This is a genomic window from Kitasatospora sp. NPDC057595, assembly GCF_042800875.1.
Taxonomy (GTDB): Bacteria; Actinomycetota; Actinomycetes; order Streptomycetales; family Streptomycetaceae; genus Kitasatospora.
The window spans coordinates 114,706-167,127 of the sequence record NZ_JBHVGL010000014.1; the positions used below are offsets into that span (position 1 = coordinate 114,706).

The 52,422-nt window shown below is 71.6% G+C and carries 61 protein-coding genes and 1 pseudogene; 33 read left to right on the plus strand and 29 right to left on the minus strand.

Annotation, left to right across the window (positions count from 1 at the left end; translation table 11 throughout):
- Window positions 1-891: IPT/TIG domain-containing protein (locus tag ACFU9E_RS21700; RefSeq protein ID WP_380715252.1), on the minus strand; the 891-nt coding region annotated here is incomplete at its 3' end.
- 482 nt (window positions 892-1,373) lie between these two features.
- Here ACFU9E_RS21700 and ACFU9E_RS21705 point away from each other — a divergent pair.
- The gene (locus ACFU9E_RS21705; protein WP_380689429.1) at window positions 1,374-2,741 is read left to right on the plus strand and encodes a DUF1254 domain-containing protein; all 1,368 of its coding nucleotides are present in this window, start codon (window positions 1,374-1,376) and stop codon (window positions 2,739-2,741) included.
- 88 nt (window positions 2,742-2,829) lie between these two features.
- Here ACFU9E_RS21705 and ACFU9E_RS21710 read toward each other — a convergent pair whose 3' ends face one another.
- Window positions 2,830-3,708: a LysR family transcriptional regulator gene (locus tag ACFU9E_RS21710; protein WP_380690352.1), complete on the minus strand. Its 879-nt coding sequence runs from the start codon at window positions 3,706-3,708 to the stop codon at window positions 2,830-2,832.
- A gap of 182 nt (window positions 3,709-3,890) precedes the next feature.
- On the opposite strand from ACFU9E_RS21710, the gene ACFU9E_RS21715 reads away from it, so the two are divergent.
- Window positions 3,891-4,811: an EamA family transporter gene (locus tag ACFU9E_RS21715; RefSeq protein ID WP_380715254.1), complete on the plus strand. Its 921-nt coding sequence runs from the start codon at window positions 3,891-3,893 to the stop codon at window positions 4,809-4,811.
- A 3-nt stretch (window positions 4,812-4,814) separates the two neighbouring features.
- Here ACFU9E_RS21715 and ACFU9E_RS21720 read toward each other — a convergent pair whose 3' ends face one another.
- Window positions 4,815-5,486, minus strand: a complete 672-nt coding sequence (locus ACFU9E_RS21720; protein WP_380684831.1) for a TetR/AcrR family transcriptional regulator — start codon at window positions 5,484-5,486, stop codon at window positions 4,815-4,817.
- Between the two features lie 127 nt (window positions 5,487-5,613).
- Between ACFU9E_RS21720 and ACFU9E_RS21725 the strand changes: the two genes are divergently transcribed.
- The 4 genes from ACFU9E_RS21725 (at window position 5,614) to ACFU9E_RS21740 (ending at window position 10,501) form a co-directional block, all read left to right on the plus strand.
- Window positions 5,614-6,903 carry an MFS transporter gene (locus ACFU9E_RS21725; RefSeq protein WP_380684832.1) on the plus strand — a complete coding sequence of 430 codons (1,290 nt, stop codon included), beginning with the start codon at window positions 5,614-5,616 and terminating at the stop codon, window positions 6,901-6,903.
- A 47-nt stretch (window positions 6,904-6,950) separates the two neighbouring features.
- Window positions 6,951-8,693 carry a glycoside hydrolase family 3 protein gene (locus ACFU9E_RS21730; RefSeq protein ID WP_380684833.1) on the plus strand — a complete coding sequence of 581 codons (1,743 nt, stop codon included), beginning with the start codon at window positions 6,951-6,953 and terminating at the stop codon, window positions 8,691-8,693.
- A 209-nt stretch (window positions 8,694-8,902) separates the two neighbouring features.
- Window positions 8,903-9,382, plus strand: a complete 480-nt coding sequence (locus tag ACFU9E_RS21735; RefSeq protein WP_380715256.1) for a hypothetical protein — start codon at window positions 8,903-8,905, stop codon at window positions 9,380-9,382.
- A gap of 165 nt (window positions 9,383-9,547) precedes the next feature.
- Window positions 9,548-10,501 carry an arsenic resistance protein gene (locus ACFU9E_RS21740; RefSeq protein ID WP_380684844.1) on the plus strand — a complete coding sequence of 318 codons (954 nt, stop codon included), beginning with the start codon at window positions 9,548-9,550 and terminating at the stop codon, window positions 10,499-10,501.
- Between the two features lie 22 nt (window positions 10,502-10,523).
- On the opposite strand, the gene ACFU9E_RS21745 is transcribed toward ACFU9E_RS21740, so the two are convergent.
- On the minus strand, window positions 10,524-11,078 hold the full coding sequence (locus tag ACFU9E_RS21745) for a hypothetical protein (protein WP_380684835.1): 555 nt from the start codon (window positions 11,076-11,078) through the stop codon (window positions 10,524-10,526).
- A gap of 73 nt (window positions 11,079-11,151) precedes the next feature.
- Entirely contained in the window at window positions 11,152-11,583 is a 432-nt protein-coding gene (locus ACFU9E_RS21750) for a hypothetical protein (protein WP_380684836.1), read from the minus strand.
- Between the two features lie 220 nt (window positions 11,584-11,803).
- On the opposite strand from ACFU9E_RS21750, the gene ACFU9E_RS21755 reads away from it, so the two are divergent.
- Complete coding sequence (locus ACFU9E_RS21755; RefSeq protein ID WP_355366583.1) at window positions 11,804-12,271, plus strand: hypothetical protein; 468 nt, start codon at window positions 11,804-11,806, stop codon at window positions 12,269-12,271.
- On the opposite strand, the gene ACFU9E_RS21760 is transcribed toward ACFU9E_RS21755, so the two are convergent.
- Complete coding sequence (locus tag ACFU9E_RS21760) at window positions 12,268-13,173, minus strand: LysR family transcriptional regulator (RefSeq protein ID WP_380684838.1); 906 nt, start codon at window positions 13,171-13,173, stop codon at window positions 12,268-12,270. The two genes, ACFU9E_RS21755 and ACFU9E_RS21760, sit on opposite strands and share 4 nt — an antisense overlap.
- A gap of 72 nt (window positions 13,174-13,245) precedes the next feature.
- On the opposite strand from ACFU9E_RS21760, the gene ACFU9E_RS21765 reads away from it, so the two are divergent.
- On the plus strand, window positions 13,246-13,644 hold the full coding sequence (locus ACFU9E_RS21765; RefSeq protein WP_380684839.1) for a RidA family protein: 399 nt from the start codon (window positions 13,246-13,248) through the stop codon (window positions 13,642-13,644).
- A 32-nt stretch (window positions 13,645-13,676) separates the two neighbouring features.
- Here the strand turns inward: ACFU9E_RS21765 and ACFU9E_RS21770 are convergent, their stop codons facing one another.
- Together ACFU9E_RS21770 and ACFU9E_RS21775 are read right to left on the minus strand one after the other, a co-directional pair.
- Window positions 13,677-13,883, minus strand: a complete 207-nt coding sequence (locus tag ACFU9E_RS21770; RefSeq protein WP_380684840.1) for a hypothetical protein — start codon at window positions 13,881-13,883, stop codon at window positions 13,677-13,679.
- Complete coding sequence (locus ACFU9E_RS21775; RefSeq protein WP_380684841.1) at window positions 13,870-14,379, minus strand: ATP-binding protein; 510 nt, start codon at window positions 14,377-14,379, stop codon at window positions 13,870-13,872. Before ACFU9E_RS21775 ends, ACFU9E_RS21770 begins: the two co-directional genes overlap by 14 nt.
- 126 nt (window positions 14,380-14,505) lie before the next feature.
- Between ACFU9E_RS21775 and ACFU9E_RS21780 the strand changes: the two genes are divergently transcribed.
- The 3 genes from ACFU9E_RS21780 (at window position 14,506) to ACFU9E_RS21790 (ending at window position 16,027) form a co-directional block, all read left to right on the plus strand.
- Entirely contained in the window at window positions 14,506-15,393 is an 888-nt protein-coding gene (locus tag ACFU9E_RS21780; protein ID WP_380684842.1) for a Scr1 family TA system antitoxin-like transcriptional regulator, read from the plus strand.
- Window positions 15,390-15,572, plus strand: a complete 183-nt coding sequence (locus ACFU9E_RS21785; protein WP_380684843.1) for a DUF397 domain-containing protein — start codon at window positions 15,390-15,392, stop codon at window positions 15,570-15,572. The genes ACFU9E_RS21780 and ACFU9E_RS21785 overlap by 4 nt, the downstream gene beginning before the upstream one ends.
- A 164-nt stretch (window positions 15,573-15,736) precedes the next feature.
- The gene (locus tag ACFU9E_RS21790) at window positions 15,737-16,027 is read left to right on the plus strand and encodes a DUF397 domain-containing protein (RefSeq protein ID WP_380685511.1); all 291 of its coding nucleotides are present in this window, start codon (window positions 15,737-15,739) and stop codon (window positions 16,025-16,027) included.
- Window positions 16,028-16,105: 78 nt separating this feature from the next.
- On the opposite strand, the gene ACFU9E_RS21795 is transcribed toward ACFU9E_RS21790, so the two are convergent.
- The 4 genes from ACFU9E_RS21795 to ACFU9E_RS21810 all read right to left on the minus strand — a co-directional run bounded on the left by ACFU9E_RS21795 (window position 16,106) and on the right by ACFU9E_RS21810 (window position 19,748).
- A complete protein-coding gene (locus ACFU9E_RS21795; RefSeq protein ID WP_380685510.1) occupies window positions 16,106-16,699 on the minus strand; it encodes a hypothetical protein in 594 nt (197 codons plus the stop codon).
- Window positions 16,700-16,983: 284 nt separating this feature from the next.
- The gene (locus ACFU9E_RS21800; RefSeq protein ID WP_355366610.1) at window positions 16,984-17,490 is read right to left on the minus strand and encodes a DinB family protein; all 507 of its coding nucleotides are present in this window, start codon (window positions 17,488-17,490) and stop codon (window positions 16,984-16,986) included.
- Window positions 17,491-17,812: 322 nt separating this feature from the next.
- Window positions 17,813-18,442 (minus strand): hypothetical protein, encoded by a 630-nt coding sequence (locus ACFU9E_RS21805; protein WP_380685507.1) that lies wholly within the window; start codon window positions 18,440-18,442, stop codon window positions 17,813-17,815.
- Between the two features lie 37 nt (window positions 18,443-18,479).
- Window positions 18,480-19,748: a hypothetical protein gene (locus ACFU9E_RS21810; protein ID WP_380685505.1), complete on the minus strand. Its 1,269-nt coding sequence runs from the start codon at window positions 19,746-19,748 to the stop codon at window positions 18,480-18,482.
- Window positions 19,749-20,046: 298 nt separating this feature from the next.
- Between ACFU9E_RS21810 and ACFU9E_RS21815 the strand changes: the two are divergent.
- Window positions 20,047-20,268: pseudogene (locus ACFU9E_RS21815) on the plus strand (DUF6879 family protein); the annotation flags it as partial.
- A 30-nt stretch (window positions 20,269-20,298) separates the two neighbouring features.
- On the opposite strand, the gene ACFU9E_RS21820 reads toward ACFU9E_RS21815, so the two are convergent.
- The gene (locus ACFU9E_RS21820; protein WP_380685513.1) at window positions 20,299-20,805 is read right to left on the minus strand and encodes a hypothetical protein; all 507 of its coding nucleotides are present in this window, start codon (window positions 20,803-20,805) and stop codon (window positions 20,299-20,301) included.
- 251 nt (window positions 20,806-21,056) lie between these two features.
- Window positions 21,057-21,506, minus strand: a complete 450-nt coding sequence (locus ACFU9E_RS21825; RefSeq protein ID WP_355366619.1) for a hypothetical protein — start codon at window positions 21,504-21,506, stop codon at window positions 21,057-21,059.
- Window positions 21,507-21,854: 348 nt separating this feature from the next.
- Between ACFU9E_RS21825 and ACFU9E_RS21830 the strand changes: the two genes are divergently transcribed.
- The 8 genes from ACFU9E_RS21830 (at window position 21,855) to ACFU9E_RS21865 (ending at window position 27,376) form a co-directional block, all read left to right on the plus strand.
- Entirely contained in the window at window positions 21,855-22,541 is a 687-nt protein-coding gene (locus tag ACFU9E_RS21830) for a DUF6879 family protein (RefSeq protein WP_380685503.1), read from the plus strand.
- Complete coding sequence (locus ACFU9E_RS21835; RefSeq protein ID WP_380685501.1) at window positions 22,538-22,936, plus strand: hypothetical protein; 399 nt, start codon at window positions 22,538-22,540, stop codon at window positions 22,934-22,936. The genes ACFU9E_RS21830 and ACFU9E_RS21835 overlap by 4 nt, the downstream gene beginning before the upstream one ends.
- Window positions 22,920-23,432: a DUF6879 family protein gene (locus ACFU9E_RS21840; protein WP_380685500.1), complete on the plus strand. Its 513-nt coding sequence runs from the start codon at window positions 22,920-22,922 to the stop codon at window positions 23,430-23,432. Before ACFU9E_RS21835 ends, ACFU9E_RS21840 begins: the two co-directional genes overlap by 17 nt.
- A 29-nt stretch (window positions 23,433-23,461) precedes the next feature.
- On the plus strand, window positions 23,462-24,268 hold the full coding sequence (locus ACFU9E_RS21845) for a helix-turn-helix domain-containing protein (protein ID WP_380715267.1): 807 nt from the start codon (window positions 23,462-23,464) through the stop codon (window positions 24,266-24,268).
- Window positions 24,269-24,355: 87 nt separating this feature from the next.
- On the plus strand, window positions 24,356-24,877 hold the full coding sequence (locus ACFU9E_RS21850; protein WP_380685498.1) for a DUF6879 family protein: 522 nt from the start codon (window positions 24,356-24,358) through the stop codon (window positions 24,875-24,877).
- A 132-nt stretch (window positions 24,878-25,009) separates the two neighbouring features.
- Complete coding sequence (locus tag ACFU9E_RS21855) at window positions 25,010-25,270, plus strand: hypothetical protein (protein WP_380685496.1); 261 nt, start codon at window positions 25,010-25,012, stop codon at window positions 25,268-25,270.
- Window position 25,271: 1 nt separating this feature from the next.
- Window positions 25,272-26,246 (plus strand): ATP-grasp ribosomal peptide maturase, encoded by a 975-nt coding sequence (gene tgmB, locus ACFU9E_RS21860; RefSeq protein WP_380715258.1) that lies wholly within the window; start codon window positions 25,272-25,274, stop codon window positions 26,244-26,246.
- On the plus strand, window positions 26,243-27,376 hold the full coding sequence (locus tag ACFU9E_RS21865; RefSeq protein ID WP_380715260.1) for a methyltransferase domain-containing protein: 1,134 nt from the start codon (window positions 26,243-26,245) through the stop codon (window positions 27,374-27,376). The genes tgmB and ACFU9E_RS21865 overlap by 4 nt, the downstream gene beginning before the upstream one ends.
- 116 nt (window positions 27,377-27,492) lie before the next feature.
- Here ACFU9E_RS21865 and ACFU9E_RS21870 read toward each other — a convergent pair whose 3' ends face one another.
- Together ACFU9E_RS21870 and ACFU9E_RS21875 are read right to left on the minus strand one after the other, a co-directional pair.
- Window positions 27,493-28,887: an APC family permease gene (locus ACFU9E_RS21870; RefSeq protein ID WP_380688898.1), complete on the minus strand. Its 1,395-nt coding sequence runs from the start codon at window positions 28,885-28,887 to the stop codon at window positions 27,493-27,495.
- A gap of 18 nt (window positions 28,888-28,905) precedes the next feature.
- Complete coding sequence (locus tag ACFU9E_RS21875; protein WP_380688900.1) at window positions 28,906-29,778, minus strand: proline iminopeptidase-family hydrolase; 873 nt, start codon at window positions 29,776-29,778, stop codon at window positions 28,906-28,908.
- Between the two features lie 107 nt (window positions 29,779-29,885).
- Here ACFU9E_RS21875 and ACFU9E_RS21880 point away from each other — a divergent pair, with 107 nt between their 5' ends.
- A complete protein-coding gene (locus ACFU9E_RS21880; RefSeq protein WP_380688896.1) occupies window positions 29,886-30,665 on the plus strand; it encodes a FadR/GntR family transcriptional regulator in 780 nt (259 codons plus the stop codon).
- Between the two features lie 153 nt (window positions 30,666-30,818).
- Here the strand turns inward: ACFU9E_RS21880 and ACFU9E_RS21885 are convergent, their stop codons facing one another.
- Entirely contained in the window at window positions 30,819-31,340 is a 522-nt protein-coding gene (locus ACFU9E_RS21885) for a GNAT family N-acetyltransferase (protein ID WP_380688894.1), read from the minus strand.
- A gap of 35 nt (window positions 31,341-31,375) precedes the next feature.
- Between ACFU9E_RS21885 and ACFU9E_RS21890 the strand changes: the two genes are divergently transcribed.
- Window positions 31,376-32,265 (plus strand): IS5 family transposase gene (locus ACFU9E_RS21890; protein WP_380715262.1). Its coding sequence is split into 2 segments (ribosomal slippage): window positions 31,376-31,730 and window positions 31,730-32,265, totalling 891 coding nucleotides; the frame shifts between segments, so codons are not numbered across the junction.
- Between the two features lie 150 nt (window positions 32,266-32,415).
- Here the strand turns inward: ACFU9E_RS21890 and ACFU9E_RS21895 are convergent.
- Both ACFU9E_RS21895 and ACFU9E_RS21900 read right to left on the minus strand, forming a co-directional pair.
- Window positions 32,416-32,913, minus strand: a complete 498-nt coding sequence (locus ACFU9E_RS21895) for a hypothetical protein (RefSeq protein ID WP_380680321.1) — start codon at window positions 32,911-32,913, stop codon at window positions 32,416-32,418.
- Window positions 32,914-33,047: 134 nt separating this feature from the next.
- Complete coding sequence (locus ACFU9E_RS21900; RefSeq protein WP_380680324.1) at window positions 33,048-34,088, minus strand: SGNH/GDSL hydrolase family protein; 1,041 nt, start codon at window positions 34,086-34,088, stop codon at window positions 33,048-33,050.
- A 198-nt stretch (window positions 34,089-34,286) separates the two neighbouring features.
- On the opposite strand from ACFU9E_RS21900, the gene ACFU9E_RS21905 reads away from it, so the two are divergent.
- Window positions 34,287-35,105 carry a HEAT repeat domain-containing protein gene (locus tag ACFU9E_RS21905; protein ID WP_380680327.1) on the plus strand — a complete coding sequence of 273 codons (819 nt, stop codon included), beginning with the start codon at window positions 34,287-34,289 and terminating at the stop codon, window positions 35,103-35,105.
- Window positions 35,106-35,187: 82 nt separating this feature from the next.
- Here the strand turns inward: ACFU9E_RS21905 and ACFU9E_RS21910 are convergent, their stop codons facing one another.
- Entirely contained in the window at window positions 35,188-35,637 is a 450-nt protein-coding gene (locus ACFU9E_RS21910; protein ID WP_380680330.1) for an ArsI/CadI family heavy metal resistance metalloenzyme, read from the minus strand.
- A gap of 76 nt (window positions 35,638-35,713) precedes the next feature.
- On the opposite strand from ACFU9E_RS21910, the gene ACFU9E_RS21915 reads away from it, so the two are divergent.
- From ACFU9E_RS21915 to ACFU9E_RS21925, 3 genes are read left to right on the plus strand one after another with little or no spacing between them, the layout of a single operon-like run.
- On the plus strand, window positions 35,714-36,070 hold the full coding sequence (locus ACFU9E_RS21915; RefSeq protein ID WP_380680333.1) for a metalloregulator ArsR/SmtB family transcription factor: 357 nt from the start codon (window positions 35,714-35,716) through the stop codon (window positions 36,068-36,070).
- A complete protein-coding gene (locus ACFU9E_RS21920) occupies window positions 36,067-36,807 on the plus strand; it encodes an aquaporin (protein WP_380680336.1) in 741 nt (246 codons plus the stop codon). Before ACFU9E_RS21915 ends, ACFU9E_RS21920 begins: the two co-directional genes overlap by 4 nt.
- The gene (locus ACFU9E_RS21925) at window positions 36,804-37,223 is read left to right on the plus strand and encodes an arsenate reductase ArsC (protein WP_380680339.1); all 420 of its coding nucleotides are present in this window, start codon (window positions 36,804-36,806) and stop codon (window positions 37,221-37,223) included. The genes ACFU9E_RS21920 and ACFU9E_RS21925 overlap by 4 nt, the downstream gene beginning before the upstream one ends.
- A 125-nt stretch (window positions 37,224-37,348) precedes the next feature.
- On the opposite strand, the gene ACFU9E_RS21930 is transcribed toward ACFU9E_RS21925, so the two are convergent.
- Window positions 37,349-38,341, minus strand: a complete 993-nt coding sequence (locus ACFU9E_RS21930) for a winged helix-turn-helix domain-containing protein (protein WP_380680342.1) — start codon at window positions 38,339-38,341, stop codon at window positions 37,349-37,351.
- Window positions 38,342-38,712: 371 nt separating this feature from the next.
- Here ACFU9E_RS21930 and ACFU9E_RS21935 point away from each other — a divergent pair, with 371 nt between their 5' ends.
- Window positions 38,713-39,714: a DUF4331 family protein gene (locus ACFU9E_RS21935; protein WP_380680345.1), complete on the plus strand. Its 1,002-nt coding sequence runs from the start codon at window positions 38,713-38,715 to the stop codon at window positions 39,712-39,714.
- A gap of 109 nt (window positions 39,715-39,823) precedes the next feature.
- Here the strand turns inward: ACFU9E_RS21935 and ACFU9E_RS21940 are convergent, their stop codons facing one another.
- From ACFU9E_RS21940 to ACFU9E_RS21955, 4 genes are all read right to left on the minus strand, one after another.
- The gene (locus ACFU9E_RS21940; RefSeq protein WP_380680348.1) at window positions 39,824-40,186 is read right to left on the minus strand and encodes a hypothetical protein; all 363 of its coding nucleotides are present in this window, start codon (window positions 40,184-40,186) and stop codon (window positions 39,824-39,826) included.
- Window positions 40,187-40,249: 63 nt separating this feature from the next.
- Entirely contained in the window at window positions 40,250-41,191 is a 942-nt protein-coding gene (locus ACFU9E_RS21945) for a metallophosphoesterase (protein ID WP_380680351.1), read from the minus strand.
- A gap of 131 nt (window positions 41,192-41,322) precedes the next feature.
- Window positions 41,323-42,012, minus strand: a complete 690-nt coding sequence (locus tag ACFU9E_RS21950; RefSeq protein WP_380680354.1) for a hypothetical protein — start codon at window positions 42,010-42,012, stop codon at window positions 41,323-41,325.
- Window positions 42,013-42,021: 9 nt separating this feature from the next.
- On the minus strand, window positions 42,022-42,918 hold the full coding sequence (locus ACFU9E_RS21955) for an alpha/beta fold hydrolase (protein WP_380680357.1): 897 nt from the start codon (window positions 42,916-42,918) through the stop codon (window positions 42,022-42,024).
- A 116-nt stretch (window positions 42,919-43,034) separates the two neighbouring features.
- On the opposite strand from ACFU9E_RS21955, the gene ACFU9E_RS21960 reads away from it, so the two are divergent.
- Complete coding sequence (locus tag ACFU9E_RS21960) at window positions 43,035-43,667, plus strand: TetR/AcrR family transcriptional regulator (protein WP_380680360.1); 633 nt, start codon at window positions 43,035-43,037, stop codon at window positions 43,665-43,667.
- 60 nt (window positions 43,668-43,727) lie between these two features.
- Window positions 43,728-43,964, plus strand: coding sequence for a hypothetical protein (locus ACFU9E_RS21965; protein ID WP_380680363.1), 237 nt, complete (start codon window positions 43,728-43,730; stop codon window positions 43,962-43,964).
- 49 nt (window positions 43,965-44,013) lie between these two features.
- Here ACFU9E_RS21965 and ACFU9E_RS21970 read toward each other — a convergent pair whose 3' ends face one another.
- The gene (locus tag ACFU9E_RS21970; RefSeq protein WP_380680366.1) at window positions 44,014-45,471 is read right to left on the minus strand and encodes an aldehyde dehydrogenase family protein; all 1,458 of its coding nucleotides are present in this window, start codon (window positions 45,469-45,471) and stop codon (window positions 44,014-44,016) included.
- A 58-nt stretch (window positions 45,472-45,529) separates the two neighbouring features.
- Between ACFU9E_RS21970 and ACFU9E_RS21975 the strand changes: the two genes are divergently transcribed.
- Window positions 45,530-46,141, plus strand: coding sequence for a TetR/AcrR family transcriptional regulator (locus ACFU9E_RS21975; protein WP_380680369.1), 612 nt, complete (start codon window positions 45,530-45,532; stop codon window positions 46,139-46,141).
- On the opposite strand, the gene ACFU9E_RS21980 is transcribed toward ACFU9E_RS21975, so the two are convergent.
- Window positions 46,142-46,633: a GNAT family N-acetyltransferase gene (locus ACFU9E_RS21980; RefSeq protein WP_380680372.1), complete on the minus strand. Its 492-nt coding sequence runs from the start codon at window positions 46,631-46,633 to the stop codon at window positions 46,142-46,144.
- Between the two features lie 97 nt (window positions 46,634-46,730).
- On the minus strand, window positions 46,731-47,768 hold the full coding sequence (locus tag ACFU9E_RS21985; protein WP_380680375.1) for an aldo/keto reductase: 1,038 nt from the start codon (window positions 47,766-47,768) through the stop codon (window positions 46,731-46,733).
- Between the two features lie 93 nt (window positions 47,769-47,861).
- On the opposite strand from ACFU9E_RS21985, the gene ACFU9E_RS21990 reads away from it, so the two are divergent.
- The 3 genes from ACFU9E_RS21990 to ACFU9E_RS22000 are packed head-to-tail and all read left to right on the plus strand — an operon-like array spanning window position 47,862 to window position 49,058.
- On the plus strand, window positions 47,862-48,527 hold the full coding sequence (locus tag ACFU9E_RS21990; protein WP_380680378.1) for a TetR/AcrR family transcriptional regulator: 666 nt from the start codon (window positions 47,862-47,864) through the stop codon (window positions 48,525-48,527).
- 16 nt (window positions 48,528-48,543) lie between these two features.
- On the plus strand, window positions 48,544-48,693 hold the full coding sequence (locus ACFU9E_RS21995; protein ID WP_380680381.1) for a hypothetical protein: 150 nt from the start codon (window positions 48,544-48,546) through the stop codon (window positions 48,691-48,693).
- The gene (locus ACFU9E_RS22000; protein ID WP_380680383.1) at window positions 48,690-49,058 is read left to right on the plus strand and encodes a helix-turn-helix domain-containing protein; all 369 of its coding nucleotides are present in this window, start codon (window positions 48,690-48,692) and stop codon (window positions 49,056-49,058) included. The genes ACFU9E_RS21995 and ACFU9E_RS22000 overlap by 4 nt, the downstream gene beginning before the upstream one ends.
- Here ACFU9E_RS22000 and ACFU9E_RS22005 read toward each other — a convergent pair.
- The gene (locus ACFU9E_RS22005) at window positions 49,055-52,246 is read right to left on the minus strand and encodes a putative bifunctional diguanylate cyclase/phosphodiesterase (protein WP_380680386.1); all 3,192 of its coding nucleotides are present in this window, start codon (window positions 52,244-52,246) and stop codon (window positions 49,055-49,057) included. The genes ACFU9E_RS22000 and ACFU9E_RS22005 overlap by 4 nt on opposite strands.
- Window positions 52,247-52,422 lie beyond the last annotated feature (176 nt).

The following is a 52,422-nucleotide window of genomic DNA, read 5'->3' on the forward strand; positions in this document are numbered from 1 at the left end:
CTGCGTGTCGCTGTCCACGGTGAACGAGGTGGCTGCCGCGGCACCGAAGTTCACGGCGGAGGCCCCGGTCAGGTTGGTGCCGGTGAGCACGACGGCGTTGCCACCGGCCAGCGGGCCGTGGTCGGGCGCGAGGCCCGTCACCACCGGAGCCGGGGTGTCGTAGGTGTACTTCGCGGCGGCGGTGGTGCCGCCCGGGGTGGTGACGGTGACGTCGACGGCCCCGGCCGTGCTCCCGGCGGGGACGGTGGCGGTGATCTGCGTGTCGCTGTCCACGGTGAACGAGGTGGCTGCCGCGGCACCGAAGTTCACGGCGGAGGCCCCGGTCAGGTTGGTGCCGGTGAGCACGACGGTGCTGCCGCCGGCCAGCGGGCCGTGGTCGGGCGCGAGGCCCGTCACCACCGGGGCCGGGGCCTGGACCCGCGTGCTGAGGGAGTCCTTCCCCACCGGCTGCAGGGCGTCGTTGAAGGCGTCGACGCCCGTGGTGACGGTCCCGCCCGCCGTCGGCACGACGGTGAGGGTGATCGACACCGGAGCGACCAGGTTGGCGAGGTGCCAGCACTCGCCGGACGATCCGGCGGTGAAGTCACAGCTCCAGAAGTTGCTCGAGGTGGTCGCGGACGTCACCGTGGCGGCGGCGCCGGACAGCGCGATCTTGAGGTACGTGGAGTTGGCACGGGAGTTCGGATTGGTGTTGGGGACGTCGAGGGTGACGGTGTAGCCGGTGTTCGTCGGCACGGGCCCGGCCGGGCCGGCTATCTGCACCACGGAGTCGGCGTGAGCGGGGCTCGCGCCGGCCAGCAGACCGAACGTGGTGACCGCCGTGGCAAGGAGGGCCGCGGGGGCCCGCCTGCCGGGACGGGCCGACGTCGCGGCGAGGGGGGAACGAGACATGGATGCCCTTCGTCAGGGGGTGGGCCGCGCCGGGACGGGCGATCGCGGTCCGGCGCGGCGGAGCACTCGGCCGCCGGATCGCACACGGAACCGGCTGCCTGGCCAGTGGCCGACGGTGATCCTCGCACACCGTCCACAAACGGACTCCCATTTCCTCAGATTCCAGTAGGAAAAGTCGATCTAACGCGTTATCGGTGCACGTCGGTCTCCCCGACCGGTTCACGCCACCCGCTCCTGGGCGGCCCCCGGGCCGGTCACCGGCTGAGGTCCGGGCCGCGATCCGCGCCGCGAACTCCTACGACGGGCGGTCGGGCCCGAGGGGCCGCCGGGCCCGGGGATGTGGCCCCTGTGATCGATGAGGTGAGGGGAAGCAAGGGTTCCATTTGTGAAGCCTCTTCACAACGGCTTGTTCTGCCGCTGTGGCCGTCCGGAACCGGACGTTAGCGTCGCTGCTCCAACCCTCGACCGGAACGGATCACGGCATGACCTCTCCGAGCTCCCCCGCACAGGACCCGCAGGCCGCGGCGACGGACCTCTACGTCTTCGGCTACGCGCTGATCATGATGGAGCTGACCCGCCGGCTGCAGACGAACACCGAGCAGGTGAACGCGACGCAGGCGCCGGTCAACCAGTTCTGCCAGCACACCACGCTGCCCACGCCGGAGTCGAAGGACGTGGTCCGGCCGAACGTCGACACCCTCTACACCCAGGCCTGGCTGGACCTCTCCGCCGAGCCGATCGTGCTGGAGGTGCCGGTGATGGACGAGGGCCGCTACTGGCTCATGCAGCTGATGGACGCCTGGTCGAACACCGTCGCCGACCCGAGCAGCATCGACCCGGTCGCCGCCCCGGTCCTCGACCAGGCGCAGGACGCCGAGGTCTACGCCTACGCGCTGACCGGACCCGACTGGAAGGGCGAACTCGCCGAGGGCCTCCAGCAGCTCCCGATGCCGACGAACACCGTGTGGCTGATCGGGCGCATCGAGCTCGACAACGACAGCGACCAGGAGGTCCAGACCGTCGTCGGCTACCAGGATCAGATGCGCCTGCTGCCGCTGAGCGCGTGGCCCGACAGCGGCGGCTACGTGCCGCCGAGCGGCAGCTACGACCCGGACCTGAGCACCGACCCGCCCTCCGAGCTGATCACCCGGCTCAGCGGGCCCGAGTTCTTCGACGAGCTCTCCGCCCTGCTGAACCGCACGCCGCTCAACCCGCCGGACGACCGGACGTCCGCCCTCCTCGCCGAGCTGGGCGTCCACCCCTACGACCAGGACCGGCTGCCGGGCCGCGAGGTCCTGGACCTCGCCAAGGCCGAGGGCCTGGAACTCATCAAGCACCACCAGGGCCCCACGCCGGTCAACGGCTGGACGTTCTTCACCACCGGCATCGGCACCTACGGCACCGACTACCTGCAGCGCGCCTACGTCGCCACGATCGGGCTCGGCGCCAACCTCCCCAAGGACGCCCTCTACCCCACGGCCAGCGCGTCCGCCAGTGACGAGTCCGGGACGCAGATCGCTTACACCCTCACCTTCCCCGCCGGCCAGCTGCCGCCTGTCGACGCCTTCTGGTCGCTGACCGCGTACGACGCCGACAGCTACCTCGTCGCCAACGACGCCGGCATCTACGCCGTCGGCCACTTCGCCGTGCCGCAGACCGGCCCGGACGGCGCCACCACCCTCTACATCCAGGCCGCGCCGCCCGCCGACACCGACCTGCAGAGCGCCAACTGGCTCCCCATCCCCACCAGCGGCAAGTTCACCGTCACCCTGCGCCTCTACGCCCCGGTCACCGGCGACATCCCCGCCGACTGGCCGCCGGCCCTCACCGTGGCCGACAACCCGGCCTGACGCACGCCGGGCAAGCCGGACCGAACCCCCGCCCGGGGCACCCGCGGACCCGCGGGTGCCCCGGGCGGCGTTCCCGCGGTCCGCCCGCTCATTGCACCGAGAGGTCCAGCAGTTCCAGGAACGCGGCCGCGGCCGGGTGGGGGTTCTCCCGGCCCCAGACCACGTACTCGGCGCGGGCGGGCGCGTCCGTCACCTCGACCGTGACCATGCCGGTCGTCAGGCCCGCGACGTACGAGGGCGGCAGCAGGGCCACGCCCAGGCCCGCGCCGACCAGTCGCGTCAGGTAGTCGGCGTTGGTCACCTCGAAGGCGACCTCGCGGGTGAGACCGGCGGCGGCGAAGGCCAGATCGGACTGGGCCCGGCCGGCGGTCTTCGCCGGGAGGTCCACGAACACCTCCGAGGCCAGCCGCCGCAGGTCCACCGAGGTCTCCCCGGCGAGCGGGTGGTCCGGGGCGACCACGGCGACCAGCCGCTCCCTCGCCAGCTCCCGCGCCATGACACCCCGGGGGCGGGCGGTGACGGGGATGCCGAGGAAGGCGACCTCGATCGCGCCCTGCCGGACCTGCTCGACGAGGTCGTCGCTGGCGCCCACGCTGAGGCTCACCCGGGCCTTCGGGTGGCGGCGGTGGAACTCCCCGAGCACGGCGGGGAGGTCCACGGCGGCGACGGAGGGGATCAGCCCCACCGTGAGCCGTCCGCGCACCTCCCCGAGGGACGCGGCGACCTCGGCGGCGGCCCGTTCCGCTGCCTCCAGGCACTGCCGGGCGGCCGGCAGGAAGGCCGCGCCCGCCGGGGTCAGCCGGACCCGGCGGCTGGTGCGCTCGAACAGCCGCGCGCCCAACTCCTTCTCCAGGCGGGCGATCTGGTGACTGAGCGCGGACTGCACCACCAGGCAGCGCTGGGCGGCCCTGGTGAAGCTGTTCGTCTCGGCCACGGCGACGACGTACCGCATCTGCTGGAGCTCCATCGATCCATCGTGATGTGCGATGCGTCGGGTGACAAGCATGTGTTGGACTCATCGATCAGCCCGGCGCGAGACTGGTGCCCTTCCCCTCAACTCCCGTCCCCGGGGCGCGCTTGCGTGCGCCCGTGCAGCCGAGAGGAGCGTCACGTGAACGGCACCGAGCACAACACCCCGAAGGACACCGCGTGGGCCTGACGACCGCGCCCACCGTCGCCCTGACCGCCCTGGCGCCGGCGGTCTGGGGCAGCACCTACCTGGTGACCACCGAACTCCTGCCCCCGGACCGGCCGTTGCTGGCCACCACCGTCCGGGCCCTGCCCGGCGGCCTGTTCCTGCTGGCTCTCGGCGGCCGGTCGCCGGCCGGCCGCCGACTGCCGGCCGGCCTCTGGTGGTGGCGCGCCCCGGTGCTGGGCCTGCTGAACATCGGCGCCTTCAACCTGCTGCTCTTCGTCGCCGCCTACCGGCTGCCGGGCGGTGTCGCCGCGGTGATCCTCTCCGCGCAGCCGATGTTCGTCGTGGTGCTCGCCGCCGCCGTCCTCGGCGAGCCGGTCACCGCCCGGCGCGCGCTGGCCTGCGCCCTGGGCGCCGGGGGAGTGGCCCTGCTCGTCCTCAAGGGCGCGGTCCCGCTCGACGGCACCGGGGTGCTCGCCGCCGTCGGCGGGGCGCTGTGCATGGCCGCGGGCCTCACCCTGGCCAAACGGTGGGGCCGCCCCGACGGCGTCGGCCTGCTCACCTTCACCGGGTGGCAGCTCACCGCGGGCGGGGTGGTCCTGCTGCCGTGCTGGCTGTCGCTGGAGCGCCTTCCCGAGCGACTGACCGGCTCCAACGTCCTCGGGTTTGCGTACCTGGCCGGCCTGGGCGCCGTCCTGAGCTACCTGCTCTGGTTCCGGGGCCTGGCCCGCCTGCCGGTGGTGACGGTCTCCTTCCTGGCACTCGCCAGCCCGGTGACGGCGGCGCTGCTGGGCTACCTCGTCAAGGACCAGACGCTGTCCGCGCCCCAACTCCTCGGCATCGCCGCCGTGTTCCTGGCGATCGCGATCGTGCTCGGACGGCCCCTGTCCGCCGCGCCGGGCGACGCGCGCGCCCGGACCGTCCGGGAGAAGTGACGATCAGTCGGGCAGGACGGGCGGGGTGAGCGCCTCGAAGGCGGCGGCGCCCCGCTCGTTCAGCAGCGCGAGCACGGCCGTGCGCACATGGCGGGACATGTCGACGGACCGGTCGAACAGCCACTGCGTCTGCAGACCGTCCATCAGCGCGGTGAGCCGGACGGCGGCGTCCCCGGGGTCGGTGCCGGCCCGCAGGTGGCCGGCCGCGCCGGCCTCGCGCAGGGCGTGGGCGGTGCCGCGCCGGATGCGCTCGTAGCGTTCGGCGAAGTAGGCATGGGCGGGGTGCTCGGGGTCCGACGCCTCGCCGGAGAGCCGGACGAACAGCTCGATGAGCCCGGGGGTGAGTTCGTTGTGCCCGGCGAGGTCGACGATCCCGCGCAGCACGCCGAGGCCGCCGCCGAGCCGGGTGTAGGGCCGGAAGCGCTCCCGGTCGAGCCGGTCGCGGTCCTCCAGGACGGCTTGCAGCAGCGCGTCCTTGTCGGGGAAGTAGCGCAGCAGACCGGCCCGGGAGATGTCGCACGCGGCGGCGAGGTCGAGGATCGTCACCGCCCGGAATCCGCGCTGCGCGAAGTGCTCGGCGGCGCTCTGGATGATCGCGGCGCGCCGGGCGCGTCCCTTGGCGTACCCGCCGGCCGCGGCGGCCCCGGCCCGGGCCCCGGCTCCTGAGGTGGTCATGGGGGAACGGTAGCAGGGTTGCTTGACAGAAAGCTACACGTGTGTAGCAATTGGCCCCACGCCGCGCCCCCTGCAACCGCGGCCGGATCCGCCCCGCCGTCGTGGCCGGCCTCCAAGGAGCTCCCCCATGCTCGAATCCCCGCCCCTGCCCGCGGCGACCCCCGCGCCGCAGGCACCGCACGGCTTCGTCCGAAGACTGGCCCTCGGCCAGTTCGGCATGTACCTGGCCGTGCTCGCCCCCGTCATGGGAGGCCTGTCGGTCAAGATCCAGGACCTCGTGGGCCTGGACGACGCCCCCGCCCAGCTCGGGCTGGTGAGCGGCACCGGCGCCCTGTTCGCGCTGGTCGCCCAGCCTCTCGCCGGCCGCCTCTCCGACCGCTGCGCCTCCCGGTTCGGCATGCGCCGCCCGTTCATCGTCGGCGGCATCTCCGTCATGGCCCTGGCCCTGGTGGCCTGCGCCCTCGCCCCCAACGTCCCGCTGCTGCTGATCGCCTGGTGCGCCGCCCAGGGCGCCGCCAACGTCGCCTTCGCCGCCGCCGGCGCGACCGTCGCCGACCACGTGCCCGAGGCCAGGCGCGGCAGCGTGTCCGGCATCGTCGGCGCGGTCACCCCGATCGGCATCATGATCGGCGCGGTCCTGCTCTCCGTGCTGCCCGGCGATCTCCTGCGCTTCGCCGTGCCGGCCGCCATCGCCGTCGTCCTCGGCTTCTGGTTCGCCGCCCGGCTGCCCGACCGTGTCCGCACCGCCCCGCCGGACGAGCCGCTCAACCTGCGCAGCCTGCTGCTCTCCTTCGTCTTCGATCCCCGCAAGCACCCGGACTTCGGCTGGGCCTGGCTGAGCAAGTTCCTCATCATGCTCGGCTACGGCGCCCTCGCCGGTTATCTGACGCTCTTCCTGGCGGCCGAGTTCGGCATGGACGACACCGACGAGCAGCTGCGCTTCAACGCCCTGGCCAACGGCCTGAGCGTGGCCACCCTGGTCGTCGCCAGCGTCGTCGGCGGCACCGTCTCCGACCGCGTCGGCCGCCGCAAGCCCTTCGTGATGGCCGGCGGCCTGGTGATGGCGGCCGTGCTCGCCGTGGTGACCGTCACGCCGTACCTGGGCGACGCCGGCCTCGGCACCCTGCTCGCCCTCGAAGCGGTGCTCGGCATCGGCGCCGGCATGTTCTTCGCCGTCGACAACGCCCTCGCCATCAGCCTGCTGCCCAGTCAGGACGACACCGCCAAGGACCTGGGCGTGCTCAACATCGCCAACACCCTGCCGGCCTCGCTCTCGCCGTTCCTGGCCGGCGTGGTCGTCATCCCGGTCGGCAACGCCCTGCTCGGCGGCGCCGGCTACTCGCTCTGGTTCGGCCTCGCCGCCGTGTTCTGCCTGGCCGGCGCGCTGCTGGTGACCAGGATCAGAAGCGCCGTCTGACCCCCCCACGACTCCGCACCCCCTGCACCACCGAGAAAGGCCCCGTCATGAGCACCGAAGCCCGCTTCCCGTACCAGGACCCGACGCTCTCCGTCGACCAGCGTGTCGAGGACCTGCTGAGCCGCCTGCCGCTGGAGGACAAGGTCGGCCTGATGTTCCACCCGCTGGGCCACACCGCCGCCCTCGACGAGCCCGGCCTGTTCGGCATGCCGTCCATGGCGAAGCTCCTGGAGCGGCGCATCAACCACTTCAACATCCTCTGGGCGAACAGCGCGCGTGACCTGGCGGCCTGGCACAACAGCCTCCAGCGCACCGTCCTGGAGCGGCCGCTGGGCATCCCGGTCACCATCTCCAGCGACCCGCGCCACTCCTTCACCGACAACCCCGCCACCGCCCTGATGGCCGGCCCGTTCTCGCAGTGGCCCGAGCCGCTGGGCTTCGCCGCCGTCGGCTCGCCCGAACTGGTCGAGCGCTGGGCCGACACCGTGCGCCGCGAGTACCTGGCCACCGGCATCCGGGTCGCCCTGCACCCGCAGATCGACCTCGCCACCGAGCCGCGCTGGGCCCGCATCAGCACCACCTTCGGCGAGGACGCCGAGCTCACCTCCAAGCTCGCCGTCGCCTACGTGCGCGGACTCCAGGGCGAGGAGGTCGGCACGGAGTCGGTCTCCGCGATGGCCAAGCACTTCCCCGGCGGCGGCCCGCAGCTGAACGGCGAGGACCCGCACTTCGCGTACGGACGCGAGCAGGTCTACCCGGGCGACCACTTCGACTACCACCTCGCGCCGTTCAAGGCCGTCATCGACGCCGGTGTCGCCCAGATGATGCCCTACTACGGCATGCCGGTCGGTACCGAGTACGAGGAGGTCGGCTTCGGCTTCAACAAGGGCATCATCACCGACCTGCTGCGCGAGCGGCTCGGCTACGACGGCATCGTCTGCACCGACTGGGCCATCCTCGGCGACAAGTTCTGGGGCGTGGAGGAGCTGACCTACGAGGAGCGCATGCTCAAGTCCCTGGACGCCGGGGTGGACCAGTTCGGCGGCGAGTGCCGTCCGCAGGTGCTGGTCGACCTCGTCACGGCCGGGAAGGTGAGCGAGCAGCGGCTCGACGACTCGGCGCGCCGGCTGCTGCGCGAGAAGTTCCGGCTCGGCCTGTTCGACCGGCCCTACCTGGACGAGGACGCCGCCGACCTGCTGGTCGGCTCCGCCGGGGCGCGCGCCGAGGGCCTCGCCGCCCAGGCGGCCGCGTTTGTCCTGCTGGCCAACGCGGACGCCGGCCCGGCCCGCCTGCCGCTCGCCCCGGGCGGCGCGCTGAAGGTGTACGCGGAGGGGCTGGCCGCCGAGGTCCTGGGTGACCGGGCGACCCTGGTCGCGACGCCGCAGGAGGCGGACGTGGCCGTGCTGCGGCTGGCGGCGCCGTTCGAGCCGCGCGGGGAGGCGGGAACCGTCGAGTCCTTCTTCCGCGCGGGCTCGCTGGACTTCCCGGCCGAGGAGGTCGAGCGCGTGCGGCGGATCTGCGCCACCGTGCCGACGGTCGTGGACGTGTACCTGGACCGCCCGGCGATCCTGACCGCCATCGCGGGCCACGCCGCCGCGCTGACGGTCAACTTCGGCGCGGAGGAGCAGGCCTTCGTGCAGGTCCTGTTCGGCGAGGAGCGCCCGCAGGGCTCGCTGCCGTTCGACCTGCCGTCCTCGATGGCGGCCGTGGAGGCCAGCCGTCCGGACGTCCCGTTCGACACCGCCGACCCGCTGTTCCGCTTCGGCCACGGTCTGCGCTACGACGCCTGACACCCCTGCCCCACCCCACCCCGCGTCCCGCACCGGTCCCCCCGGTGCGGGGCGCGCCCCTTTCCCCTCGGGGCACGGGCCCCTGCCCTCCCGACGGCCCGCCCCGCAACGCCCCCACCGGTCCCTCCTGTGCGGCGGGTGGGGCCCGTGGGGCAGGATCGGGTCCGATCGGGTGGGTGCGAAGGAGGTACGGGGTGCGGCGGCGCGGGGTGAGAACGGTGCTGGTGGTGGTGACGGCCGCCGTGACGGCGACGGTGGGCTGCGGCGGGCCGAAGCCCAAGCAGGACCAGCTGATCGGCGTCCGCATGGAGTCCGGCCGGGTGGTCGTCCGCACCGGCATGTGCCACGACGAGCGCCTGCACGCCATCCGGGTGAAGGTCTTCCCCGGCACGGACAAGGTCGAGGTCCGCCCGCGCGAGGGCCGTTCCGCCACCGACAAGGTCGACCTCGGCGACCCGCCGCCCGGCTGGACCTCGCACGGCGCGCTCGCCGAGGGCGTCGTCGCCGACAAGCGGTACACCGTGGAGGTCGCCCGCGACCGCACCCTCAGCGTGACCGTCCCCGGCGACGTGCTGCTCGGCCTGCCCGTCGGCACCTGGGCGGCCGGCGGCTGGGACTGGGACTACAAGCTGATGAACACCAAGGAGTTCGAGAAGCGCCGCAAGGCCTCCTGCCCCGACGGCCCCTGACCTGCCCGACCTGCTCCCATCCGGCCCGACCATCCTGAGCTGCGAGGATGAACCCCGGCCCGCCACCACCGTGGCGGCCGGGCGCCGACGCACGAGGGAGCAGTGGGAGTGTCACAGCAGGAACCGGCGAGCGGCAGCGGCGGCAGCAGCGGCCCCGTCGAGCGGATGGAACGGCACCAGGTGGCGATCTACCTCGCCGCGATGGCGCTCGGCGGCCTGCTCGGCCTGCTGGCGCCGGGCGCGGGCCCCGGACTGGAGCACGCCATCAATCCCGTGCTCGGCGCCCTGCTGTTCGTCACCTTCCTCCAGGTGCCCGCCGCCGAGCTGCTCCGCTCGCTGCGCGACACCCGCTTCCTCGCCGCCGCGCTGACGGTGAACTTCGTCGTCGTCCCGCTGGTGGTGGCCGCGATGTTCACCTTCCTGCCCGACGACCGGGCCGTGCGCATCGGCGCGCTGCTGGTGCTGCTCTGCCCGTGCGTGGACTACGTCATCGTCTTCTCCGGCCTGGCCGGCGGCTCCAGCCGCCGGCTGCTCGCCGCCACCCCGCTGCTGCTGGTGGCGCAGATGCTGCTGCTCCCGGTGTTCCTCTACCTGTTCATGGGCTCGGAGCTGGCCGACACCGTCGAGGCCGCCCCGTTCCTGCGGGCCTTCCTCACCCTGATCGTCGCCCCGCTCGCCCTCGCCTGGCTGCTCCAGGCCTGGGCCGCCCGCCGCCCGGCCGGGCAGCGGGTGTCCGACGCGGCGAGCACCACGATGGTGCCGCTGATGGCCGCGACCCTGCTGACCGTGGTCGCCTCCCAGGTCCCCAAGCTCGGCGACAGCCTGGGCGACGTCGCCGGGGTGGTCCCGTTCTACGTGCTGTTCCTGGTGGTGATGGCGTGCGCGGGCAAGGCCGTCGCCCGCCTCTTCGGGCTGGGCACCGGCGCCGCCCGGGCGATCGTCTTCACCGGCGCGACCCGCAACTCCCTGGTCGTCCTCCCGCTCGCCCTCGCCCTGCCGGACACGCTGGCCCTCGCCGCCTCCGTCGTCGTCACGCAGACGCTGGTCGAGGTCCTCGGCATGGTCGCCTACGTCCGCCTCGTGCCCCGTCTCGTCCCCGGCCCGGTCCCGGCGCGCTGAGCGCCGGCTCCCGCCGCGGCGCTCAGGACAGCGGTGCCCCGGTGAGCCCGAAGCGCCGGTGGCCGCGCGGTGCGAACGTCATCGGGCCGGTCCAGCCGTGGTGGACGAGGGCGATCTGCGAGGGCAGCGGCGTCACCGGGTCGAGCTCCCTGCCCAGCGACCAGTTCCTGAACAGCCCCTCGGTCGTCCCGACCGCCGACACCACCATGGTCACCTGGAGCCCGCCCTCGCCCCAGGTGTGCCAGAGCGCCCAGCCCTCCGGCCGGGGCTCGACACCGAACCGCGCGCACGCCTGCTCGTAGTCCTCCTCCGCCCCCGCCGGCATGGCCCCGGGCTTCAGGACCGCGGCGGCGGCCAGTTCGACGAGGGGGCGGTCCTCCACGCAGCCGTCGCCCTCGAAGTGGTACGAACGCACTGCCCGCGCGAGCGCGTTGACGCTGCGCTGGAACGGCGTCGCGTCCGGCGGATCCTCCGCGTACGAGAGCCGGTCCTCGGCGGACGCCTCGACGGTCACGTCGTGTGCGAGGCGCTCGATCTCCCGGAGGTAGTCCAGCTCGCTGAGTTCGGGTTCGCTCATGGCCCGCAGTCTCGCACCGGCCGCTTCGTGCGGGCACGCGCTTTTCCTCCGGGACCGCCCGGCCCGGCGGGCGTCACCAGGCGGGGCGCGGATCCTGGGGCGTGGTGCGGGCCCAGCCGGAGACGGCCGTCGTCGCCGTGTCCGGCCGCCACAGGGAGCCCGGCGAGGGCGGGTCGTCGCCGCTCGGTGCCGGACCGTAGTAGCGCCGGTGACCGGGGATCGGCACCTCGGTCAGGGTGCCGTCCCGCATCATCCAGAGCCCGTAGCAGTCGTCCTCCTCGTCGTGGATCAGCACCTGGACGCTCTCCGGGTGCGGCCACGCCAGCGACTCCAGCCGCCGCAGCAGCCCGGTCCGCGGGCGCATCCCGTGGAACTCGATCACCCACCCGCCGGCGAACAGGTCGAGCGGCTTGAAGCGCCAGTCCGGCGAGTCCTCCCGCGTCAGCGGCTCCATGGCCTCGTCCGCGTACGTCGCCAGCACGATGACCTGCGCGATTCTGCTCATGCCGCATTATCCGCGTTGCCCACGTGCCCCCGGCAAGCGGTTTTCCGCGCGAGCGGGCAGTCGTCGGGAGGTCGGCCGGGCACTCCTGCCCGGCCGCTCGGGCCGTCCTCGTCGCTGACCGCCGAACGCGGTGAATCCGCAGGTGAGGATGGGTGCGAGGGCCTTTGCGCCGCCCGCCGGACCGGTGGGCGGGCCGGTCCGCTATCGGGAGGTTCTGGTCATGGGGATGAAGAGGTTCGGGAAGGCCGTCGCGTCGTCGGCCGTGGTCGCCGCCACGCTGGCGGGGACCGTCGCCGGTACGGCGGGCACCGCCCAGGCCGCGCAGGTGGACACCTTGGTGAACTACATGTGCACCAAGCCGGCGACCACGGCCGAGAACTGGATCGGCTGGCCCGGCGCGAAGTTCCTCTGCGGCGGCGGGTACGGCTTCAACATCCCCATGTACTACTTCGACGACGGCACCCGCCAGTCGTTCTTCGTCGGCGCGGACCACGCGATCTGGACCACCTGGATGACCCCGAACAACACCGCGAGCCCCGTGGTCTCGCTGGGCGGCGTGCTCACCTCCGACGCCACCATCAGCGCCCACAGCGGCAACTACCTGCAGCTGAAGGCGCGCGGCACGGACGGCAACAGCTGGTACAAGGAGCGCGACACGGGCGGCAACTGGAGCAACTGGCACCGTTAGCCGTCGCGCTCGCCGAGGGCCGCCAGCAGGTTGGCCACCAGGGGGCTCGGGTCGTCCCGCCGCCAGGCGACGGCGACCCGGGTGCGGGCGGTGCGCGGTTCGACCGGGCGGAAGGCGACCTCCCGCAGCCGCAGGCGCCGGATGCTCGCCGGGGCGAGCGACACCCCGAGCCCCGCGCCGACGAGCGCGCACACCGTCTGCCACTCCACCGCGTGCTGCGCGATCCGTGGCGCGAACCCCGCTGCTTCGCACAGTCCCGTGATCCGGTCGTAGAGCCGCGGCCCGACGGGGCGGGGGAGGAGGACGAACGGCTCGTCCGCCAGCTGGGAGACGTCTATGGCGCGTTGGGCGGCCAGCGGGTGGTCCTTCGGGAGCACGGCGACGAACGGCTCGGTGAGCACCGTCCGGAAGGCGAGCGGCCCCGCCCCGGCGTCGTCCGGGGGCTCGCGCAGCAGCCCGACGTCCATGGTCCGCTCCTGGAGGGCGGCGAGCTGCGGGGAGGTGGTCATCTCGCGCAGGTCGAGGTCCACGTCCGGGTAGCGCGTGCGGAAGGTGGCGAGCAGTCCCGGCAGGACGGTCAGCGTGAGGGAGGCCGAGAACCCGAGCCGCAGCCGCCCGGCCCGCCCGCTGCCCACGGCCCGGGCGGCGGCCAGCCCGTCGGAGAGGTCGGCGAGCGCCCGCCGTGCCGCCGGCAGCAGCTCCCGCCCGGCCGGGGTGAGCGCGACCCGCCCCGGCGCGCGGACGAACAGCGGGTGCCCGACCTTCGTCTCCAGCCGGGCTATCTGCTGGCTGAGCGGCGGTTGCGCGATACCGAGGCGGGCGGCGGCGTGGCCGAAGTGCAGTTCCTCGGCGAGCACGGTGAAAGCGTGCAACTGGGGGAGCGGGAGTTCGGGGCGGTCCATATTCCTAGGGATATCAGGCGATGGTTATTCGGGTATTGGACGTATCGCCGCAGCGTGCTTAGCGTTCGCCGCATGACAGAGCGACGCGCCATTCTCAGCGGTTCGACCTTCGAGGAGCAGATCGGTTATGCGAGGGCGGTGGTGGTCGGGGACGCGGTGCACGTCTCCGGGACCACCGGATTCGACTACCGGACGATGACGATCGCCGACGGCGTCGTCGAGCAGGCCGAGCAGTGCCTGCGCAACATCGGCGAGGCCCTGGCCGAGGCCGGCTGCACCTTCGCCGACGTGGTGCGGGTGCGGTATCTGCTGCCGGAGCGTGCGGACTTCGAGCCCTGCTGGCCCGTGCTGCGGCGGTACTTCGGGGAGGTTCGGCCCGCGGCCACGATGATGGTCTGCGGACTCGCCGACCCCCGGATGCGCATCGAGATCGAGGTCGACGCCCGGCGGCCGGCGGTGGAGGGGGAGTAGGAAGTCGGCGGGGCCGACTTCCTGTGCGGCGGTCAGGGGTTGGGGGTCGCGGTCGGGGTCGCGGTCGCAGGCGCGGTTGCTGTGGCGGCCGGGGTGGTGGGGTGCAGGTCGTGGTGGTACTTCAGGACCGGGTAGATCCAGGCGATCAGCGCGAGGAGGAGGGCGAAGGGGAGGACGGTGTAGGCCGCGGCGGCGGCCGGGCTGTGCCGGGGGTGCGGGGTCTGGTCAGGCAGCGACATCGTCGGTGGGGGAGGGGTCGGGGGCGGCCTTGAACTCGGCGACGGGCAGGTCGAGTTCGGCCCAGACCGTCTTGGAGTTGGGCTCCCGGGGCAGGGTGCCCCAACGGTCGGCGAGCGCGTCGACGAGGGTGAGCCCGCGTCCCGACTGGGAGTCCGGCGGGCAGGCCGCCGACGGGAGGACGGGCCGTCGGTCCCCTCGGCAGTCCGAGACTTCGATCCGGAGCACGGTGGTGCACGCCCGGCGCGCGGTGGTGAGCGAGAGGTGCAGCTCGAACCCGCGCCCCGGAGTGCGCCCGTGGGTGGAGGCGTTGGCGGCCAGCTCGGCGACGATGATCAAAGCGTGGTGAAACGCCTCCGGCCAAAGGGAGTTGAGGTCCCAGGCGGTCAGCTGCTGCCGGGCGATCCGGCGGCCGATGGCGGCTCCCTTGGGGGTGGAAGTGAGGAGCGCGGTGTGGGCGCGCGGCTCGGGGTCGTCGAGGGGAATTTCGGACTTCATGGGGAAAAGCCTGCCCCCCCAGGCTTAGGCTGACGACGCATCCGGTGGGCACGGTGAGTGCCTGTGTGTGTGCGGAAAGTGTCGCGTGACGGCGGTCGGCCGTGACCGGAAAATGGGGAGGTCGTAATGACCGAAGTTAAGGGAACCGGCGGAGAGAGCGGCGACGTGGTGCGGCCGCAGCTCGACGAGGACCTGTCCGAGGTGTCGGACTTCCTGCGGGCGGTCGGCAAGCAGATCAAGCTGCTGCGCGAGCGGGCGGGGCTGACGCAGAAGGAGTTCGCCAAGGAGGTCGGCTACACCGAGAGCCTGATCGGCGCGGTGGAACAGGGCAAGCGTACGCCGCAGCGGGAGCTGCTGGAGGCGGCGGAAAGGGTGCTGGACGCCGGCGGGCTGCTGCTCGTCATCGCCGACGACATCGAGCAGGCGAAGGCGAAGGCGCGTGTGCGGCACCCCGAGTGGTTCCGGGGCTACGCGGGGCTGGAGGCGGTGTGCGAGGAGCTCAACGACTGGAGCATGTGGGACTTCTCGGGCCTGCTCCAGACCGAGGCCCACGCGCGCGCCGTTTTCTCGATGCGCCAGCCCATGCTCTCCGAGGAGGTCATCGAGACGCGTGTGGCGGCCCGCATGGCGCGGCAGGACATCCTCACGAAGTGGCCCCGTGCGATGTTCACCTGGGTGATCGACGAGAGTGTGCTCCGTCGGCCGTTGGGTGGCTGGGACGTGCACGCCGAGCAGCTGAGTCGCCTGCTGGAGGTCGGGAACACCCGTGGGATGGTGATTCAGGTTCTGCCGCTGGGCCGTACGGAGCACGCTGGTATGGGCGGACCGTTCGTCCTGATCACCCCCAAGGGGCGCGCGCAGATGGGCTACATCGAGGTGCAGACGAGCAGTAGGCTGATCACGGAGCAGAGTGAAGTCCGGATCCTGAACGCGCGCTACAGCACGCTCAGGTCGCAGGCGCACACTCCTGAGGAGTCCCTGTCGTTGATCGAGAAGATTCTGGGAGAGCGATGAGCAGCGAACTGGTGTGGTTCAAGAGCAGCTACAGCGGCGACGAAGGTGGCAACTGCGTCGAGGTCGCGGACGCGACGTCGACCGTGCTCGTCCGTGACTCCAAGGACAAGTCCGGTCCCCACCTCACCTTCTCGCCGGAGGCCTGGCAGTCCTTCGTCGAGTTCGCGCAGTCGGTCTGACGAGCAGTCTTCCCGCTCGGCGCCCAGCGGCCGTCCACCCATCGGTGGACGGCCGCTGTTTGTGTGGGTGCCGTCCCCGCCGTGTGTGGGCTGTGCCATGGCCTTCGGGACGGGCGCTCCGTATCCTGAACGCGCGCTACAGCACCCGCACTTGAGGGAGAGCCATGAGCAGCGATCTGGTGTGGTTCAAGAGCAGTTACAGCGGCAACGAGGGCGGTGCCTGCGTCGAGATCGCCTGGTTCAAGAGCAGCCACAGCCTCAACGACAATGCCTGCTGTGTCGAGGTCGGCTGGCACAAGAGCAGCCACAGCGGCCCTGACGGCGGCGAGTGCGTAGAGGTCGCCGAGACGACGTCCGCCGTCCTCGTCCGCGACTCCAAGGACAAGTCCGGCCCTCACCTCACCTTCACCCCGGCGGCCTGGCAGTCCTTCCTCGCCTTCGCCCAGTCGGTCTGACGGCCGGCCTCCCCGCTCGGCGCACCAGCGGCCGTCCACCCACCGGTGGACGGCCGCCTGCGCTGAGCGAGCCCGGGATCAGGGGTGGACGAGCTTGAACCTGACGAACTCCTCGTTGACGATGAAGATCTCCGTCTCGGCGGCCAGCCACCGCTTGCGGTCCTGCAGCTTGCTGGTCTTGATCCTCTTCTTCGTCTCCGCCACCTTGAGGTAGAACTCGTCGCCGCCCAGGTCCTCGATCTGCCAGCGGGTCCGGCAGCTGCTCTTCTCCAGCCTGATGTCGCTTCCGTAGAGGCACCAGGTCCGGTACTCGCCCCAGTTGGCGGAGGTCGACTCGATGCTGTAGGTGAGGTCGTCGGCGTGCAGGGTGAAGACCAGGGCGGTGCCGTTGCCCGGCTGGTTCGTCAGGAGCGCGTAGTCCCAGCCCGCGTAGACCTCGAACGTCGCCCCGCGGCCCGAGTTGGCCTGGACGAGGTAGACGGGGTCGAAGACGGTCTCCCGCTTCGAGGGCGTGGGGTGGGCGAAGTTCGCGGGGAGCCGGTGCCCGGCGGCGCGGTTCGCGGTGCCCTGCGCGGTCGACGCCGGGGCGGCACCCGCCAGCAGGGCGAGGCAGCCGGCCGCGGCGACCGCCGTACGGCGCAGCGATCGGTGCAGCAGTAGTGACTTCCACATGGGCGTACCCCTCAGCGTTCGGCGTGGCCGGAGTCCGGTGCGTCGGCCATCCTCACCACCCGGGAACCGGACTACCGCGAACGGTTCCGGGCTGCCGAGGAATTCACCCGGAAGAGGGGCAACCGGGGCTTCGGCCCCCGGAAACGTGGACGATCGTCGAGCGCACAGCGCACGGCGACTCGTCGGTCCGCGCCACAAGGTTCGACAAGCGCGGGCATGTCTTCCACGGCACCGTCGCCGTCACCTCGATCCGCCTCCGGCTCCGCCCGTGACACCCGCCGGCGTCAGCTGCCGACCGTGCCGTCGAGCATCTCGCGGAGGATGTCCAGGTGGCCGTTGTGGCGGGCCGTCTCCTCGGTGAGGTGGAGGAGGATCCAGCGCAGGTCGACGTGGAGGCCGTTGCGGACCGTTCGCTTGGCGCGGGTGTCCAGGTCGTTCCCGGCGACCAGTTCGCGGTAGCGGGCGCTCTGTTCGGCGTATTCGTCGAGCAACTGGGCGAGCGGGAAGTCGACGGCTATGCGCATCTCGCGGTCGGGATCCTCCTCGGTCCAGGGGCCCTGGTCCTCCTCACCGAGGAAGACCACCTGGAACCAGGAGTACTCGACCCAGCGGAGGTGGTTGATCAGTCCGCTCACCGTCATCAGCGGCGAGCCCGGCAGGAGGGCCTTGCGAGCGTCCTCCGCAGAGACGCCGTCGCACTTGGCACGCGCGGTGTCACGGGCGTAGTCGAGGAACGTGGTGAGCTGGGTGCGCTCGTCCCACGCGGGCGGCGTGTCGTCGATTCTCGTCATCGCACGAAGCGTCCCCGAACACCGGACCTAATGTCGAGGCATTTACCGACCAGGTCGGGTCTCACGAGGCTGACCGACACGGCCGAGTCCCGTCTGACGGCCAGCCTCCCCGCTGGGCCCAACGGCCGTCCACCCACCTGTGGACGGCAGTGGTGCCGCCCCCGGTTGTGGGTTGTGCCATGGCCACGCGGGGCGGCGCTTCGCACCCTGAACGCGCGCGACGGTAACCTCACCTTGTTCGCTGGCTTCCTCAGCCAGGACCTCGATGCCGTCAGACCGATGCCGACCCCCGCCGTCCGGATGGCAGGGGTCGACACTCAACTCATCTTGGCGCCGAAGCGCTGCCCGGGGGGACCATCGTGGCGGTACGGTCGAGGTTTTCGAACGACCCTCCCTCCTCGTACGAGACGTAGATGTCGCCGGCGAGCTTGGCGACGGCGTCTTTGAGCTCCCTGGATGTCGTACCCACCTTGGTGGTGGTGACCTTGATGCCGGAACCGTCAGGGAGCATGGCGGCGGAGTAGACGGGGGCTGGGAGCTTGTTCGACCCTGCTGCTTCCCCGATCAGTTTGATTGCCGGGTCGACCCTGCCGCGTGAGTACCGGCACTTCTGGATCGCGGTATAGGACGTCTGGATGCCCGGGTGCGCCGCCGACGCGGCTTCGACGAGGCCCCGCGCCCGCTCCTCGTCGGTCACGAACAGCACAACCCGCCGCCCGGCCGGGTCGAGCTGAAGCGTGCCGAAGGTGTCCTGGAAGTTCGTGCGTCCCTGTTCCCCGAGCGCCGACTCCAGGTTTTGCAGGGCGGCGTAGGTGACGGCGTCGATCGGCGAAGGTGGTGACTTGGGGCCCCCGTCTCCGCCGGCCGACAGTGAACCGCTGCCACATGCGGTGAGCAGCAGGCTCGCGAGAAACCCTGCCGACCATACGGTCGCTCGGCGGTGCCCTTTCATGTCAACTGATCCCGTTCTGCTCGCTGATCCGGTTCGTTCAAGCGTGGTAAGGGGAGAGGCTCAGTCCGACTGCCTTGAAGTAGTCCTTGATTTCGGTCCAGCAGACAGTGTTGTTGTCGGAAGCTGAAAGACTTCCCCGGGCCTGGCGAGTTCCACCGCTGAAGGCGAAGACCAGAGCGCCGCTGTCACCGTGATCAGCCCCCCAGCCGTCGGAGTGCCCGCAGACGCCACGGGAGGTGTGACGAACTCCGTCCCACCAGTAGGGCTCCCGGGAGGTCCACGAGATATCGCTGTCTGTGACCTTGATGCCGCAGGGCACTCCGTGCCCTGAGTAGTAGGACGTGATGCCGTCATGGCACACCCAGTCGCCGTTGTAGCTGTAGGCGACGCCCTCCACCCGGTACCACTGATTCTGGACGTTGTCGGCTTCGTCGGATGTCGCCCCGACTCCTCCACTAGTCCCTGTGTAGATTGCCTCCATGTCCCACTGCGGGGACACATTGGTGACAACTCCGATACGGTTTCCCGTCCATTGATGGTCCAGGTCGTGAGACGGATAGGCGTTGCCATAGACCTCCCAGTTCTCGGGGAAGCAGTGAGCGGCCGTCAGGATGAAGTCTCCGGTTCCAATGCCTGCGACGGCACCCGTCGTGCACGCGTGCCCATTGACTCCTACGTAGTCCCCGGCGATGAATGGCCGGACATCGTTCCAGCGCCATTCAAGACTTTCCGGTGCTTCGCCCGCCTCCAGCGTGACGGGGATCTCCGCCCCCATGGAGGTCCTGTATGGTGCGACCTCGGACTTCGCGGCAGGGGCAGCAGCATTGGCCTTGTCCGTAACGATCCTGAGGCCGCTGGCATCCGGATTCAATGCGACGGCGTGGACCGGATACGGCAGTTTCTTCGACTCGGCCTCGGCCACGACCTGATCCCGAGCTGCGGCCAGGTCCTTGCGGGAGTGGCTCGACTTCGCGACCTTGATCAGCGCGATGTTGATGGCGGGTGACGACTTCTTGGCATCTGCGACCAGGCGGTCTGCCTTGGTAGTGTCTGTCACGTACAGCACGACGCGCCCTTTGGGGGCGTCGATCGCGAGCGACCCGTAGATGTCGGAGTGGGTTGATCGCCCTTGCTCCCCCAGGGCATCTGCCACAGCCCGAAGCGGGTCGAGGATCTTCATCTGTCGGGCGAGATCCAGATTTGCGAACTGCTGGTCGGTCAGATCAGGACCGGCCGACGATATTCCGGTCGTGACTGCAGCCGTCAGAGCGGTGGCCGCAAGAGCTATTGTGACACGTTGAATCATCAAGCCCCCCTTGGCTAGGCCTTCAGCGCGCGCACTCTACGGCGAGTAGGTGTCCCTCGCGCGCAACCGGCGATGAGTCGATTCTGGCAGGCCGCTGACTGCGCGGCCATCTCCTGGTTTGACATGTGACGCTGCTCTCAACCGCTCGTGATGGTCCGCCGGTTGATCCGGGGTCCAGTCCATTTCGATGCCTGTGGGCTACTTTGGGAGCGTAAGCGGATCGTCCGGCGCACCAGGCGGGCATTGGGTTCCCGCTGTGCTAATACACAGGCTGATCGGCTTCAATGAGTTGGACGGCATGTTCGAGAGCTTCGAGCACACGGCCTTCCGGCGGGAGACCCGTCGCCGGTGCCGGTCCGACGAACTCACCGAGACCTACCGCCGGTTCGCCGCGGGGCAGGCGGCCGGTTGGGACCTGGAGGACCCGTGGTGCCGGTCGCGCCGTGAGCAGGTGGGCCTCGGCAAGCGGTTCGAGCGGGTGCGGAGCCTGGACAGCCGGCCTACCCCGGGACAGCGGTACCTGCTCGACAACGTCGTCGCTCGAAGGGTGTTACTCCGGGCCGTTGGTGATCCAGTCGGCGACGGCCGAAGCTACCTCGGCAGGGCTCCGGCCGGTGGTGGTGAACTGCCGGTCCACCGCGCACCGAAGCTCCTCGGCGTCCTTGATCGCGTCCTCGACCCGATCCGGCCCCCACCCCCGCGCGGCGAGCCGTGCGCGCCTGTCGGCATCGGTGCAGTCGAGGTGCGCCCAGGAGGTGCGCGGCGGGTCCACGACGTCGGCAGCCGCGCTTGCCCATTCGCCCGGTGTCAAGGGGCAGAGGATCAGCACGGGCCCGCCGGCCCGGAGCATCATGTTCGCGATCTTCACCCAGAGCCTGTTGTAGGCGGGCCACACGGGACTCGCCGAGGGCGAGGTGATGCCGATGCCTAGCAGCCTGCCATCCGGCTCCGGCAATTCATCGAAGTCGACACTCCCGAACGGGTACGCCCCCAAGTGCCCCAGCAGCGTCGACTTCCCGGCCCCCGGCGCACCCGTGATGACATGAAGAACCGACAACTTGCTTTCCCCTCCCCGAACGAACAGCTACCGGTCCTGCCGGCCGACTGCACAGGAAGTCGGCCCGCCCGACTTCCTGTGCAGCCCAACCGAGCGAACTCCCCTCGGCCGACAGCCCCCTGCACCCTTCGACCGTGATCTGTAGTTCAACACGGGAAATGGAGTAGCGCTGGCCGAGGCTGCCGGCCGCGCTGCCCGCAGACCTGGTCATGGCAACCGGCCCCGGGCCGTGCCCCGGGGCCGGACAGGTGCTAGCCGATTCGTGTGAGCGTGTATCGGTAGGTGATCTTGCCGTCGGCTGAGGCGATCTTCTCCGTGGTCACGCTCGCCTTGCCGTTGAAGTCGCTCGGGTCGGGACGGATCTCCGCATCGACCTTGGCGATCTTGTCGTCCGCGTTCCAGTCGTCCTTCTCCATCAGCTGGATCTTCAGGTGGAAGGGGGCGGACTGCTGCGGAGCGTCGTCATCGAAGTGCCGTCGCGAGGACCGGTCCTTGGGGAACTTGAAGAACTCGCCGGCCCGCATGCCCATATGGGTCGCGATCTTTCCGCCGAGGATGCCGTCGACGGTGGGTTGCCACAAGGTCACCTCGTCCAGCTCGATCCTGCCGTAGATCTCGCCGACGGGGTCGTCGGAGTCCTCGCTGATGTCGTCGATCCGAACCCAGTCGAGCTTCAGCTCGTATTCCGATACGTCACTCATGCTTCCTCCGGGAGGCTGGTTGTCCAGGCATGGTGTGGTCCGCGCGCCGACTGCGCGAAGTCGGACCGGACCCCTCGGCCGACCCTGGCCCGAGGGCGTCCGTGATCAAGCTAGGCCCGGCTCCCCGCCCCCACCGTGCTCCTCCTCGCTCTGCCTTGCTGCGATCGCCCGTTCGGCGCAACAGGACGAGGGATGGTGAGATCATTCGCGATGTGGCCGCAGCCGGCGGTGGGCCCTGGCAGGGTGGGAGCTTTTTGACGTCCTGGATGGATGTTCGAGAATCAGCCATCCGCCCGGGCCGGTCCCACGGCATTCTGAACCGGCCTGACCGACAGCGAGGGGGCGGCTGTGAGCCGACGACTGCGGTACATCGGACGCAACTCGGGGAAAGACGGCTACCCGACGCTCTACGGGGACGTCGAGACCGGAGAGGTGCTGGTGCAGGGTGAAGCCGTCACCGACCCCGACGAGCTGGCGCAACTCCCTGCCGTCGGCCGGGAGCCCGTGCTGATCGGCTTCGAGGAGTTCGACGGCATGTTCGAGAGCTTCGAGCACACGGCCTTCCGGCTGGAGACCCGTCGCCGGTACCGGTCCGACGAACTCACCGAGACCTACCGCCGGTTCGCTGCCGGGCAGCCGGCCGGTTGGGACCTGGAGGACCCGTGGTGCCGTTCGCGCCGTGAGCAGGTGGCCCTCGGCAAGCGGTTCGAGCGGGTGCGGATCATGGACGCCCCGCCCACCCCGGGACAGCGGTACCTGCTCGACAACGCCGAGCGGAACAGCGCCGTCGGCGAGGACATCCGGTACCTCTGGCGCACCGACGCCGATCGCCTCGGCCTCCCGGCCGAGGACACCTGGCTGTTCGACTCGCGGGTGATCGCCCTGCTGCACTTCGACCCCGACGACGACCTGACCGGCGTGGAGCTGATCACCGACCCGGTCCAGGTGGCCCGCGCCTGCCAGGTCCGCGATGCCGCCTGGCACTTCGCCACGCCATATCGGGCGTTCGCCGCTGAGGTACCGTCCGGCCTGTGAGCACCGACTTCCAACAGGCGCGAACCGCCCTCGGTCTGCGGCTCCGCGCAGGAAGTCGGCTGGGCCGACTTCCCGCTCCGGTGTTCGAGCTCCGCTCTTTCCTGTACTGGAAAGCCGATGGCCTTGCCTACCGGCGGGGCGAGCCTGAAGTATCGACCTCGACAACGGAACGAGGAGGACCAGTGGCTCTGCGCAAACTGTCCGGTGACTCGAACTGCAAGAGCGGCACCTGCCCGACGCTGTGGGGAACGGAGGACGAGACCGCCTTTCTCGTGCAGGGCTACGTGGTCACCGACCCCGAACAGCTCGCCCAGATCGGCCTGCCCGAAGGTGAGGCCGTCGTCCGTGTGCCTGTGAACATCCTGGAGGACTACTTCCGTGCTCGACGGAACTGAATTCGGCCGACTCTTCGAGAGCTTCCAGCACACCGCGTTCCGACTGGAGACGCTGGACCTCTACGACGTCGAGGAGGAGCGGGAGGAGTTCGAGGCCTTCCTCGCCGGCGACCCCATGCCGCCCGAGTGGGCCGACAACCCGTGGGTCCGGTCTATGACGGACCACGGCAAGACGGTGGCCCGTGTCCACGTCCTCACCTCGCCGCTCACCGACTACCTGCGGTACGAACTCGCCGCCTACCCCGGCAACATCACGGCGGGCGAGACCATCGGAATCATCGACCGCGCCGACCAGCGGGTAGCCGGGCTCCCGGACCACGACTTCTGGCTGTTCGACGACACCGACGTCTACCGCATGCACTACACGACGGACGGCAAGTTCATCGGAGCCGAGAAGCTCCCCGCAGAGGCCACCCCCGAGTACCTCCGCTACCGGGAGATCGCCGAGTCCCACGCCGTCCCCTTTGCCGAGTACTGGCAGCAGTTCCAGTCTTGAGGGCTGCTGCCGAAGACATCGGAAAGGCCTTGCGAGCCCTGCGTCATGCCTCGGGGTTGACCGGGGAAACCGTGGCTCGTAGGGCTTCCATGTCTCCGGGCAAGCTCAGCAAGATCGAGCACGGCAAGGTACTCCCGAGCGTCGTGGACGTTGATCTCATCCTCACGGCGCTCGGCATCTCGCAGGAGGCGAAGGAACAGTTCCTGGAGCAGGCTCGTGTCGCCGCTACGGAAGAGACGGCCTGGCGGCTCATCCATCGCACCGGGTTCTGGAAGCACCAGCAGGCAATCCAGGCCATCGAGGAGCGCACCAGCGAACTCAGGTTGTTCCAAGGGCAGTTGATTCCCGGACTGCTTCAGACATCGGAGTACATCTCGGCGGTCTTCGATCTTCTGCCCGACCTGTCCGAGGAGGCCCGGACCAGGGCCATTGCCGCCCGACTGGCCCGGCAGCAGGCGCTCTACGACTGCGGCCGTTCCTTTCACTTCCTCATCTGCGAACACGTGCTCCAGTGGAGGATCTGCGACCCGGCGATCATGGCCGTGCAGTTGGACCGGCTTGTCTCGCTCTCCAGGCTCCCGAATGTGGTTCTTGGCCTGCTTCCTCAGCGCGCCCGGATGCCCGACTTCCCGATGACCTGCTTCAGCTTGCATGACAATCGGCTGGCCCTCGTCGAGACGTTTCATTCTGAGATCACCACCCGGGAGCCTAAGGATCTCAGGATCTATCTGGAGACCTTCGACCGATTCGCTGCTGCCGCCATCTATGGCGACGAGATGCGGCGAGTGGTCGAAGGCATCCGGGATGATTACTTGCGCGCCCGGGAAGACCGGTGAGAGCGGCGACCTTGGGGTCGAGCGCATCGACGACATACGTGAAGAAGGCGCAGACTGTGGAATCGAAACTGCTGATGAGGACCTCCCGTGACCATCGCTCCTGAAGACTTCGGCGCCATGTTCGATACATTCCAGCGAGAAGCCTTCCGTCTCGAAACACTGGACGATTACAGCGGCTCCGGCAACGCGGACGCCTATCGTGCCTTTCTGGTGGGTGGGCCTCAGCCGCTGGACTACAACGCCCCCTGGCTGACGCAGGTCCGGCGGAACACAGCCGCCGGACGGCGCATGTACCGCGTACACGTCCTGTCGCGGCCGCTCACCCCGTACCTCCGGTTCGAACTCGGATGGGGCTACCGGAAGAACGCCACGGTCGGCGAGGAGTTCTTCATCCTGGATGTCACCGACAAGCCGAACCCGGTCGCCGACGCACCGGACTTCTGGATGTTCGACGAGTCGTCCGTTGTCTCGATGGCGTATGCCGACGGTGGCGTGTTCACCGGAGCGGAGGAAGAACCCGACCCTGAGAAATGGATCGCGCTCAGGGAAGCGGCTCTGAGCCATGCCGAGCCGTTCGATTCCTGGTGGGCTCGGCATGGCGCTGTGTGAAAGGCGACCGATGCTCGCCGCTATCAGGGACGAGTTCTTGCGGTAACGAGAAACATCCTGACTCCCCATCGGATCTGGCTCTACCTTGAATCCCGCTCACCCCCTGCGGTGAGCAGAAGGTGAGGGAGAACCATGTCCACCGCGACATTGCCGGTGTTGGACGAACTGGGTGGGGCGGCGGGGCCGTTCGCGTTCCGGTTCCTGAACGCGGTCAGGGGGAGCGGGGGCGTCCTGGCCTCCGAGGTCGTGTACGACGAGGAATCGCAGACGTGCAGCTACGCGAGCATGCCGCCCGGCGTCTACATGACCAGCAACCCGCCCAAGACGTACGGGCCGACGCAGCCGTCCGGGCAGCTGGACGCGCCGGACGACCCCGGAAGCAGCAACGACTGAGATGCCCGAATCCGGCACCGTTCTCGTGATCACGGGGACGTTCGATCCGACCGCCGATCTGGTGATCGAGGAACTCAACCGGCGTGCGGTGCCGGTCTTCCGGGCGGACACGGCGTGGTTCCCGTCGAGGCTCGCCCTGGCGGCGGGCCTCGACGGGTCGCCGTCCGGGTGGGGCGGGGCGCTCGCCACCGAGCGTCGCTCGCTCGACCTGGCCGCTGTCCGCTCGGTCTACTACCGCCGCCCCACACCGAGTGAGTTCCCGCCCGGACTCGCCCCGGAGGTAAGGGCGGTGGCGTCCGCCGAAGCCCGACGGGGCTTCGGCGGCCTGCTGTCGGCGCTCCCGGCCCGGTGGCTGCCGCCGCCGGGCCGGGCCGAGGAAGCCGAGTCCAAGCCGCTCCAGCTCCGGGTGGCGGCCGAGTGCGGGCTGCGCGTCCCGCGGACGCTGATCACCAACCGGCCCGAGGCCGCGCGGGAGTTCGCCAACCGGATCGGCGGGCCCGTCGTCTACAAGCCGTTCACGCCGATCCGGGGGACGGTCGGCGGCGAGTCGGTCGCGGTCTACGCGAGCGTGCTCCGGCCGGAGGACGTCGGGCACCCGTCCATCGCCGCCACGGCGCACCTGTTCCAGGAGTGGGTACCCAAGGCGCACGAGGTCCGGCTCACGGCAGTGGGCGGACGGCTGTTCGCCGCCGAGATCCACGCGGAGTCGGACGCCGCCAGGACGGACTGGCGCAGCGACTACGACAGCCTCCGCTACCGCGCGTGCGAGCCCCCGGCCGAGGTGGCCGCCGGCGTGCACCGCGTGCTCGCGCGACTCGGGCTGCCCTACGGGGCGTTCGACTTCGTCGTGACGCCGTCCGGGAAGTGGGTGTTCCTGGAGGTCAACCCCAACGGGCAGTACGGGTTCGTCGAACAGGCGACGGGGCTGCCCATCACCGCCGCCATCTGTGACTACCTGGAAGGGATTGAGGGATGACGACGGATCTCGACGCGAGGATCCGGATGGCACGGGACATCGAGCGGGGAGCCTCCGTGCTGTCCTCGCGCGTGGTCGAGGCGTTCCTGAACGTGCCGAGGCATCCGTTCGTGCCGGCGTTCTACCGGTCCGAGGGCGCGGTCCACCGGCCCTGGCGGAGCGGCGACGAGGGCTGGCTGCGGGCCGTGTACGCGGACGAGGCGCTGGTCACCGAGGTGGACGGGGTGCACGCCGAGGACGCGCCGGCCGGCGGGGTGGGCGGGGCGGCGACGTCGTCGTCGACGGCGCCGGGGCTGATGGCGGAGATGCTGGACGCGCTCGATGTCCGGCCTGGGGACCGGGTGCTGGAGATCGGCACGGGGACCGGGTACAACGCCGCGCTGCTCTGCCACCTCGCGGGCGCCGGGAACGTCACCACCGTCGACCGCACCGGGCGCCTGGTGGACGCGGCGCGGGAGCGACTGGCCGGGGCGGGCTTCGCGGCGGCCGTCGTGCGGGCGGGGGACGGCGCGGTCGGCTGCCCGGGCGGAGCGCCGTACGACCGGATCATCGCGACCTGTTCCGTCCGCCGCATCCCACCGGCCTGGCTGGACCAGTGCGTGACCGGCGGGCTGATCGTCGCGCCGATCGGCAACGCGCTCGGCGGCGGCGCGGTCGCCTGCCTCACCAAGCTGCCCGACGGCGGCGCGGCGGGCCGGTTCCTGCACCGGCCCGCCGCGTTCATGCCCCTGCGGGCGGACGGGAGCCCGGAGCCGGCCCACGACGTCCCCGTCGCGGGCCGGCAACGGACGAGCGTCGTCGGTGCCCGCGTGCTGGACGATCAGGGCTTCTCCTTCTGGGCGGGCCTGCGCCTGCCCCCGGCCGTCGTGCGCTCCGGTGGCACGCTCCACGACCCGAACGACGGCTCGACCGTCCACGTCCAGGACCACCCGGACCACCCCGGCCGCCCGTCCACCGTGGTCACCGGCGGGCCGCGGGACCTCTGGCAGCTCGTCGAATCCGCCTACACCACCTGGCGCCACCACCACCGACCCCGCCGCGAGTGGTTCACCCTCAGCGCCGCCCCGGGCGGCCCCCAACTGGTCACCTACACCACCCCGGACGGCGAGACGACGTCCTGCGCCCTCTGACGCGTGGGGGGCTCACCGGGTACGGGAAAGGGGCCGCCGGAGCTGCCGTTGGTGGCGGCGGTGACCGGGTCCGCGGTGCGGCTGCCCCGACGTCTGCCGCCGCCACGGGACAGCCCTCAGCGACCTGCCGAGGCCGCCGCGTCGGCGTTCGCGTCGCGTTCGCGGAATGCCCAGTAGCCCGCGATGCCGATGCCGATGAGGAGCCATCCGAGGCCGAGGAGCTGGGCGTGCGGATTGGCGTTCCACAGGGCGTAACCGAGCACCAGGGTGCCGAGCAGGGGCGAGGTCCAGTGCAGGAACCAGTGCCGGCTGCGCCCCCGGATCCCGAAATGGACGACGACGGCGACGTTGAGCAGGATGTAGGCGGTCAGCGCGCCGAAGGTGACGAGCGTCGTCAGCAGTTCCTGTTGGGTGGTGCCGACGATGCCGACGACGAGGGACAGCCCGGCGACCAGGAACATGGCGTTCCGTGGAACCTGGTGCTTGCCGACCTTGGCGAAGACGGCCGGCAGTTGACGGTCGCGGGCCATGCTGAAGACCAGGCGGCTGGAGGTGGCCTGGGAGGCGATCGAGTTCGCGAAGATCGCGACGAGGGCGGACGTCAAGGTGATGACCACCTTGAACCACGGCCCGACGACCTGGCCGGCGATGTCGTAGAACGCGTTGTTGACGGGATCGCCGTCCTCGAAGACGGTGCCGGCGGGCACGAAGATCGCGGCCAGGTACACCTGGGCGACGAACAGCAGGGTGACGACGACGAGGACGATCATGGTCGCCTTCGACACGGTCCTTCCACCCCCCTTGGCTTCTTCGTTCAGGGTGGAGATCGCGTCGAAGCCGATGTAGCTGAGGGCGGCGATCGGGATCGCGCCGAAGACGATCTCCCAGGAGAACTCGTCGGCCCGGAAGATCGGACCGAGGGAGAAGGCGCCGCGCCCCTGGGCGACGGCGACTGCGGCGCCGACCACGAAGACGGCGAGCACGAGGCATTGGAGGACCAGGAACACCAGGTTCATGCCGGCGGTGAGCGTGATGCCGCGCAGGTTGATCGCAGCCGCGAGGACCACGAAGAGGATCACCCACACGAACCCCGGCACGCCCGGAAGGACACTCGTCATCGCGGCTGCGGCGAACACCGAGAGCAGGGCCGGGAGCAGGAGGTAGTCCAGCAGGATCGCCCACCCCGAGACGAATCCGAAGAACCGGTTGATGCCGAGGCGGACGTAGGAGTAGACGGAACCCGCGACGGGGAAGCGCTTCGCCATCTCCTTGTAGCTCATCGCGCTGAACACCATGGCGATGCCGGCGACGACGTAGACGAGGGCGGGCATGCCGTGGGAGAAGTTGTAGATGATGCCGAAGACCGCGAGCGGTGCCATCGGAACCATGTAGATGAGCCCGAATATGACGACATCGCCGAGCGACATCGTGCGCTTGAGTTCTTGCGCGTACCCGAGTTCTTCGAGAGTGGCGTCGTGCCTTGGGAGTTCATGGTGCTGCGGACCGGCCACGGGGCTTTCCTTTCGGAACTAGTGGGTGTCGAGGAAGCGGCGGACCGCGGCGAGATAGGTCTCGGGCTGTTCGAGGTGAACGTTGTGGGTGCCCGGCAGGACGGCGAACTCGCTTCGCGGATTGGCTCCGGCGAGTTCGCGGAGCGTGCCGGGACGTGCTTCGTCGTCGGAGCCGGCGATCCAGAGCGTGGGGATGTCCACGGTGGCGGCGATCCCGGAAAGATCGGTCCCGCGGAGGGTTCCGGTCTGGCTGAACTCGTTCGGCCCCCACATGCTCTCGTACACGTCGGTTGCCAGTCGGCTCATCGAGTCCCGCAGTGGACCCGGCCATGGGTCCAGGGCGCAGAAGTGCCTGCGGTAGAACTCCTTCTCCGCGTCCGCGTAGCCCGGCTCGCCCGGCCCGGCGTCAATCGCCTGCCGCAGCGGCGCCGGCAGTTCCTCGGTCAGCCGCCGGGCGTCCTCGCACCACCGGTCGACGCTGACCAGGGGGCTCGCGAGAACCAATGACGCGACCCGTCCGGGGTGGGCGGAGTAGCAGGAGAGCGCGAGGAGCCCGCCCCAGGAGTGTCCGAAGAGGTGGACCCTGTCGTGGCCGAGGTGCTCGCGCACGAGGTCCACGTGCTCGGTGAAGACCTCCAGGGTGAGAGCGGCCGGATCGGCCGCCCTGTCGGACCGTCCGCAGCCGAGCTGATCGAAGAGGATCACGGGGCGTTCGTCCGCGAGCTCGAACAGCGGGGACAGGTACGCGGCGGGCATCCCCGGCCCTCCGTGCAGCACGAGCAACGGAAGCCCGGCGATGCGGTCCGTGCGGTCCGGGACGTGTGCGCGGTAGGCCAGGCGCCCTTGCGGGGTCGGGACGAAACCCGTCCGAACGTCGACCTCACGTCGCATATGTGGAGATGTCAGCACCTCGACTCCTTTGGCTGGTGGCCCACCTTCTCATAAAAGGTTCTACGGAGGAACCTTTTATCGAGCGGGCCTTGGCGGATGATGGAGGGGTGCCGGAGCCTGAAGAGATCCACGTTGAGCCGTTCCCACGGGGTACCCGGTCGCGGACGCTGGGGGAACAGATCGGGGACCGCCTGATCGTCGCGATCGCGATCGGTGAGTACCTGCCCGGGGTGCAGCTCCCGCCGGAGCGGGAGCTCGCCGAATCCCTGGGGGTGGGGCGGGTGACAGTGCGCGCCGCGATCGCCCGGCTCGTGGACCTCGGGCTCCTGCAGAAGCGGCGCGGACGCAGCGGCGGCACCTTCGTCATCGGCGCGGACGCCGTGCGCGCGGAGCCCGAGATCGGCCGGGTCCTGGAGGCCGCGCGCGCACAACTCCTCGACCAGTACGAGGCGGAGAGCTGGATGCACGGAGCCGTCGCGGCGGCGGCGGCACAACGCCACACCGGATCCGACCGGGAGATGCTGCTGATCCGCCTCGACGAGTTCCGGGCGGCGGGCTCGGGGCCCGAGGCCCAGGCCGCGGACGAGCTGCTGCACGAGGCGATCGCGAACGCGGCTCAGAGCCCGGCGCTGCACGACTCCCTGCTGACCCTGGAACGTCGCATCCACATCCGTGCTCCGCTGCACCCCTGGGGCACGGAGCCGACCTGGCAGGACATGGAGCGTCGCGCCCTCCGCGACCACGAACGCCTCGTCGGAGCGATTCTCGCGCGGGATGTCGCCGAGGCCCACGAGATCGGGCGCCTGCACGCCCGCATCAACATCGAGCACATCGAAGCGGCCCACTTCGGCACCCGGACAGTTGCGGACGAACGGTCAGGGGCATGAGGACCCTGGCGTCCTCCGTCGTGCGGGAGGTGCTGATCACCTGGTCGGGGCGGGTGCGGGTGGAGCGACGGCCGCCGGTTCGGCCGTCGCCCGGTCGGCGCGGTGCGTACGCGCTCGGCTCCGTCCGGATCCCTCGGGCTCAGTCCGGACTCCTCAGGGCCGCATGCCGAGCCACTGCTCGGCGTCCCAGGCCTCGAAGCGTTCCACCTCGGTGAACCCCAGCTTCTCCGCCAGTCGCATCGAGGCGGCGTTGGCGCTCTGGGTGGTGAGGACCACCGGCTCGCCGGGCAGCACGCCGGCGAGCCAGTCGAGGGCCGCCGCGCACGCCTCGGCGGCGTAGCCGGAGCCCCAGGCCCGCGGGAGGAAGAGGTAGCCGAGGTCGAGCTTGCCCGTGGCGGCCGGGCGGCGGTGGCCGGTCGCCCTGCGGAGCAGGACGTGGCCGATCATCGCTCCGTCGAGTTCGACGACGAAGCTCCCGGGCCAGCGCTCGGGCACCTCCGGCAGCTCGCGTTCGAGCTCCTCGCGCTGCCGCGGCCCGCCGAGGTAGGCGTTCACCTCCGGCGAGGCGAGCAGCTCGACGAACGCCGCCCGGTCCCGGGCCTCGGGCTCGCGGAGGACGAGCCTCTCGGTCCTGATCGGTGCGGGCGGCCAGGCTGTCGCTCCGAGATCATCCATTCGCACACGCTAAGGCCTGTCTGATAATTGATCTTGTGGCAGGTCGAGGTGAGTTGACGGACGCGGCGTGGGAGCGGATAGAGCCCCTGTTGCCGCAGGTGGATGGGCGTGGCCGCCCGTGGCGTGATCACCGGCAGGTGGTCAACGGCGTGCTGTGGCGGCTTCGGACCGGGGCCCCGTGGCGCGACCTGCCCGAGCGGTACGGACCGTGGCAGACCGTCTACGAGCGGTTCGCCCGCTGGGAAGCGGACGGCACCTGGGCGAAGCTGCTGGAACAGGTCCAGGTCCGCGACGACGCCGTGGGCCGGGTGGAGTGGACCGTCGCCGTCGACTCCACGGTCAACCGGGCCCACCAGCACGCCGCCGGCGCCCGCAAAAAGGGGACGCAGACGGGGACGAACTGGAAGATCCGGGCCGCTCGCAGACGCGCCAGGCCCTCGGCCGCTCCCGAGGCGGGCTGACCACCAAGGTCCACCTCGCCGTCGACGGCCGGGGCCTGCCGCTGTCGATCGTGCTCACCCCGGGCAACGTCAACGACGCCACCGCGTTCGCCGAGGTCCTGGACGGGATCCGCGTCCCACGAGCCACAACAGGTCGCCCGCGCACAACACCGTTGCGGGTGCTGGGCGACAAGGCCTACTCCAGCAGGGCGATCCGGCATCTGCTGCGGCGTCGGGGCATCGCTGCCACAATCCCCGAACGCCGCGACCAGGTGGCCAACCGCCGACGCCGCGGGCGCCTCGGCGGCCGGCCGCCCGCCTTCGACGAGGAGATCTACCGCAAGCGGAACGTGGTCGAACGATGCTTCGCCCGCCTCAAGCAGTTCCGCGCGATCGCCACCAGGTTCGACAAGCTCGCCGACCGCTACCGCGCCGGAGTCGTCCTGGCCTCCCTGATCCTCTGGCTCCGCGAACCGACCAGATGATCATTTGTCAGACACGCCTTAGCAAGCGCCCGAACGGCCGGGCGAAGCTGGGTGACGGACGCGTCGTCGTCGCGGAGCGGGACGGCTGACGACGTGTGGGGTGGAACCGGTCGCCGCCCCCCACGGTGTCGCTCGCCGCCAGGGTGCTTCCTAGCCGCACTCGGACACGTTGATCTCCTTGCTCTGGGACGTGTCGACCGTCGGCTTGCCGTTGTAGTAGAAGGTGGTCGACGAGCTGATCTCGTACTTCCAAGTCCCGGTGGAGCAGGGGTGGTCGGTCTCGGAGCGCAGCGTCCACGCCCCCTTGCCCTGTCCGGTGGGAATCGCACCGTTGTAGACGGTGCCGTCCGGTGAGGTCAGGCGGTACTTGGACTTGTTGACGTCACACCAGTCCTCGGCCCAGCCGAAGTTGCCGTCGACCTTGCAGTGCGAGAAGACGGTGGCCGTGATCTGGCCGAACTCCGTCTCCAGGCACAGCTTGGACTCCACCTCCTGCTGGAACCGCTCGCCCCAGACGTAGCTCCACTTGGCATCCGCCGCGCAGGAGCTGGTGGCGGCCGCATGGGCGGGCGCGGCGGCCACGAGCGGAAGCGCGGTGCTGGTGATCGCGGAGGCCAGGAGGGCGGACAGCCGAGCGAAACGAGTCATGGAGGTGTCCTTCCGAAGGTCGGTTCATATGCCATGCGACTACCTGGTGTCATCTTGTGACTCCACAGGGTAGCGAACTGTGGGGATCGCGGCCCCGGGGCGCCCGCGTGCGGCAGATCGGAGGCGTCGGGCGGTCAGTGTTCGAGGAGGGCATCGCGGATGGCGCGTTCGACGTGGGCGGCGGTGTCGGCGTATCCCGCCGCGTTGGGGTGGGCCAGGGTGGTGCGCTTGTCGATCGCCGCGCAGTTCAGGAACGAGCCCGGCCAGTGGTCCTCGGCGTTGCCGCAGAGCCCTTCGACCCACCTGGTCTCCTCCGGCCGGCAGGCGTCGTGGCCCACGCTGGAGGCGTGGACGTCGACGTAGCGGTCGCCGAAGGCCTTCGAGACCCGCTGGATTGTGCGGTTCAGCGGTGCGAGCACCTCGTCGCGGAGCCAGTTGATGTCGTCGGCGGTGATCGAGCCGAGCTGGGTGGGGTCGCCGCCGGTGCAGGCACTGCCCTTCTCCGGCAGGACGGCCGGGTAGCCGACCGTGATCACCTTGGCGTTGGGCGCGGCCCGGTGCACCTTGGCCAGCATGCCGATGAACTCGTCCTGGAGCCGGTCGAGCCTGTCCCGGATGCTCGCCTCGCCCTCGGGCGGATCGGTGTAGTAGTCGCGGCAGGAGCGGCCGGCCCGGCCGGCGTGGCCCAGTTCGAGGCACTTGAGGAGCATGACGCCGAAGGGCAGGTCGTTGGCGCCGATGCCGATGGTGACGACGTCGGTGCCGTCGCCCAGCTCGGCCCGCGTGGTCTGCTGGTCCAGCGCGCTCCAGCCGCCGGCCGGGGGCTGGACCGGGCTGATCGGCGTCTGTCGGGTGGTGGCGATGTCGGCGACGGTGGCGCCGCTGCAGCTGACGTCGGTCAGCCGGACGGGCTTGCCCGGCGGGGACGCGGCGAGCGCCCGGTCGACCAGGTCCGGGTAGGCGTTGGCGGTGCGGTCGCAGCCGTCCCGTGACGCGTCGCCCAGCGCGGGCCGCGGCTCCCCGACGAACACACCGGTGGTGAACGAATCGCCCAACGCGGCCCACTGGTACTTGTCGGACGCGCCGGCGAGGCCCGAGGGCAGGATCGCGGCGGCCGTCAGCCCCAGCCCGACGGCCAGGACGCGTGCTCGCGGGCGGGGGTCGGGGTGTCGCATGGATCCTCCGTGAGCTGGGAAGCCGGCCGGGCGGAAAGCGGCCCCGGGCGGAACGGACTTGGGCCGAGATCATCCATGCCGATGGCGCGTCCCTCCGGGAGACGCGGGCCGACCACCCCTGTTCGGCCGCAATGCTCAGATCATTCGCCCGGCCGCGATGGCCGCCGTTGTCGCAGCGGGCGCATAACATGCCAACTCATGGCGATGTTTGTGCATTTGACGGCGACGGCGAATGCGCCGCGCATCCGGCGGTCCGGGATCCGGGCGGTGAGCCACGGCCAGGACGGCACGCGCGGCGTGTACTGCTTCCCGGTGCTGCCGTCGTACACCCTCACCCACCAGTGGATGCGCGAGCTGGGACGGTTCGACAGCAGGGGCGGGCGGGTGGCCGTGCACGTCCGGCTGGACGACGCCCAGCCGGTGGAGGTCGGTTCCTACGGGGACCGGTGGCTGCAGCGTCAGCGGACCGTCCCGGCGGCGGAGGCGGTGCGGCGGATCGCGGCGCTGGACGACCCGCGTGGGTGGGAGGTGTTCGTGCCCCGGGCGATCAGGGCGGGGGAGGTGCACCGGATCCGCTCCGCGCCGCAGGTGGTCGGCTGGCGGTACCAGCCGGACGCCCACGGCACCCGCCCCTGCACCTGCAACGGGTGCCAGGGGCGCGGCGGCTACGGGGCGCGGCGGCTGCGCGAGCGGCTGCCGCACCCGCTGGACGGTCCGCCGCCGCCGACCCGGGTGCTGCTCGCCAGGATCGTGGCGGCGGGCGAGCCGGGCGACCCGGCCCAACTGCGCGAGGCCCTCAAATGGTTCTGGATGCCCGGGCGCACGCGGGGCCCGGTCGACGAACTCGCCCGCCTCGCCGCGCACCCCGACCCCGGCGTGCGGGAGGTCCTGGTGCGGGCGGTCGCCGCCTGGTCCACCCCCGGGGTCGGCGAGCTGCTGGACCGGCTCGCCGACGACCCGGACCCGGGCGTCCGGGAGGCGGTGGCGGAGGCGAAGGAGGAACGCACGGCGCGGTGACGGCCCGGCCCAGGGTGGCCTGGGCCGAGTCCATCCACCATGCCCGCCACTCTGCCCGCCCCAGTGACACCCGGGGCGTTCGTCAGCCGTGGGCCGTCGCCGCCGCCTCGGCGTCGCCGGTGCAGCAGGTGCCGGAGGCGCCGTCGGTGGCCTTGGCGAGGGTGTCGGCGTCGGCCTTGACGACGTAGACCTCCCAGGGCTCCTTGCCGGGGCCGTGCACCCAGACCTTGTCCTGGACGGCGTAGCAGCAGGAGGTGTTGCTCTCCTCGGAGGTCGCCAGCCCGGCCTCCCGGAGGCGGGTGGTCGCGGCGGTGACCTGCTCGGTGCTCCCGACCTCGACGCCGAGGTGGTCCAGCCGGGTGTCCTCGCCGGCCTCGCCCTCGATGAGGACGAGCTTGAGCGGGGGCTCGGCGATGGCGAAGTTCGCGTAGCCGGGGCGGCGCTTGGCGGGCTCGGTGCCGAAGAGCCGGGAGTAGAAGGCGACGGAGCCTTCGAGGTCGGCGACCCGCAGGGCGAGCTGGACACGGGACATGACGGTCTCCTCTGCATCGATGAATGTCGATACAGCGAGCTTGCCTCGCTGCTTAGACAGCTGTCAACATAGACATATGTCGAATCCGGAACTGCAACTGATCGGGCAGGACGAGGCCGCGGCCTGCTGCTCGCCGATGGTCCGCGAGCCGCTCGGCGAGGAGGCGGCCGTCGACCTCGCGCGGAAGTTCAAGGCGCTCGCCGACCCGGTGCGGCTGCGCCTGCTGTCGCTGATCGCCTCGCACGAGGGCGGCGAGGCCTGCGTCTGCGACCTGACCGGGCCGTTCGACGTGTCCCAGCCGACCATCTCGCACCACCTGAAGGTGCTGCGCGAGGCCGGCCTGGTCGACTCCGAGCGACGCGGGACGTGGGTCTACTACTGGGTGCTGCCCGCGGCCCTGGCCGCGCTCTCCTCCCTGCTCCAGACCCCGTGACGTCCTCGACGGCGTCCTCGACCGCGTCCGCGACGGCGCCCTCGATACCGCTCGGCCGTCGCGCGGCGGCCGAATTCGTCGGGACCGGTGCGCTGGTCGCGATCGTGGTCGGCTCCGGCATCCAGGCCGCCACGCTCTCCCCGGACGTCGGCGTGCAACTGCTGGCCAACTCCCTGGCCACCGTCTTCGGCCTCGGCGTGCTGATCACCCTGCTCGGGCCGGTCTCGGGGGCGCACTTCAACCCGGTGGTGACCCTGGCCGCCTGGTGGACGGGGCGCGGCGACGGCCCGACCGGCCGCGAGCTCGCCGCTTACGTCCCGGCGCAGGTCGCGGGGGCGATCGGCGGTGCGGTGCTGGCGAACGCGATGTTCGCCGAACCGACGGTCCGCTGGTCGACCCACGACCGCTGGGCCCCGCACCTGTGGCTCGGCGAGGTGGTCGCCACGGCCGGGCTCGTCCTGCTGGTCCTCGGCCTCGCCCGCGTCGGCCGGGAGCGGCTCGCGCCGGTCGCCGTCGCCTCGTACATCGGCGCCGCGTACTGGTTCACCTCCAGCACGTCCTTCGCCAACCCCGCGGTGACCGTCGGCCGGGCCTTCACCGACACCTTCGCCGGCATCGCCCCGGCCTCCGTGCTGCCCTTCGTCGCCGCCCAGCTCCTCGGCCTCGCCGCCGGACTCGCCCTGGTGGCCCTGCTGTTCGCCCCTCCCACCCCGCTGCCCGAAGGACGCCGCCCGTGAGCACCCCCGCGATCCCCACCGTCCTGTTCGTCTGCGTGCACAACGCCGGCCGCTCCCAGATGGCCGCCGCCTTCCTCACCCACCTCGCCGCCGGCCACGTCGAGGTCCGCTCCGCCGGCTCCGCCCCGGCGGACGCCGTCAACCCCGCCGTGGTCGAGGCGATGGCCGAGGTCGGCATCGACATCTCCGCCGAGATCCCGAAGGTCCTCACCGTTGAGGCCGTCGAGGCGTCCGACATCGTGATCACCATGGGCTGCGGCGACGCCTGCCCCTACTACCCGGGCAAGCGCTACCTGGACTGGCCCCTCGCCGACCCCGCCGGCCACGGCGTCCCCGCCGTCCGCCCCATCCGCGACGCCATCGAATCCCACATCCGCGCCCTCCTCGCCGACCTCGCCATTACCCCCACCGCCTGACCGCGCACCACTGCCCCGCACGGGAAGTCGGCCCGCCCGACTTCCGGTGCGGGCGTTCGAGTTCCACCCCTTCCTGTACCGGAGAGCCGATGCCCCTGCGCCCCCGGTGGCCCGCAGCTGGTCGGCTACACGGCGCCGGGCGGGGAGGCGGCGTCCTGGGCACTCTGATCGGTGGCCGTGCCGTGGGCGAGTTCGAGGCCGAGGCGGGTGGGGTGGTGGTGGACGGTCTGGCCGTTGCGGATGGTGGCGATGAGGCCGGCGTCGCGCAGGACGGAGGCGTGTCGTGAGGCGGCGGCGGGGGAGACCCCGAGGGTGGCGGCGAGCCGGCCGGTGGTGAGGGCGGGGGTCCGGGCCACGGCGACCAGGGCCGCCGCCCTGGTCGTGCCCAGCAGGGACTGCAGGGCCCGGGACGGCGTGTGGAGTTCGGGGTCCCGGGTGAGGGGGGTGGCGGCGGTGGGGTAGCTGACGATCACCGCGTCGGCGAGCGGGTTGAAGGTGATGCCGGTGGCGAGCGCGGAGGGCTGGAAGACCAAGGGCCGTCCTTCGAGGGAGTCCACGGAGTCGACCCGGGTGTTCAGGCGCAGGTGGCGCCCGTCCCAGTCGACGGACGGGTGGATCGAGCGCAGCAGGCTGTCCGGGCCGCCGACGGCGGCGTGGGCCCGGGTGGTCGCGGAGGCGGTGGCGACGAGGGAGGAGATGCGCCGGCGGTAGGGGTCCAGCGCGGTGGCCCGCAGGCCGGCGAGGATCCGGTCCAGCGCGGTGGTCGCCCGGGGGTCGCCCTCGGCGAGTGCGCGGGTGAAGGGCGTCAGGGCGGAGGACCGGGCCAGGTCCCGCAGATGGGCGACGGCGGGCGGGGAGGCGGGGTCGACCGGGGCCGGCGCGGGCTGCACGGCCTCGTCGAAGAAGGCCGGCAGGTAGAGGTCGGTGTAGAGGTCGAACAGCCGGTTGTGCCGCGGGTTCCAGGCGCGGGCGACGTCCAGGCGCCACGCCGAGAGGTGGCGGCCGGGCGGCCTGACCACCAAGTGCCGCCCGCTCAGCGCGAGTTCGTAACCGAAGTCGGGCGCTTCGGCGACCCGCATCCGGTCGAGGTCGTCGGTCGTCAGACGGATCTGTATCAACGGGGCATCCCTGGCGCGCTCCCTGGCGGTGCTGTCGTGGATCGCTCGATACGTTCGACGACGCTCGAAGCCTTTGCGTCCTCGCGCAAAAGCGTAGCCACCGCGCTGCCGGCAGGGGAGTGTTGGTCGCGACGAAGACATCCTGGACTCCACCCAGGAGCGCAGTACGGCCGCGGGACCGATCGATTTCCCCGGCTCCCTGTCACGGTCGCGGTCGGTGCGCTTCGAACCGCCGCGACACGGGGGTTGGCAGTGGGCCGACGATCCGGCTTCCGGCCGTCCCGTGCTCCTGTCCGCCGATCGGCGGACAGGAGCCGGGTTCGCGGGTGTCCTCCCCGGTCCGCGCGGGGCACCCTGGTAGCTCTACGGCCATGTCCCACCACCTCAGCGGACCCAACCTCCGCTCACCGCGCGGCGATGCCCGGCTGGACCTCACCGACCTGTTCGCCTTCCCGGCCGCCGACGCCCCGGGCCGCACCGTCCTCATCATGAACGTGAACCCCTACGCCCCCACCGGCGGCACGGAGTTCCACCCGGACGCGGTCTACCGCATCAACATCGACAGCGACGGGGACAACCGCGCCGACGTCGCGTACTCGTTCACCTTCTCGGCGCCGAACGGCGGGGGCGCCGGGGCTGCCGGGGCCGCCCAGAGCGTCACCGTGCGCCGCGCGACCGGCGAGGCGGCGCGCAAGCACGAGGACTCGGGCGACGTCGTGTTCGCCGACGCCCAGGTGTCCTTCGGCGACGCGCCGCACGTCATCCCCTCGCCCTACGGCGGCTACCGGCTCTCGGTCGGGCTGCGCAGCGACCCCTTCTTCGCGGACCTCGAAGGGATCGTCAACAACTTCAGCTGGACCGGCAAGGACGCGATGAAGGACGCCAACGTCTTCGGCATCGCCCTCGAAGTGCCGGACGCCGACCTCGGCCCGGAGCCGACGATCGGCGTGTGGGCGCGGGTCAGCCTCCACCAGGACGGGCAGCTCGTCTCCGTCGACCGCGGCGCCCACCCCTCGCTCACCGCGTACTTCAACGCGGAGGAGGTCAAGGACGTGTACAACACCGGGGAGCCGGCCGACGACTGGGAGACCTACCGCCGGCCGTGGACGGCCGTCCTCCAGCACACCGGCGACTACACCACCGACGCCGCCACCGAGACGCTGAAGCTCGTCCTCCCCGACGTCCTGCGCTACGACCGCTCCCGCCCCGCCGCCTACCCCAACGGCCGCACCCTCACCGACGACGTGACCTCGGCCCGCCTCGCCATGATCTCCGGCGGCAAGATCACCAGCGACCACATCCCCCCGCACACCGACCTCCTCCCCGTCTTCCCCCACCTCGGCCACCCCCACCCGTACCCGCCGGCCGGGTAGCCGCCCGCCCGAGGGGAGTGGAGAGCCGGCCGCTGCGACTTCCCACTCCCGACCGCCCGAGGACCGGGCCGAGGGTGCGCCGGGGGCGGGAATCCGGAAGCGTTCGCGATCACCCCGGGAGGAGGCACTGGGACTGCGGGTCGAAGCAGTTGAGGCCCATCGAGGCGGCCAGCTGCGAGGCGTACACGGCGGCCTCCTCGGCCATGCTCCAGCGGATCGGGAAGTAGATCAGCGGGCCGCTCGCCTCCCCGATCAGGGGGCCCGTCGACCAGGGCGAGGTGTCGTGCTCGTCCTCGGTCAGGTCGGGCCACCGTCGCAGGAGGGCGGCGACGTAGGCGGCGATGCGGTCGGTCGGGGGGATGTCGGGGCCGTCGGCGGCGACGTAGCGGTCGTAGAGGTCGTCGAAGCACTGGCTCGCGGCGGCGTCGTCGGCGGGCCGCTCGCCCTCCCACACGGCAAGGTCGTAACTCATGGGCGCAGCCTGTCATCCGGCACCGACAGTCGGGTGTGGCGGTCGGCAGGGGCGCCGCGCGGGCTACCGGTGGGCGAGCGGGCGGCGCTCGCCGTAGCGGGCCTCGAACTCGTCGTCGCTGAGGGCATTGAGCTCCCGGCCGGTGATCCGGCCGGCCATCATGTCGGCGAGGAACACCGGCATGGGGGTGGCGCGCATGGCCTCGGTCATCGCCCCGGGGACGATGCGGACCTCGGTCTCGACGCGGCCGTCGGGGTGCAGCCGGTAGGTGCGGTAGCCGGGCCCCTCCAGGATGCGGTTGGGCGCGTCGATGCTCATGAAGCTGGACGGGCAGACGTGGACCGGGCGGCCCTCGAACTCGCCGGAGAGGTCGCTGTGCAGGTGGCCGGCGCCGATCGCCCGGATCGTGGGGAAGTCGCGGACCAGCCGGGTGAGTTCGCGGTAGGTCTCGGTGTCCGGGGCGGTCCGGGGCAGCGGCGGCTGGTGGAGCCAGAGGAAGACGTGCTCCGCCCCCGTGGCGGTCAGGATCGCGCGGGCGCGCTGCTCCTCGACCGGGGTGAGGCCGGGCTGGGCGGCCCGGTGGACCCGGTCGTCGAGGTCGCGGTAGCCGCCGTCGTCCGTGGCCTCGCGCCCGTGGGCGTTGGTGTCGAGGAGCAGCATCAGCCAGTTGCCGACCTGGACGGCGGGCTCGACGTGCACGTTGGGGCGGGGCAGCCGGGCCTGCATCGGGTCGTGCCGGTCGTGGTTGCCGCCGAGGCAGTAGACGGGGGTGGGCAGCGTGTCCAGCATCCCGCCCAGCCGGTCGTAGGCGCCGGGCTCGCCGAGGTCCGCCAGGTCGCCGGTGGCCACCACCAGGGCGGCGTCCGCGATCGCGTCCGCCGCGTCGGCGAACACCGCCGCGAGGCCGTCCTCGGGTTCGTGGGCGACGAAGGACCGGGTGCCGGGGGCGGCGCGGAAGTGGGTGTCGGAGATCTGGACGATGCCGATGGTGCCGTCGTGCGTCATGTGCGGCCTCACTCTGGTGGGGGCCCGGCCGCGGGTCCGTGGCCGGGCCCCACCAAAGCTAGGGAAGTGGCAGGACTGCCAGATGGCAGTTGTGTAAATTCCTGACGAGCATTTCCTTGCGGTTGATCGGTTCAGGCTGTCGCGGCCGGCGTCTCCCACGGCACCTCGGCGGCGAAGCTCGTGCCGAGCAGCCGCACGAGGTTCCAGTAGTCGTCGTCACCGGCCTCCGTTCCGTCGACGATCAGCCGGGCGGAGGGGAACGGGCGGCCGGGCCGCAGCCGCGACAGCTCGATCAGGCGGGCACGGTCGGCGGCGGCCCGCGTGCCGCCGTCGAGGCCGTTGTCGAGGCCACCGTCGAGGCCGCCGTCGAGGCCGGCCAGTGCGGCGCGCAGGGTGGGCTGGAAGGTGCCCTCCTCCTCCCAGATCCCCTCGATCTCGTCGAGCTCGATCGTCACGAACGCGCCCGGCGCCTTCTCGACCGCCTGCCGCAGCAGCGCGGCATGGGCGTCGAGCGGGCCCTCGGTGGCGAACAGTGCGTTCAGCACCGGCAGCGCCGCATCGAGCTGCGCGAGCGCCCGCTCCTTCGCCGCCAGCGGCGCGGTGGCCTCCACCTCCGCCTCCTCGTCGTCGTCCAGGTCGTCCTCGTCGAGCGTGAACACACCGGTCACGAGGTCCGCCGGACGGAACATGGCGAGCCAGAGCAGCGGCACGCCGGAGACGTCGTGCGCGACGACCCCGCCTTGCGGATCGAAGCCCTTCAGCTGGCTGGAGGGGTAGAGGGAGGCCACCTCGGTGGCGCAGAGATACGCGTAGTTCGCCATGTCCGGAGGCTAGCGGGCCCCACTGACCGCGCCGCTGATGAACCGCAGCAGGTGGTCGTTGACGAGGTCGGGGCGTTCCAGGTTGAGGCCGTGGCCGGCCCGCTCCACGATCTCGGCGCGGACGCCCGGGATGAGGGCGGTGACGCGGGCGAGGGCCGGGGCGGGGCGGAGCAGGGCGCTGCGGCGGCCGAGCAGGACGAGGGCGGGCAGGCGGATGGAGCGCAGTTCCTCGTCGGTGAACCGGCGGGCGGCAGGGCGGGTGCTGGGCTTGTAGCTCCGCATGGCCAGCATCAGCGGGGCGATCATCTCGGGCGGGGCGCTCAGCGCCGGGTTGGCGAGCAGGCGGCCCAGCGCGGGGCGCCAGCGCCGGGGGGCGAGCAGGCCGAACAGGCCGCCGATCATGTGGGCGTAGAAGCGGGCGGGGACCTCGCCGATGCCGCCGGGGTCGAGCGGTGCGACGGAGGCGAGGCGTTCGGGGGCGTGAACCGCCTGGTTGAGGGCCAGCCAGCCGCCGTAGGAGAGGCCGGCCAGGTGGATGCGGTCCAGGTCGAGCGCGGCGAACACCTCGCCGAGCCAGGCGGCGTTCTCCGCGGAGCCGGCCGCGACGGCGCGCTGGACGCTGCGGCCGGGGTCGTCGAGGGTGTCGATCGCGTAGACGGGGTGGTGCTCGCCGAGGGCGGCGATCTGCGGGTACCAGTTGGACGCGTGCCCCGCGTGGCCGTGCAGCAGGACGACCGGTTCGCCGGTCGCGGGGCCGTAGCGGTGGACATGGACGGTGCCGTAGGAGGTCTCGACGTCCAGCTCCTCGCGCGGGCCCGGCCACAGCTCCATCGCGCGGTCGTAGGCGGCGAGGAACGTCGCCCGGGCCCCGTCGTCGGTGAAGTGTCCGATGGCTGTCCTGGTCATGGGTCCCCTCCCGGAACAGGCGTGAAGCGGCGGATCGGCAAGCCGCCGATCGGCAAAGCCGCAGGACTTGATGGTATGTTTGTACCATAAAAGAATTCGAGAGGAACCGGAACCCGATGCCCAAGCTGGTGGACCACGAGGAACGGCGCGCCCACATCATCGACGCCCTGCTCCGGGTGGCGGCGAGCGACGGACTGCACGCCGTCACCATGCGATCCGTCGCGACCGAGGCGGGCGTCTCGGTGCGGCTCGTGCAGTACTACTTCGACACCAAGGAGCAGTTGCTGCTCGCGGCGCTCGGCCGCCTCGCCGTCCGCATGGGCGAGCGGGTCCGCGACCGCGTCCGGGCGACCGGAGCGTCGACGGCCCCGCGCGACGTCGTCGAGGCGGTGCTGATCGAGGCCGTGCCGACGGACGAGGAGAGCCGCACCTTCCACCTCGTCTACACCGAGTACGCGGTGCTCTCCGTCACCGACCCCGCGCTCGGCGGCCAGTCGTTCCTGGCCGCACCCAACGAGATGGAGGGCTTCCTGGTCGCCCAGCTGACCGCCGCCCAGCAGGCCGGGGACACCGATCCCCGGCTGGACGTCCGGCAGGAGGCCGTCGTGCTGCTCGCCGTCTCCGCCGGTCTCGGCCTGAGCGTCCTGCTCGGCCAGCGCACCGCGGAGGACGCGACGGCCGTCCTGCACTACCACCTCGGCCGACTCTTCCCCGGAGGCGTCAAGTCCGCACCCCATACGGTCCGTTGATCGGGTGAACGGCAGAGGAATGTCGGCGAGCCGGGTGAACGGGGCCGAGAAGCTGGCGGCATGAGCGAGACGACGCAGTCCCTCCGGCCGTTGCGTGGCGCCGCGATGACGAGGATGGCCCTGTCCGTCCTCACCGCGACGGCCGACGCGCCGGAGCCGGAGCCCGAGCCCGAGCCGGTGCCCGCGCCCGAGTCCGAGCGCGAACTCAGGCGCGGGCGCCGGGCGTTCACCGAGCGACGGTCGTGGGACCTCGGGGACGGGGCCACGTCGTTCAGCGTCTACCTGTGGAGTGCCTGAACCGGGAGGGGCCGGGAGGAGCCGCAGGGAACCGGGAGGCGGCCGCGTCCTACAGGAACCGGCGCAGCAGCCCGGACTTGCGCGCGGTGAACGGCGGGTAGGCCAGCCGCAGGGTGTCCGCGCGCAGCGGCTTGTCGAGGACGGCCTTGGTGTGGCTGAAGGTGTCCAGCGAGTGCCGGCCGTGGTAGCCGCCCGTGCCGCTCTCGCCGACGCCGCCGAACGGCAGCCCGGGCACCGCCAGATGGGCGTTGGGGGCGCCGAAGTTCAGGGCGCCGGAGGAGGTCTGCGCGGTCAGCCGGGCCTTGGAGCGGGCCGAGGCGGTGAACGCGTAGAGGGCGAGCGGCTTGTCGCGGGCGGTGATGAAGGCGATCGCCGCGTCCAGGTCGGGAACGCGGACGATCGGCAGCACCGGACCGAAGATCTCCTCGCGCATCACCGGCGCGTCCGGCTCGACGTCGGCCAGGACGGTCGGGGCGAGGTAGCGGGTGGCGCGGTCGCGGTCGCCGCCGGTGACCAGGCGGCCGTCCCCGAGGAGGGCGGACAGCCGGTCGAAGTGCCGCTCGTTGACGATGCGCCCGTAGTCGGGACTGGCGGCGGGGTCGGCGCCGTACATCGCGCGGATCGCCTCCGTGAGGTGCCGCTCCAGGGCCGGCGCGGTGTCCCCGACGGCGAGCACGTAGTCGGGGGCGACACAGGTCTGCCCGGCGTTCATGAACTTGCCCCAGGCGATCCGGCGGGCCGCCGCCGCGAGGTCGGTGCCCGGCTCCACGACGGCGGGGCTCTTGCCGCCCAGCTCCAGGGTGACCGGCGTGAGATGGCGCGCGGCGGCGGCCATCACGATCCGGCCGACGGTGCCGTTCCCGGTGTAGAAGACGTGGTCGAAGCGCTGCTCCAGCAGCGCCGTGGTCTCCGGCACCCCGCCCTCGACGACGGCCACCGCCCGCGGGTCCAGGGCGCGCGGCAGCCACTCGGCGAGGGCGGCCGAGGTCGCCGGGGCCAGTTCGCTGGGCTTGACGACCGCGGTGTTGCCGGCGGCCAGGGCGCCGACCAGTGGGGAGAGGGCCAGCTGCAGCGGGTAGTTCCACGGGCTGATGATCAGCACGGTGCCCAGCGGCTCGCGCACCGTGCGGGCCCGGGCCGGCTGGAGCGACAGCGGCACCGGGACGCGGCGCGGGCGCAGCCAGCGGTCCAGGTGGCGCAGGGTGTGGTCGATCTCGTTGAGGGTGAAGCCGATCTCGGTGGTGTGGGCCTCGGTGGCGTTCTTGCCGAGGTCGGCCCAGAGGGCGGCGGCGAAGACGGCCTCCTGTTCGACGAGCAGGCGCCGCAGGGCGCGCAGCTGCGCCTTGCGCCAGGCGACGGGCCTGGTGCGGCCGGTGGCGAAGGCGGCGTTGAGGCGGGCGACGGTCGAGGCGGCGTCGGTGACGGTGCCGTCGGTGGTGGTGCCGTCGGTGGTCGAGGCGGCAGCGTCGGCGGCGTCCAGGGCGAGGGGTTCGGTGGAGGCGCTCATGCTGTCGAGCCTATACGAAACGAAACGTTTTCGTTTCTTGTGGCGATATGCTGGTGGGATGACTGAGACCGCGGCACGCCGGGGCCGCCCCCGTGACGCGAGCCGGAACCGGGCCCTGCTGGACGCGACCCTGGCCGTACTGGCGGAGAGCGGCTACGGCGGGCTGACCACCGCCGCCGTGGCGGCCCGGGCGGGCGTCTCCACCGCCACCCTCTACCGCCGCTGGTCGTCCAAGGACGACCTGGTCATCGCCGCGGCCGCGCTCTGCGCCGAGGACCTCACCGTCCAGCCCGACACCGGCAGCCTCGAAGGCGATCTGCGCACCCTGCTCCGGGACAAGGCCGCCGCCATGACCGGCGAGGGCGGCCGGCTGATGCGGGCCCTGATCGGCGAGGCCACCCGGAGCACCGCCCTGGCCGAGGCGCTCGCGGCGGCCTTCCTCGCGCCGGTCCACGAGCGGGTCGGCACGATCGTGCGGCGCGCCGTCGAGCGTGGGGAGATCCCGCCGCCCGAGGACGCCGAACCGCTCGGTGACGTGGTCGTCGGCCCGGTCATGAGCCGGTTCTTCCTCACCCCGAAGGCGCCCGACCAGGTGGACGCGCGGGCGGCGGAGGAGGCGGCCGACCGCCTCCTCCCGTTCGTCCTGCGGGCCCTGGGCCACCGCGCCTGATCAGGCGGCGGGAAGCGGCTTGGCCATCACGATCTCGCGGCTCACGCCGTCGGGGAGGAGGTCGCCCGGCTCGCCGGTGTCCGTGAAGCCGGTGCGCTCGTACAGGGCGATGGCGTGGGCGTTGCCCGGCATCACAGCGAGGCGCAGGGCGGGCAGGCCCTGCCGGGCGGCCCACCGCTCGATCTCGGTGATCAGCAGGGCGCCGACGCCCCGGCCGCGCGCCTTCGGGCCGACCCACATCGAGATCAGCTCGGCGTGACCGTCCTGCGGCACGCCGGTCGCCATCGCTACGGGCTCGCCGTCCACCAGGGCGACCAGGTCGAGGGCGCCGGGGATCTCCAGCCGGGACCGCCAGCGCTCCTCGCGGTCGCCCTCGCCCTGCCAGTCGGCGAGCGCGGAGCCGAAGGCGTACGGCGCCTCGGCCAGGGCGGCCAGGCGCAGCTCGCGCCAGAGCGGCCAGTCGTCGGAGGTCAGTGCACTCAGTTCGATCATGGTCTTGACGATGCCCTGTCGTGAGCTGCGCTGACAAGCGGTTATTGTCCGGCCGCGCGCCTGTCCGCACGCCCCGCTCGCACCCCCGCGCCGCCGCTCAGCCCGCGAGCGGCGGGTTGCGGCGGGCGAAGGCCTCCTGGCGGCGGTACGGGAAGTAGGGGTACGGCGCGGTGCGCAGGCTGGCCGCGTCCAGCCGGGCGACCTGCCCGGGCGTCAGCTCCCAGCCCACCGCGCCGAGGTTCTGGCGCAGCTGTTCCTCGTTGCGGGCGCCGATGATCACCGAGGAGACGGTGGGCCGGCGCAGCAGCCAGTTGATCGCCACCTGGGGGACGGTCCGGCCGGTCTCCTCGGCGACCGCGTCCAGCGCGTCCATCACGTCGTACAGCAGCTCGTCGTCGACCGGCGGGCCGTAGTCGGCGGTGTCGTGCAGGCGGCTGCCGGCCGGGATCGGGGTGCCGCGGCGGATCCGCCCGGTGAGGCGCCCCCAGCCGAGCGGGCTCCAGACCAGCGCGCCGACGCCCTGGTCCTGGGCGAGCGGCATCAGCTCCCACTCGTAGTCGCGGCCGACCAGCGAGTAGTAGACCTGGTGGGCGGCGTAGCGGGGGCGGGCGTCGCGGTCGGCGGCGGCGAGGGACTTCATCAGCTGCCAGCCGGAGAAGTTGGAGACGCCGGTGTAGCGGACCTTCCCGGCGCGGACCAGGTCGTCCAGGGTGGCGAGCACCTCCTCGACGGGGGTGGCGGCGTCGAAGGCGTGCAGCTGGAAGAGGTCGATGTGGTCGGTGTCCAGGCGGCGCAGGGCGGCGTCGACGGCGGTGACCAGGCGGGCGCGGGAGGTGCCGGCGTCGTTGGGGCCGTCGCCGACCGGCAGGCCGGCCTTGGTGGAGATCAGCACCTGGTCGCGGCGGCCCTTGACGGCCTGGCCGAGGACCTCCTCGGAGGCGCCGTCGGAGTAGACGTCGGCCGTGTCGAAGAGGGTGACGCCGGCGTCGATGGCGATGTCGAGCAGGCGGCGGGCGTCGTCGGCGTCGGAGTTGCCCCAGGCGCCGAAGAGCGGACCGCGGCCACCGAAGGTGCCGGTGCCGAGGGAGAGGGCGGGGACGGTGAGGCCGGACGCGCCGAGGCGGCGGTACTCCATGGGGGGTTCCCTTCGCTAACGGGACTTTTGTGCCGTTAAGATGTCACCGACCCTAGCACTGTCGGCGACGCTAATGGAACAGGAATCCCGTTAATGACTTCATCGAGCCCGCAGGGCCCGCAGGGAACCCAGGGAGCCCAGGGCATGCAGCGGCCGGGCGGCCGGACGGCGCGCGTGCGGACCGCCGTGCTGAGGGCGGCCGAGGACGCTCTCGTCGAGGTCGGCTTCGCCGGGCTCGACCTCGGTGACATCGCCCGGCGGGCGGAGGTCGGCCGCACCACCGTCTACCGGCGCTGGGGCTCGGTCGGCGCGCTGCTCGCCGACGTCCTCGCCGACATGGCCGAGCAGTCCCTCCCGCGCAGCCGCACCGGCTCCCTCCACGAGGACCTGCGGGCCAACGCCCGCCTCGTCCGGCGCACCCTGGCCGACCCCCGCCAGGGCGCCCTGTTCCGCGCCGTGCTGGTCGCCGCCACCTGCGACCCGGCCGCCGCCGAGGCCCTCCACCGCTTCTACCGCGCCCGCGTCGAGGAGTGGGCCCCCTGCGTCACGGAGGCCGTCGACCGCGGCGACCTCCCGCCCGGCACCGACCCCGCCGAAGTCATCCGCGCCGTCTCCGCCCCCCTCTACTACCGCATGCTCACCACCCCCGACCCCCTCGACGAGGCCACCGCCGACCGCGCCGCCGCCGCCGCCGAAGCCGCCGCCCGCGCGGGCGCCTTCCGGCTCGGCGGGCCGGGCGCTATAGGGATTTCTGTATAGTCGCCACCGGCCAGACATGTGGCGGCTCGAAATCGAGCCGGATCGCAAGACACGGCAGCGTGAGTCCGCGGAGGTCGAACGGGCGCACCAGGCGCAGAAGGAGTGCGAGGCCCGGCACGGTCCGGCCGAGCACGAGTACGACCGGATCAAGGAGGAGAGTCCGTGAACCACGGTGAGTGGAGGACCCGGCGTACCAAGAAGCTCCTGGGTGAGCCGGTCGAGGAGTCCGCGGCCTACATGGAGGCAGGGTACGCGTTCGCACTCGGGCAGGCGGTCTACGACCGGCGCACCGAACTGGGGCTTTCCCAGACCGAGCTGGCCCGTCGTGCGGGCATGAGCCAGCCCCAGATCTCGACGATCGAGGGCGGTGACTCGCTGCCGACGCTGCCCCTGCTCCGACGGCTCGCGCGGGCACTGGAGGCGGCGCTCACCATCGATCTCGACGGCGATGCCTCGTCCTTCGTGTTCTCGCCGCACGGCGACCTGCCGGAGGGCGGGGCTTCGGCGGGAGCGGGTCGGTCGGCCGCCTAGTGCTCCTGGAGGCCGGTGCGGGAGGGGTGGCTCAGGGCGGTGGTGTGGCGGGTGATGAAGTCCTGGGCCTGGTCCGCGGTGAGGGGGTGGGCGAAGAGGTAGCCCTGGCCGAGGGGGCAGCCCATGGCGGCGAGGAGGTCGCGCTGTTCGGGGTGCTCGATGCCCTCGGCGATGACCTGGACGTCGAGGGTGTCGGCGATCCGGGTGATGCCCTCGACGAGGGCGTACTGCTGCTGGGAGAGGCCGAGGCCGTCGATGAAGGACTTGTCGATCTTCAGCACGGAGATCGGGAACTCGCGCAGGTAGGACAGCGAGGAGTAGCCGGTGCCGAAGTCGTCGATGGCGATGCCGACGCCGAGTTCGCCGAGGGTGCGCATGTCGGTGTGGACACGGTCGTCGCGGCGCATCAGGACGGATTCGGTCAGCTCCAGGACCAGGGACCCGGGCGGGATGCCGGAGGAGCGCAGGGCGCCGCGGACCACGTCGACGAAGCCGGCGTCGCGGAACTGGCGGGCGGAGACGTTGACGTTGACGCGCAGCGGGGGCAGGCCGGCGGTGGCGCGGGCGGGGGTGCTGAGGTCGTGCCAGGCCGCCGCCTCCTGGGCGGCGCGCTCCAGGACCCAGGCCCCGAGCGGCACGATCTGGCCGCTCTCCTCGGCGAGGGCGATGAACTCGTCGGGCAGCACCATGCCGCGCCGGTCGTGCGGCCACCGGACCAGGGCCTCGAAGGCGACCAGGTCCCCCGTCTGCAGATCGACGATCGGCTGGTAGTACAGCCGGAAGGCGGACTCGGCGAGCGCGGTGTCCAGGTTCTCGTTCAGCTCGTGCCGCGCCATCAGCCCGGCCTGCAGTGCCGGCTGGTAGGGGCACCACTGCCGCTTGCCCGCCGCCTTCGCCGAGTACAGCGCGAGGTCCGCGTGGCTCAGCAGCTCGGTGGCGTCCACGCTGTCCTCGGTCGTCGCCACCCCGATGGACGCCGACACCCGCACCGCGCCCGCGCTCAGCTTGAACGGCTCGGTGAACGCCGCCAGCACGGCCTGGGCGATCACCCCGACATCGGCCGGCTCCAGCGCGTCCTCCACCAGCACCGCGAACTCGTCGCCGCCGAGCCGGGCGGCGGTGTCGGAGGAACGCAGCGCGGTGGAGATCCGCAGCGAGACGGCGACCAGCAGCTCGTCGCCGACCGCGTGGCCCTGGGTGTCGTTGACCACCTTGAAGTCGTCCAGGTCGACGAAGAGCACCCCGGTGACGGCGCCGCTGCGCTCGCCGCGGGAGAGTGCGTGGCCGACCCGGTCGCGGAACAGCACGCGGTTGGCGAGGCCGGTGAGCGAGTCGTGGAAGGCCCGGTGGGTGAGTTCGCGCTCCATCTGCCGTTGCTCGGTGACGTCGCGCAGGGTGAGCACCAGGCCGCCGACCGTCGGATCGTCGCGCAGGTCGTTGCAGTGCACCTCGGCCTCGATCGGTGAGCCGTCGGCCCGCAGTAACCGCCAGTGCTCACGCAGGGTGTCCAGGCCGGAGCGGGCGCCGCCGGTGACGGCGGGGCCGCGCATCCGGGCCAGCGCCTTGCCGACCGCCCGGCTGTCCTCGGGTGGCACCAGGTCGGTGAGCAGCGTGCCCGCCAGGTCGGCACGGCCGAGGACGCGCCCGGCGGAGGAGGCCGAGGCGTAGCGCACCGAGTCGTCCTCGTCGAGGATCAGGATGACGTCGCCGGCGCTCTGCACCAGGGTGCGGAAGTAGGCCTCGCTGTCGCGCCGGGTGATCTCCTGGCTGAGCATGACCCGTTCGACGGCGAGCGCGGCCTGCGCGGCGAGGATCTCCAGCGAGCCCCAGAGACTGGTCAGCTCCTGCTCGGTGCCGGTGACGATGAGGGCGCCGATCAGCGGGTCGCCGGAGGGGCGCTCGGCGAGGGTGAGCGGGCACAGCAGGGCGCTCGGCATGCCGTCGATCCGGCCGGCGAGGCCGTTGCCGAGGTCCCCGACGGGCAGCAGCCGCGTCTCCCGGTAGGCGGCCAGGGCGAGCACCTCGCCGGAGTCGCGTCCGGCGCCGAGGTGGTGGCGGCCCGCCCCGCGCTCGGCGTGCCGGACGTGCAGCACGCCGCCCTCGGTGACGGCGAGCAGCGCGACGTGGCCCGGCTCGGTGGGCATCAGGGTGGACGCGGCGGCCTGGACGGCGTCGGCGACCTCCTCGACGGTGACGGCCGCGGTGAGCGAGGAGCCGGCCTCGCGCAGTGCCCGCTCGCGGGTGACGGCCTGCCGGCGGGCGCGCACCACGACCGCCAGCCGGGCGAGCACCAGCAGGTAGAGGATCGCCGAGAAGGCGCCGATGACCCCGGCGTTGCTGGTGTTCCCGTTGGCCGCCTCCACCATCAGGATGGTCGGCGCGATCAGCGAGGCGGCGGCGAGCAGGGCGAGCCGGCCGGGGCCGATGTCGGGCTGCTGGCTGGGGATGGGCCTGGTCAGCTCGACCATCGAGGGGTGCAGCGCGGCGGCGCCCCAGGCGGTGTAGAAGGCGGCCCAGCCGAGGTCCACGGGGGTGCCGATGTGCCAGTCGCCGTGCAGCAGGATCAGCCCGTACAGGATGTCGGAGACCAGCAGGCCGACCGTTCCGGCGGCGAGCAGCTGCAGCGAGCGGCTGACCCCGCCGCGCGGCACGATCAGCCGCAGCAGCAGGGCGAGCACGACGACGTCGCCGAGCGGGTAGGCGATCGAGACGGCCTTCTGGAACCAGCCCAGGTCCGGGTTCCGGGCGTAGGGCAGGATCAGGTAGATCCAGGCGAGCAGCGCCAGGCCCATGGTGAGGATGAGCGCGTCCAGCAGGCTGGCCCGGTCCTGATGCGCCGTCCGCCAGCGGATGAAGCCCAGCACGCCGGCCGCGTAGAGCAGGTACTCGGCGAGGTAGAAGCCGTCGGCGACGGACGGGAACGGGCTGCCCAGGTGCAGGAACTGCATCTGGACGACCTGCACCACCTCGCCCGCGGTGAAGCTGAGGTTGGCGAGCGCCAGCAGGTACCAGTAGACGGCGTGGGAGGGGCGGTTGAGGCGGACGCCGACCACGATGGCGGCGACGCCGCCCAGGCCGATGCCCGTCCACCAGATGATCCGCTGGGAGGGGTTGGTGTAGTAGATGCCGGTGAACAGCACCATCCACGCCAGGTAACAGACCATCAGGCGTTGGCGCCGACGTGTCAACGAGCTACCTCCTCCTCGGCATCACCACGCCCGCCCCGAGTGGGGCGGTGGGGTCCGGGCAGGGGCTCGCGAGCGTCCGTCCCGGGCCGGGGAGGTCCGGTCGGACGTTCGAAATGGGCCTTGAGTGCGTATAGTCGGAAATGTCGCACCTCCCAGCATTCTGCCGCCACAGCACG

Excerpts from the sequence above, each read along its gene's own strand:
- ACFU9E_RS21995 (WP_380680381.1), top strand. The coding sequence starts at position 48,544 with ATGTGGCGGCTCGAAATCGAGCCGGATCGCAAGACACGGCAGCGTGAG.
- ACFU9E_RS21865 (WP_380715260.1), top strand. The coding sequence starts at position 26,243 with ATGACGACGGATCTCGACGCGAGGATCCGGATGGCACGGGACATCGAG.
- ACFU9E_RS21965 (WP_380680363.1), top strand. The coding sequence starts at position 43,728 with ATGAGCGAGACGACGCAGTCCCTCCGGCCGTTGCGTGGCGCCGCGATG.
- ACFU9E_RS21725 (WP_380684832.1), top strand. The coding sequence starts at position 5,614 with ATGCTCGAATCCCCGCCCCTGCCCGCGGCGACCCCCGCGCCGCAGGCA.
- ACFU9E_RS21825 (WP_355366619.1), bottom strand. The coding sequence starts at position 21,506 with ATGAGTGACGTATCGGAATACGAGCTGAAGCTCGACTGGGTTCGGATC.
- ACFU9E_RS21805 (WP_380685507.1), bottom strand. The coding sequence starts at position 18,442 with ATGAAAGGGCACCGCCGAGCGACCGTATGGTCGGCAGGGTTTCTCGCG.
- ACFU9E_RS21765 (WP_380684839.1), top strand. The coding sequence starts at position 13,246 with ATGACAGAGCGACGCGCCATTCTCAGCGGTTCGACCTTCGAGGAGCAG.
- ACFU9E_RS21755 (WP_355366583.1), top strand. The coding sequence starts at position 11,804 with ATGGGGATGAAGAGGTTCGGGAAGGCCGTCGCGTCGTCGGCCGTGGTC.
- ACFU9E_RS21885 (WP_380688894.1), bottom strand. The coding sequence starts at position 31,340 with ATGGATGATCTCGGAGCGACAGCCTGGCCGCCCGCACCGATCAGGACC.
- tgmB (WP_380715258.1), top strand. The coding sequence starts at position 25,272 with ATGCCCGAATCCGGCACCGTTCTCGTGATCACGGGGACGTTCGATCCG.
- ACFU9E_RS21705 (WP_380689429.1), top strand. The coding sequence starts at position 1,374 with ATGACCTCTCCGAGCTCCCCCGCACAGGACCCGCAGGCCGCGGCGACG.
- ACFU9E_RS21895 (WP_380680321.1), bottom strand. The coding sequence starts at position 32,913 with ATGACTCGTTTCGCTCGGCTGTCCGCCCTCCTGGCCTCCGCGATCACC.
- ACFU9E_RS21810 (WP_380685505.1), bottom strand. The coding sequence starts at position 19,748 with ATGATTCAACGTGTCACAATAGCTCTTGCGGCCACCGCTCTGACGGCT.
- ACFU9E_RS21730 (WP_380684833.1), top strand. The coding sequence starts at position 6,951 with ATGAGCACCGAAGCCCGCTTCCCGTACCAGGACCCGACGCTCTCCGTC.
- ACFU9E_RS21910 (WP_380680330.1), bottom strand. The coding sequence starts at position 35,637 with ATGTCCCGTGTCCAGCTCGCCCTGCGGGTCGCCGACCTCGAAGGCTCC.
- ACFU9E_RS21785 (WP_380684843.1), top strand. The coding sequence starts at position 15,390 with ATGAGCAGCGAACTGGTGTGGTTCAAGAGCAGCTACAGCGGCGACGAA.
- ACFU9E_RS21795 (WP_380685510.1), bottom strand. The coding sequence starts at position 16,699 with ATGTGGAAGTCACTACTGCTGCACCGATCGCTGCGCCGTACGGCGGTC.
- ACFU9E_RS21985 (WP_380680375.1), bottom strand. The coding sequence starts at position 47,768 with ATGGAGTACCGCCGCCTCGGCGCGTCCGGCCTCACCGTCCCCGCCCTC.
- ACFU9E_RS21955 (WP_380680357.1), bottom strand. The coding sequence starts at position 42,918 with ATGACCAGGACAGCCATCGGACACTTCACCGACGACGGGGCCCGGGCG.
- ACFU9E_RS21855 (WP_380685496.1), top strand. The coding sequence starts at position 25,010 with ATGTCCACCGCGACATTGCCGGTGTTGGACGAACTGGGTGGGGCGGCG.
- ACFU9E_RS21900 (WP_380680324.1), bottom strand. The coding sequence starts at position 34,088 with ATGCGACACCCCGACCCCCGCCCGCGAGCACGCGTCCTGGCCGTCGGG.
- ACFU9E_RS21980 (WP_380680372.1), bottom strand. The coding sequence starts at position 46,633 with ATGATCGAACTGAGTGCACTGACCTCCGACGACTGGCCGCTCTGGCGC.
- ACFU9E_RS21720 (WP_380684831.1), bottom strand. The coding sequence starts at position 5,486 with ATGACCACCTCAGGAGCCGGGGCCCGGGCCGGGGCCGCCGCGGCCGGC.
- ACFU9E_RS21940 (WP_380680348.1), bottom strand. The coding sequence starts at position 40,186 with ATGAGTTACGACCTTGCCGTGTGGGAGGGCGAGCGGCCCGCCGACGAC.
- ACFU9E_RS21800 (WP_355366610.1), bottom strand. The coding sequence starts at position 17,490 with ATGACGAGAATCGACGACACGCCGCCCGCGTGGGACGAGCGCACCCAG.
- ACFU9E_RS21905 (WP_380680327.1), top strand. The coding sequence starts at position 34,287 with ATGGCGATGTTTGTGCATTTGACGGCGACGGCGAATGCGCCGCGCATC.
- ACFU9E_RS21915 (WP_380680333.1), top strand. The coding sequence starts at position 35,714 with ATGTCGAATCCGGAACTGCAACTGATCGGGCAGGACGAGGCCGCGGCC.
- ACFU9E_RS21770 (WP_380684840.1), bottom strand. The coding sequence starts at position 13,883 with ATGTCGCTGCCTGACCAGACCCCGCACCCCCGGCACAGCCCGGCCGCC.
- ACFU9E_RS21975 (WP_380680369.1), top strand. The coding sequence starts at position 45,530 with ATGACTGAGACCGCGGCACGCCGGGGCCGCCCCCGTGACGCGAGCCGG.
- ACFU9E_RS21775 (WP_380684841.1), bottom strand. The coding sequence starts at position 14,379 with ATGAAGTCCGAAATTCCCCTCGACGACCCCGAGCCGCGCGCCCACACC.
- ACFU9E_RS21740 (WP_380684844.1), top strand. The coding sequence starts at position 9,548 with ATGGAACGGCACCAGGTGGCGATCTACCTCGCCGCGATGGCGCTCGGC.
- ACFU9E_RS21780 (WP_380684842.1), top strand. The coding sequence starts at position 14,506 with ATGACCGAAGTTAAGGGAACCGGCGGAGAGAGCGGCGACGTGGTGCGG.
- ACFU9E_RS21945 (WP_380680351.1), bottom strand. The coding sequence starts at position 41,191 with ATGACGCACGACGGCACCATCGGCATCGTCCAGATCTCCGACACCCAC.
- ACFU9E_RS21760 (WP_380684838.1), bottom strand. The coding sequence starts at position 13,173 with ATGGACCGCCCCGAACTCCCGCTCCCCCAGTTGCACGCTTTCACCGTG.
- ACFU9E_RS21960 (WP_380680360.1), top strand. The coding sequence starts at position 43,035 with ATGCCCAAGCTGGTGGACCACGAGGAACGGCGCGCCCACATCATCGAC.
- ACFU9E_RS21950 (WP_380680354.1), bottom strand. The coding sequence starts at position 42,012 with ATGGCGAACTACGCGTATCTCTGCGCCACCGAGGTGGCCTCCCTCTAC.
- ACFU9E_RS21710 (WP_380690352.1), bottom strand. The coding sequence starts at position 3,708 with ATGGAGCTCCAGCAGATGCGGTACGTCGTCGCCGTGGCCGAGACGAAC.
- ACFU9E_RS21875 (WP_380688900.1), bottom strand. The coding sequence starts at position 29,778 with ATGCGACGTGAGGTCGACGTTCGGACGGGTTTCGTCCCGACCCCGCAA.
- ACFU9E_RS21935 (WP_380680345.1), top strand. The coding sequence starts at position 38,713 with ATGTCCCACCACCTCAGCGGACCCAACCTCCGCTCACCGCGCGGCGAT.
- ACFU9E_RS21745 (WP_380684835.1), bottom strand. The coding sequence starts at position 11,078 with ATGAGCGAACCCGAACTCAGCGAGCTGGACTACCTCCGGGAGATCGAG.
- ACFU9E_RS21750 (WP_380684836.1), bottom strand. The coding sequence starts at position 11,583 with ATGAGCAGAATCGCGCAGGTCATCGTGCTGGCGACGTACGCGGACGAG.
- ACFU9E_RS21990 (WP_380680378.1), top strand. The coding sequence starts at position 47,862 with ATGACTTCATCGAGCCCGCAGGGCCCGCAGGGAACCCAGGGAGCCCAG.
- ACFU9E_RS21970 (WP_380680366.1), bottom strand. The coding sequence starts at position 45,471 with ATGAGCGCCTCCACCGAACCCCTCGCCCTGGACGCCGCCGACGCTGCC.
- ACFU9E_RS21790 (WP_380685511.1), top strand. The coding sequence starts at position 15,737 with ATGAGCAGCGATCTGGTGTGGTTCAAGAGCAGTTACAGCGGCAACGAG.